The organism is Streptomyces sp. YIM 130001 (assembly GCF_003574445.1).
In the GTDB taxonomy this organism is placed as follows: Bacteria; Actinomycetota; Actinomycetes; order Streptomycetales; family Streptomycetaceae; genus Streptomyces.
The window spans coordinates 286,985-343,281 of sequence record NZ_KZ984550.1; the positions used below are offsets into that span (position 1 = coordinate 286,985).

Annotated in this window: 54 protein-coding genes, 1 tRNA gene and 2 pseudogenes (1 of these 57 cut by a window edge); 29 read left to right on the top strand and 28 right to left on the bottom strand. The window is 69.5% G+C overall.

Annotated features, from left to right (window positions below):
- Positions 1–3, top strand: partial view of a Gfo/Idh/MocA family protein gene (locus DSC45_RS06845; RefSeq protein ID WP_119288097.1) — the final stretch only. 1,080 nt of this gene lie to the left of the window's left edge; the window shows 3 of its 1,083 coding nt (coding positions 1,081–1,083); its start codon lies off the left edge, out of view; its stop codon occupies positions 1–3.
- 25 nt (positions 4–28) lie between these two features.
- On the opposite strand, the gene DSC45_RS06850 is transcribed toward DSC45_RS06845, so the two are convergent.
- The 7 genes from DSC45_RS06850 to DSC45_RS06880 all read right to left on the bottom strand — a co-directional run bounded on the left by DSC45_RS06850 (position 29) and on the right by DSC45_RS06880 (position 6,140).
- Positions 29–793: a DUF2470 domain-containing protein gene (locus DSC45_RS06850; protein ID WP_119288099.1), complete on the bottom strand. Its 765-nt coding sequence runs from the start codon at positions 791–793 to the stop codon at positions 29–31.
- Between the two features lie 224 nt (positions 794–1,017).
- Complete coding sequence (locus DSC45_RS06855) at positions 1,018–1,875, bottom strand: fumarylacetoacetate hydrolase family protein (RefSeq protein WP_119288101.1); 858 nt, start codon at positions 1,873–1,875, stop codon at positions 1,018–1,020.
- A 129-nt stretch (positions 1,876–2,004) separates the two neighbouring features.
- Entirely contained in the window at positions 2,005–2,817 is an 813-nt protein-coding gene (locus tag DSC45_RS06860; RefSeq protein WP_119288103.1) for a YidC/Oxa1 family membrane protein insertase, read from the bottom strand.
- Positions 2,818–3,044: 227 nt separating this feature from the next.
- Positions 3,045–3,368: a DUF6412 domain-containing protein gene (locus DSC45_RS06865; protein WP_119288105.1), complete on the bottom strand. Its 324-nt coding sequence runs from the start codon at positions 3,366–3,368 to the stop codon at positions 3,045–3,047.
- 188 nt (positions 3,369–3,556) lie between these two features.
- Positions 3,557–5,065: a sodium:solute symporter family protein gene (locus tag DSC45_RS06870; protein WP_119288107.1), complete on the bottom strand. Its 1,509-nt coding sequence runs from the start codon at positions 5,063–5,065 to the stop codon at positions 3,557–3,559.
- Positions 5,062–5,304 (bottom strand): DUF3311 domain-containing protein, encoded by a 243-nt coding sequence (locus DSC45_RS06875; RefSeq protein ID WP_119288108.1) that lies wholly within the window; start codon positions 5,302–5,304, stop codon positions 5,062–5,064. Before DSC45_RS06875 ends, DSC45_RS06870 begins: the two co-directional genes overlap by 4 nt.
- Before the next feature lie 95 nt (positions 5,305–5,399).
- Positions 5,400–6,140 (bottom strand): class E sortase, encoded by a 741-nt coding sequence (locus tag DSC45_RS06880; RefSeq protein ID WP_240434524.1) that lies wholly within the window; start codon positions 6,138–6,140, stop codon positions 5,400–5,402.
- A 1,114-nt stretch (positions 6,141–7,254) separates the two neighbouring features.
- Here DSC45_RS06880 and DSC45_RS06885 point away from each other — a divergent pair.
- The 6 genes from DSC45_RS06885 (at position 7,255) to DSC45_RS06910 (ending at position 14,936) form a co-directional block, all read left to right on the top strand.
- Positions 7,255–8,412, top strand: coding sequence for an SEC-C metal-binding domain-containing protein (locus DSC45_RS06885; protein WP_240434499.1), 1,158 nt, complete (start codon positions 7,255–7,257; stop codon positions 8,410–8,412).
- A gap of 94 nt (positions 8,413–8,506) precedes the next feature.
- Entirely contained in the window at positions 8,507–8,899 is a 393-nt protein-coding gene (locus DSC45_RS06890; protein WP_119288110.1) for a very short patch repair endonuclease, read from the top strand.
- 95 nt (positions 8,900–8,994) lie between these two features.
- Positions 8,995–10,527: an ATP-binding protein gene (locus tag DSC45_RS06895; RefSeq protein WP_119288112.1), complete on the top strand. Its 1,533-nt coding sequence runs from the start codon at positions 8,995–8,997 to the stop codon at positions 10,525–10,527.
- A complete protein-coding gene (locus tag DSC45_RS06900; RefSeq protein WP_240434500.1) occupies positions 10,520–11,491 on the top strand; it encodes a PD-(D/E)XK motif protein in 972 nt (323 codons plus the stop codon). Before DSC45_RS06895 ends, DSC45_RS06900 begins: the two co-directional genes overlap by 8 nt.
- A 19-nt stretch (positions 11,492–11,510) precedes the next feature.
- Positions 11,511–14,471, top strand: a complete 2,961-nt coding sequence (locus DSC45_RS06905; protein WP_205571263.1) for a Z1 domain-containing protein — start codon at positions 11,511–11,513, stop codon at positions 14,469–14,471.
- 3 nt (positions 14,472–14,474) lie between these two features.
- Positions 14,475–14,936, top strand: a complete 462-nt coding sequence (locus DSC45_RS06910; protein ID WP_119288114.1) for a very short patch repair endonuclease — start codon at positions 14,475–14,477, stop codon at positions 14,934–14,936.
- Here the strand turns inward: DSC45_RS06910 and DSC45_RS06915 are convergent.
- The 4 genes from DSC45_RS06915 to DSC45_RS06930 all read right to left on the bottom strand — a co-directional run bounded on the left by DSC45_RS06915 (position 14,871) and on the right by DSC45_RS06930 (position 20,302).
- Entirely contained in the window at positions 14,871–16,208 is a 1,338-nt protein-coding gene (locus DSC45_RS06915) for a DNA cytosine methyltransferase (RefSeq protein WP_119288116.1), read from the bottom strand. The two genes, DSC45_RS06910 and DSC45_RS06915, sit on opposite strands and share 66 nt — an antisense overlap.
- 121 nt (positions 16,209–16,329) lie before the next feature.
- Complete coding sequence (locus tag DSC45_RS06920; protein ID WP_240434501.1) at positions 16,330–18,165, bottom strand: DEAD/DEAH box helicase; 1,836 nt, start codon at positions 18,163–18,165, stop codon at positions 16,330–16,332.
- On the bottom strand, positions 18,162–19,601 hold the full coding sequence (locus tag DSC45_RS06925) for a ParB N-terminal domain-containing protein (RefSeq protein WP_119288119.1): 1,440 nt from the start codon (positions 19,599–19,601) through the stop codon (positions 18,162–18,164). Before DSC45_RS06925 ends, DSC45_RS06920 begins: the two co-directional genes overlap by 4 nt.
- 17 nt (positions 19,602–19,618) lie before the next feature.
- Positions 19,619–20,302 carry a heterodisulfide reductase-related iron-sulfur binding cluster gene (locus tag DSC45_RS06930; protein ID WP_119288121.1) on the bottom strand — a complete coding sequence of 228 codons (684 nt, stop codon included), beginning with the start codon at positions 20,300–20,302 and terminating at the stop codon, positions 19,619–19,621.
- A 215-nt stretch (positions 20,303–20,517) separates the two neighbouring features.
- On the opposite strand from DSC45_RS06930, the gene DSC45_RS35665 reads away from it, so the two are divergent.
- The 3 genes from DSC45_RS35665 (at position 20,518) to DSC45_RS06945 (ending at position 23,307) form a co-directional block, all read left to right on the top strand.
- Positions 20,518–21,339: a hypothetical protein gene (locus DSC45_RS35665; protein WP_162929158.1), complete on the top strand. Its 822-nt coding sequence runs from the start codon at positions 20,518–20,520 to the stop codon at positions 21,337–21,339.
- A gap of 110 nt (positions 21,340–21,449) precedes the next feature.
- On the top strand, positions 21,450–22,661 hold the full coding sequence (locus DSC45_RS06940) for a helix-turn-helix domain-containing protein (RefSeq protein WP_276145449.1): 1,212 nt from the start codon (positions 21,450–21,452) through the stop codon (positions 22,659–22,661).
- 277 nt (positions 22,662–22,938) lie between these two features.
- Complete coding sequence (locus DSC45_RS06945; RefSeq protein WP_119288125.1) at positions 22,939–23,307, top strand: hypothetical protein; 369 nt, start codon at positions 22,939–22,941, stop codon at positions 23,305–23,307.
- Here the strand turns inward: DSC45_RS06945 and DSC45_RS06950 are convergent.
- Both DSC45_RS06950 and DSC45_RS36265 read right to left on the bottom strand, forming a co-directional pair.
- Positions 23,294–23,670, bottom strand: a pseudogene (locus DSC45_RS06950) (FBP domain-containing protein). The gene DSC45_RS06945 and the pseudogene DSC45_RS06950 overlap by 14 nt on opposite strands.
- A gap of 24 nt (positions 23,671–23,694) precedes the next feature.
- Positions 23,695–23,799 (bottom strand): FBP domain-containing protein, encoded by a 105-nt coding sequence (locus DSC45_RS36265; RefSeq protein WP_240434502.1) that lies wholly within the window; start codon positions 23,797–23,799, stop codon positions 23,695–23,697.
- A gap of 463 nt (positions 23,800–24,262) precedes the next feature.
- Here DSC45_RS36265 and DSC45_RS06955 point away from each other — a divergent pair, with 463 nt between their 5' ends.
- Positions 24,263–25,285 (top strand): hypothetical protein, encoded by a 1,023-nt coding sequence (locus DSC45_RS06955; RefSeq protein WP_162929159.1) that lies wholly within the window; start codon positions 24,263–24,265, stop codon positions 25,283–25,285.
- A 183-nt stretch (positions 25,286–25,468) separates the two neighbouring features.
- A complete protein-coding gene (locus DSC45_RS06960; protein WP_119288129.1) occupies positions 25,469–26,545 on the top strand; it encodes a hypothetical protein in 1,077 nt (358 codons plus the stop codon).
- Positions 26,546–26,582: 37 nt separating this feature from the next.
- Here DSC45_RS06960 and DSC45_RS06965 read toward each other — a convergent pair whose 3' ends face one another.
- Complete coding sequence (locus tag DSC45_RS06965; RefSeq protein ID WP_119288131.1) at positions 26,583–26,948, bottom strand: winged helix-turn-helix transcriptional regulator; 366 nt, start codon at positions 26,946–26,948, stop codon at positions 26,583–26,585.
- Between the two features lie 164 nt (positions 26,949–27,112).
- Here DSC45_RS06965 and DSC45_RS06970 point away from each other — a divergent pair, with 164 nt between their 5' ends.
- From DSC45_RS06970 to DSC45_RS06980, 3 genes and pseudogenes are all read left to right on the top strand, one after another.
- Complete coding sequence (locus DSC45_RS06970; protein ID WP_119288133.1) at positions 27,113–28,042, top strand: NAD(P)-dependent oxidoreductase; 930 nt, start codon at positions 27,113–27,115, stop codon at positions 28,040–28,042.
- A gap of 189 nt (positions 28,043–28,231) precedes the next feature.
- Positions 28,232–29,140 (top strand): annotated as a pseudogene (locus DSC45_RS06975) (metalloregulator ArsR/SmtB family transcription factor); the annotation flags it as partial.
- Positions 29,137–29,739 carry a dihydrofolate reductase family protein gene (locus tag DSC45_RS06980; RefSeq protein WP_119288136.1) on the top strand — a complete coding sequence of 201 codons (603 nt, stop codon included), beginning with the start codon at positions 29,137–29,139 and terminating at the stop codon, positions 29,737–29,739. The pseudogene DSC45_RS06975 and the gene DSC45_RS06980, both read left to right, overlap by 4 nt.
- Positions 29,740–29,952: 213 nt before the next feature.
- On the opposite strand, the gene DSC45_RS06990 is transcribed toward DSC45_RS06980, so the two are convergent.
- The 4 genes from DSC45_RS06990 to DSC45_RS07005 form a co-directional block, all read right to left on the bottom strand.
- Positions 29,953–30,498 carry a GNAT family N-acetyltransferase gene (locus DSC45_RS06990; protein WP_162929160.1) on the bottom strand — a complete coding sequence of 182 codons (546 nt, stop codon included), beginning with the start codon at positions 30,496–30,498 and terminating at the stop codon, positions 29,953–29,955.
- Between the two features lie 243 nt (positions 30,499–30,741).
- Positions 30,742–31,110 carry a hypothetical protein gene (locus DSC45_RS06995; protein ID WP_162929161.1) on the bottom strand — a complete coding sequence of 123 codons (369 nt, stop codon included), beginning with the start codon at positions 31,108–31,110 and terminating at the stop codon, positions 30,742–30,744.
- Between the two features lie 181 nt (positions 31,111–31,291).
- On the bottom strand, positions 31,292–31,813 hold the full coding sequence (locus tag DSC45_RS07000; protein WP_240434503.1) for a hypothetical protein: 522 nt from the start codon (positions 31,811–31,813) through the stop codon (positions 31,292–31,294).
- Positions 31,814–32,013: 200 nt separating this feature from the next.
- On the bottom strand, positions 32,014–33,036 hold the full coding sequence (locus tag DSC45_RS07005; RefSeq protein WP_119288142.1) for a GlxA family transcriptional regulator: 1,023 nt from the start codon (positions 33,034–33,036) through the stop codon (positions 32,014–32,016).
- A 71-nt stretch (positions 33,037–33,107) separates the two neighbouring features.
- Between DSC45_RS07005 and DSC45_RS07010 the strand changes: the two genes are divergently transcribed.
- Positions 33,108–34,415, top strand: a complete 1,308-nt coding sequence (locus DSC45_RS07010) for an MFS transporter (protein WP_119288144.1) — start codon at positions 33,108–33,110, stop codon at positions 34,413–34,415.
- A 33-nt stretch (positions 34,416–34,448) separates the two neighbouring features.
- Here DSC45_RS07010 and DSC45_RS07015 read toward each other — a convergent pair whose 3' ends face one another.
- Positions 34,449–35,846, bottom strand: a complete 1,398-nt coding sequence (locus tag DSC45_RS07015; protein WP_240434526.1) for a DUF445 domain-containing protein — start codon at positions 35,844–35,846, stop codon at positions 34,449–34,451.
- A gap of 177 nt (positions 35,847–36,023) precedes the next feature.
- On the opposite strand from DSC45_RS07015, the gene DSC45_RS07020 reads away from it, so the two are divergent.
- The gene (locus DSC45_RS07020) at positions 36,024–37,370 is read left to right on the top strand and encodes an SGNH/GDSL hydrolase family protein (protein ID WP_240434504.1); all 1,347 of its coding nucleotides are present in this window, start codon (positions 36,024–36,026) and stop codon (positions 37,368–37,370) included.
- Positions 37,371–37,415: 45 nt separating this feature from the next.
- Entirely contained in the window at positions 37,416–38,489 is a 1,074-nt protein-coding gene (locus tag DSC45_RS07025) for a hypothetical protein (RefSeq protein ID WP_119288147.1), read from the top strand.
- Between the two features lie 270 nt (positions 38,490–38,759).
- Here DSC45_RS07025 and DSC45_RS07030 read toward each other — a convergent pair whose 3' ends face one another.
- Both DSC45_RS07030 and bcp read right to left on the bottom strand, forming a co-directional pair.
- Positions 38,760–39,752: a hypothetical protein gene (locus tag DSC45_RS07030; protein WP_162929162.1), complete on the bottom strand. Its 993-nt coding sequence runs from the start codon at positions 39,750–39,752 to the stop codon at positions 38,760–38,762.
- Between the two features lie 225 nt (positions 39,753–39,977).
- The gene (gene bcp, locus DSC45_RS07035) at positions 39,978–40,445 is read right to left on the bottom strand and encodes a thioredoxin-dependent thiol peroxidase (protein WP_119288150.1); all 468 of its coding nucleotides are present in this window, start codon (positions 40,443–40,445) and stop codon (positions 39,978–39,980) included.
- 145 nt (positions 40,446–40,590) lie between these two features.
- Here bcp and DSC45_RS07040 point away from each other — a divergent pair, with 145 nt between their 5' ends.
- On the top strand, positions 40,591–40,911 hold the full coding sequence (locus tag DSC45_RS07040; protein ID WP_240434505.1) for a DUF3618 domain-containing protein: 321 nt from the start codon (positions 40,591–40,593) through the stop codon (positions 40,909–40,911).
- 43 nt (positions 40,912–40,954) lie between these two features.
- Positions 40,955–41,296 carry a GroES family chaperonin gene (locus DSC45_RS07045; RefSeq protein WP_205571264.1) on the top strand — a complete coding sequence of 114 codons (342 nt, stop codon included), beginning with the start codon at positions 40,955–40,957 and terminating at the stop codon, positions 41,294–41,296.
- A gap of 85 nt (positions 41,297–41,381) precedes the next feature.
- Here the strand turns inward: DSC45_RS07045 and DSC45_RS07050 are convergent, their stop codons facing one another.
- A complete protein-coding gene (locus DSC45_RS07050; RefSeq protein ID WP_119288452.1) occupies positions 41,382–41,810 on the bottom strand; it encodes a MarR family winged helix-turn-helix transcriptional regulator in 429 nt (142 codons plus the stop codon).
- A gap of 130 nt (positions 41,811–41,940) precedes the next feature.
- Between DSC45_RS07050 and DSC45_RS07055 the strand changes: the two genes are divergently transcribed.
- Positions 41,941–42,834: an MBL fold metallo-hydrolase gene (locus tag DSC45_RS07055; protein WP_119288454.1), complete on the top strand. Its 894-nt coding sequence runs from the start codon at positions 41,941–41,943 to the stop codon at positions 42,832–42,834.
- A gap of 54 nt (positions 42,835–42,888) precedes the next feature.
- On the opposite strand, the gene DSC45_RS07060 is transcribed toward DSC45_RS07055, so the two are convergent.
- Complete coding sequence (locus tag DSC45_RS07060) at positions 42,889–45,285, bottom strand: transglycosylase domain-containing protein (protein WP_119288154.1); 2,397 nt, start codon at positions 45,283–45,285, stop codon at positions 42,889–42,891.
- 223 nt (positions 45,286–45,508) lie between these two features.
- Here DSC45_RS07060 and DSC45_RS07065 point away from each other — a divergent pair, with 223 nt between their 5' ends.
- The 5 genes from DSC45_RS07065 (at position 45,509) to DSC45_RS07085 (ending at position 49,044) form a co-directional block, all read left to right on the top strand.
- Positions 45,509–46,309, top strand: a complete 801-nt coding sequence (locus DSC45_RS07065) for an ABC transporter permease (RefSeq protein WP_162929163.1) — start codon at positions 45,509–45,511, stop codon at positions 46,307–46,309.
- On the top strand, positions 46,200–47,105 hold the full coding sequence (locus DSC45_RS07070) for an ABC transporter permease (protein ID WP_240434527.1): 906 nt from the start codon (positions 46,200–46,202) through the stop codon (positions 47,103–47,105). The genes DSC45_RS07065 and DSC45_RS07070 overlap by 110 nt, the downstream gene beginning before the upstream one ends.
- A gap of 50 nt (positions 47,106–47,155) precedes the next feature.
- Complete coding sequence (locus tag DSC45_RS07075; protein ID WP_240434528.1) at positions 47,156–48,145, top strand: ABC transporter ATP-binding protein; 990 nt, start codon at positions 47,156–47,158, stop codon at positions 48,143–48,145.
- Positions 48,146–48,154: 9 nt separating this feature from the next.
- Positions 48,155–48,880, top strand: coding sequence for a DUF1707 SHOCT-like domain-containing protein (locus tag DSC45_RS07080; RefSeq protein WP_119288163.1), 726 nt, complete (start codon positions 48,155–48,157; stop codon positions 48,878–48,880).
- A gap of 91 nt (positions 48,881–48,971) precedes the next feature.
- Positions 48,972–49,044: transfer RNA gene (locus tag DSC45_RS07085), tRNA-Leu, on the top strand.
- 86 nt (positions 49,045–49,130) lie between these two features.
- On the opposite strand, the gene rdgB is transcribed toward DSC45_RS07085, so the two are convergent.
- From rdgB to DSC45_RS07105, 4 genes are all read right to left on the bottom strand, one after another.
- Positions 49,131–49,733, bottom strand: coding sequence for an RdgB/HAM1 family non-canonical purine NTP pyrophosphatase (rdgB, locus tag DSC45_RS07090; protein ID WP_119288165.1), 603 nt, complete (start codon positions 49,731–49,733; stop codon positions 49,131–49,133).
- Positions 49,734–49,801: 68 nt separating this feature from the next.
- Positions 49,802–50,188 (bottom strand): hypothetical protein, encoded by a 387-nt coding sequence (locus DSC45_RS07095; protein ID WP_119288166.1) that lies wholly within the window; start codon positions 50,186–50,188, stop codon positions 49,802–49,804.
- 114 nt (positions 50,189–50,302) lie between these two features.
- Positions 50,303–51,037: a ribonuclease PH gene (gene rph / locus DSC45_RS07100; RefSeq protein WP_119288168.1), complete on the bottom strand. Its 735-nt coding sequence runs from the start codon at positions 51,035–51,037 to the stop codon at positions 50,303–50,305.
- Between the two features lie 111 nt (positions 51,038–51,148).
- Positions 51,149–51,382 carry a PTS sugar transporter subunit IIB gene (locus tag DSC45_RS07105; protein ID WP_119288170.1) on the bottom strand — a complete coding sequence of 78 codons (234 nt, stop codon included), beginning with the start codon at positions 51,380–51,382 and terminating at the stop codon, positions 51,149–51,151.
- Between the two features lie 223 nt (positions 51,383–51,605).
- Here DSC45_RS07105 and DSC45_RS07110 point away from each other — a divergent pair, with 223 nt between their 5' ends.
- Together DSC45_RS07110 and DSC45_RS07115 are read left to right on the top strand one after the other, a co-directional pair.
- A complete protein-coding gene (locus DSC45_RS07110; RefSeq protein ID WP_119288172.1) occupies positions 51,606–52,919 on the top strand; it encodes a PTS transporter subunit EIIC in 1,314 nt (437 codons plus the stop codon).
- A 257-nt stretch (positions 52,920–53,176) separates the two neighbouring features.
- Positions 53,177–54,451, top strand: a complete 1,275-nt coding sequence (locus tag DSC45_RS07115) for a PTS transporter subunit EIIC (RefSeq protein ID WP_119288174.1) — start codon at positions 53,177–53,179, stop codon at positions 54,449–54,451.
- 84 nt (positions 54,452–54,535) lie between these two features.
- Here DSC45_RS07115 and DSC45_RS07120 read toward each other — a convergent pair whose 3' ends face one another.
- Positions 54,536–55,288 carry an MBL fold metallo-hydrolase gene (locus tag DSC45_RS07120; protein ID WP_119288175.1) on the bottom strand — a complete coding sequence of 251 codons (753 nt, stop codon included), beginning with the start codon at positions 55,286–55,288 and terminating at the stop codon, positions 54,536–54,538.
- A 203-nt stretch (positions 55,289–55,491) separates the two neighbouring features.
- On the opposite strand from DSC45_RS07120, the gene DSC45_RS07125 reads away from it, so the two are divergent.
- Positions 55,492–55,968 (top strand): type II toxin-antitoxin system PemK/MazF family toxin, encoded by a 477-nt coding sequence (locus DSC45_RS07125; protein ID WP_119288177.1) that lies wholly within the window; start codon positions 55,492–55,494, stop codon positions 55,966–55,968.
- Positions 55,969–56,297 lie beyond the last annotated feature (329 nt).

Sequence of the window (56,297 nt, forward strand, 5' to 3'; positions counted from 1 at the left end):
TGACGCGTGCCACCGCGGCGCCCCGCACTCAGGGCCGTGCCGACGACTGGCGCCGATGCGGGCAGATCGGTACGGCCAGCAGACGTCGGACCTGTTCGCCCGCCTCGACCGCGTCCCGGGCGGTGTCCGGGAACGGCAGGCGCAGGTCGCAGTGACCCTCGCGGTATTCACAGCGCAGGGTGATGCCGTACCGGTCCAGTGCGAGCGGCAGCGTGCGCAGCACTCCGTGCGGCAGGCGGGATCCACCGAGGGAGACGAGGCCCGAGACCATGTCCTCGTGCGCCTCGGCGAGATGCGTCAGCATCGCCGCTTCCTCGACCGCGAGCGGGTCTGGAGCGGCGCGGACGAAGGCGTCGAGGTCGACCCCCTGGACGCCCTCGGCGGTGGTCAGCGTCACGAGGTCCGCCTCGAACTTCAGCCCGTCGCCCGGCAGTTCGTCGTCGGACGGGCCGCTGTCCGCGGCACCCGCGACGGCTCCCCGTTCGGCGACGAGAAGCCGCCCGACGAGCGTGACCCTGGCTCGCACCCGGTCGCGCAGCGCCGTCGCCGAGATGTCGGTGAACTCGAGTACGGCGCCGAGTCCGCCTCGCGGTCCGGCCGCGACCTGGAGGGCGAGCGGAGTGTCCGGCTTGGGATAGAGGGTGATCTGCCCGTCGGGCCCGACGGAGTGCATACCGATGAGGTCGTAGTCCTGGCTGTCGGTGCCGAGCGACAGGGAGACCGCCTGGACGAGTACGGACCGGACGCGTTCCGGCGCGGTCAGTTCGGGCGGGGAGAGGGTGGCGGCACTCAAGTTGACTCCTCGCGGGACGGAGGGGATGGGAGTGAGGGTGGGCCGGGACATGCCAAGCAAGCCACCCCGTAAGCAAGGTAAGGCTAACCTAACTTAGCCCTGCCCGTACCGCCGCGCACCCAACCTTCACAGGCCCACACATCGAGGGCCGGGCCGCTCCACGCGACCCGGCCCTCGACGGTTTCCGTCCACACACCGGACGCGCTGCGCGCCCGGTCACAGTCCTATGCGTCCTTCAGCTCCTGCCGCTGCCGCCCGAGTCCCTCGATCTCCAGCTCGACCACATCGCCGGAGCGCAGATACGGCTTGGGCTCCGCGTGCCCCATCGCGACACCGGCAGGAGTGCCCGTGTTGATCACGTCACCCGGGTACAGCGTCATGAACTGGCTGACGTAGCGCACCACTTCGCCCACCGGGAAGATCTGGTCGGCGGTGCTGCCGTCCTGCTTGAGCTCGCCGTTGACCCAGAGCTTCAGGGCCAGGTTCTGCGGGTCGCCGGCCTCGTCGGCGGTGACCAGCCAGGGTCCGAGCGGGTTGAACGTCTCGCAGTTCTTGCCCTTGTCCCAGGTCCCGCCGCGCTCTATCTGGAACTCGCGCTCCGACACGTCGTTGGCGACCGCGTATCCGGCGACGTGGCCGAGTGCCTCCTCGGCCGAGTCGAGGTAGCGGGCCGTACGTCCGATGACGACGGCCAGCTCCACCTCCCAGTCCGTCTTCTGCGACTTGCGCGGCACGAGCACCGTGTCGTCGGGGCCGACCACCGTGTCCGACGCCTTGAAGAAGACGATCGGCTCGGCCGGGATCTCGGCTCCGGTCTCGCGCGCGTGGTCGTGATAGTTCAGACCGATGCACACCACCTTGCCGATCCGGCCGAGCGGCGGGCCCGTGCGCAGACCGTCGGCGTCGATCTCCGGAAGGGTGCCGGCGGCCGCCGCCTCCCGGATCCGGTCGAGTGCGGCAGGGTCGGCAAGCAGGGATCCGTCGATGTCGGAGACGAGTTCCGACAGGTCACGGAGGGTTCCCTCGGCATCGAGCAGCGCCGGGCGCTCGGCCCCCGCGGTTCCGACTCGCAACAGCTTCATCAGTCATCTCCCCAGGTCAACCACTGAACGGGCCGATGGGTGACGGCCATCGGAGGATTGGCCGATCCTCCAAGGTCGTCATCCAGTCCGCAAGACCCCGTTCACATGACGGACCGCACACCGTCCGGCTCAGGCAGCGGCCGCGGTGACCGCCGCCGCCGGCATGTCCCGGTACAGAAGCGCCCGCTCGACCGAACTCCACACCGTGCTGGTGACGATGTAGAGCGCGGCGGCGAGCGGCACGACCGCCACCGACACCAGGGTCATGAACGAGAACAGCGGCAGCACCTTGGCCATCGCCCCCATGCCCGGCATCTCGGATGCACCGGTCTCGAGACCGGCCGTCTGACGCTTGGCCCGCCGGTAGTTGACGGTCGCCACGACGGCGACGAGCGCGAAGAGCGCCAGGTAGACGAGCCCCGCACCGCCGAACACTCCCCCGTCCGCGAGGGCGTCGTGCCAGCGCCCGCCGAGCGGTGCCGCGACGAGGGTGTGGTCGAGCAGGGCGTTGGATCCTCCGCCCAGTTCGGAGCTGGAGAAGACGTGGTACATCAGGAAGAACGCGGGCAATTGGAACAAGCTAGGCAGGCAGCCGGAGAGCGGCGACACCTTCTCCTTGGTGTGCAGCTCGAGGACCGCCTTCTGCAGACGCTCCGGGTTCTTCGCGTGCTTCTTGCGCAGTTCGGCCAGTTGCGGGCCGAGCCTGGCGCGCTCCTTCTGGCCGCGGGCCGCGGCCCGCGACAGCGGGTGTACGGCCAACCGCACCGCCATGGTGAACAGCACGATCGCGGCGGCGGTGGCCGAACCGTGGAATACGGGCTCGAGTCCGTCCGCCAGGCGCGCGACCAGATCGGCGAAGCCGCCGAAGAAGTCCGCGACGGGCGAGGCGAGCGTGGTGGTGGCGGATGTGGCGGAAACGTGGGCCGTGATGGCAGCAGGCATGGATGCCCCTCCGAGGGGTCGTCTCGTCGTACCGGAAGTGCGCATCGGTGTGCGCTTCGGCAGGACGGCCTGCGTGCAGGAGAGGCACCGCACGAACGACCTCGCACCGCGCCGCGCGAACTCCGCGTGTCCGGACGCCGGCTGGGGCGATCGCCCGCCGGACTCCAGAAGGAGTGGCAGCTGGTACGGGTGAGCGGTGGATACGGAAGGGGTCGGTGCCCCTCCCGCTACGCGGCCGTCGGGACGGGACGGCCCGGTGCGCGTGGACGTCTGCGTCCGCGGGCGTCGGGGTCACGCTGGGGCAGGAAGGCGGTCCGCCGCTCCCTGTCACGTATGGCCGTACGCACCCGGGCAGGCCGGGCGGCAGGCATCCGGCGCGCGGCGAAGACCGCGCAGACGACGAGTGCGGCACCGGCCGATGCGGTGGTCGCGGCGGCGGTGGCGGCGAGGGCCACGACGGCGGAGAGCGCCCCGGAGTCGAGCAGCAGCACCTGCGCGAGCAGGAGGAACGCGAAGGCGGAGGTACGCAGTGTGCCGATCCGGCCGATCATCCGTCCCCTCCCGTCCTGTTGCCTGTCGCGCGTTCGAGTAGCGCCGGTCCCGGTTCCTGTAGCGCCGGCCCCGGTTCCTGCTCTTGAGCTTCCACCTGGGGTGACGTCACAGGACCCGCAGAAGTTCCCGTACCCCGAGGTGAATTCATCACACCGGCAGCGTCGCCCCTCCGCCCCCACCGTCGGCGTCACACCGCCGTGCTCGCGAGTACCTCCGCGTCGGGCCGCGCGTCGCCGGCCTTCTCCCCCGCCGCCGGAGCAGGCCGGACGTACGCCATCACCAGGGTCACCGCGAGGTTGACGACGAGGGCGAGAAGTCCGGCGTTGATCCCGTACACCGGGTCGTTCTCCGTGAAGACGAGGGCGCAGACCAGTGCCACACCGACCACCAGACCGCTCAGCGCGGCCGTCAACGACAGCCGCCGCCACAGCAGTCCGAGCAGCACCATCGGAAGCAGCTGCGCCATCCCCTCGTACGAGATGAGGGAGAGACGCACCAGGGTGTTGGGGACGGCGTAGGTCATGATCAGGGCCAGCGTGCCGGCCACCACGACCACCAGCTGCGAACCCGCCTTCTGCCTGCGGCCGGAGCTCAGCGACGGCACGAGCGAGAGCACACTGCGCCCCCACATCGTCCCGATCACCAGCATGAACACGGCCATCGGCACGATCGACGACAGCGCCGCCGCCACCCCGATCACACCCACCGCCCAGGCCGGCAGCGAATCGACGACCAGGCGGAACAGCGCCAGGTTCGAGTCCGCCCCCACCAGACCCGGCACGACGAACAGCGCGGCCATGCCGAGCAGCATCGGCACGAAGAGCAGGATGTTGTACGCGGGCAGCCAGATCGCGTTGCGGCGCAGCGCATCGGCGTTCTTCGCACCGAGGTAACCGGCCACGGTGGTCGGGAAGATGACCACGGTGAGCGCGTTGAGCACCGAGGTGGTGGCGAACCACGCGGTGCCGAGTCCGCTGCCTCCTTCGCCGTCCCCGCCGTTCCCGGGCAGCGTCAGCCAGTCGCTCTTCTCGGCGGTGAGCCGGTCGAGGAAGGGCCCGTAACCGTCGAAGTAGTGCAGTGGTACGTACACGGCGAGGAAGGCGAGCGTGGCGATGACCAATACGTCCTTGAGCACCGAGACCCAGGCGCTGCCGCGCAGACCGCTCACCACGACGAAGCCTGTGGTGACCGCGAAGGCGATGAAATAGCCCCAGTTGAGGCTGATCGCGCCATACGAGATCGTCGACACGACCACGCCCATGCCGGTGATCTGCAGCTGGATGTACGGCAGCAGGAAGACGGTGGCCAGGATCGCGACGGCGGCGCCGAGCCAGCGGCGGTCGTAGCGGTGGGCGACCATGTCGGTGATCCCGACGAGGTCGTGCTTGCGCGCGTACGCCCAGAGCATCGGCCCGACGACGTAGCCGACGGCGTAGCCGCAGGACATGTACGCGACCACGTAGAGGACCGGCGCGCCGTAGTTGTAGCCCCAGCCCGCGGCGCCCAGATAGCTGAAACTCGTGTAGCTCTCGCCTGCCATCAGGACCCAGATGAAGACCGCGCCCAGGCTGCGGCCCCCGACCGACCACTCGGTGAGCCCGCCCTGCCCGCCGCGGCCCCGCACCGCGTACAGGCCGAGGGCCACGGTGGCCACCATGAAGACGGCGAACACGGAGGTGGCGACGACGGCGTTCATCGCCCGCCCTCCTCGGGCTCGGCGTCCCGCGCGCGCTGGGCCAGGGCCGCCCGGTGGTGACGGTCGCCGTGCCAGGTCAGCCAGGCCGCGACGACGGTGAGGACGGTGGCGCCGAGCAGCCAGACGAACAGGAACGGCAGCCCGGCGATCACGGGCTCCACCCGGTTCACGAACGGCAGCGCGCCGATGTAGAGCACGAACGGCACCAGGAGCCAGAGGAGATGAGGACGAGAGAGCACGGACGGAGCGTAGACCTCCGGTTGTGGGGTGGAGGTTGGGGGTCCGGCGGGGCTCGGAGGTCGGCCGGTTCCGCCGGCGGGGTCACTCGCTGACGTCAGCGGGGCTCGACCGACTTGAGCTTGCCCCACACCACCAGGCGGTACTTGGAGGTGTACTCGGGCGTGCAGGTGGTCAGCGTGATGAAGTACCCGGGCGCGTCGTAGCCGGCGCTCGGCCGCACCGCGCTGCGCGGCACCTTCGCGATGACGCCGCCGTCTCCGGGCAGGGTCTCGGGCAGCGTCCGGTCGACGACGTAGCCGTACTCGGCGCCCTCGGTCTCCACCGTCAGGCGGTCGCCGGGGCGGAGGCGGTCGATGTGGCGGAACGGTTCGCCGTGGGTGTTGCGGTGCCCGGCGAGCGCGAAGTTGCCGGGGCGTCCGGGCTGGGCGGTCTCCGGATAGTGGCCCGCGTAGCCCTTGTTGAGGACGCCGGACTTGCTGATGCCTTCGGCCACGGGGATACGGACGCCGAGGCGCGGGATCGACAGGACCGCGTACGCCTGGTCCCAGCGCGGTGCGGGCTTCGGCTCGGCGGCGGTCGCGGGACGCTCGCCGCCGCCCTTCGCGCGGCCGGCCTTCTCGTTACTGCTGCCGCCGCCTTCCGGAGCGTCCTTCGTACCGCCGGGATCCTGCGGCCCCACGACGCGGTCGTCGCCGCGTCCCCACTCCGACTCCAGGGCGCGCACCTGTTCGTCCGCGCCGGCCTGCGCCTCCCGGTTCGTCCACCACAACTGGTGCACGACGAGCAGCAACAGCACCACCCCGCCCGTCACCGCCAGCTCCGCCCCCGTCCACAGGGCCTGCGCGGGACGCGAACGGCGAGCGGGCCGGGGGCGGGCTCCCGTCCTCGCGCCCCGACCGGCCCGTCGCTTCCCCGGTCCCGCGTACGCGGTGGTCCGGCGCCGGGATCGGACGCGGTGTCCTACGACCACGGGTACGGGCTTCTGCCTGCGGGGCGGGCGGGGGGCTCGGAGGACTCGGAGGGCTGGGAAGACTCGGGGTGGGGGTGGGGATGGGGGTGGGGGTGGCTGTTGGCCGGTGGCGCCGTTCGGGTCCGTGTCGGGCTTCGGCATCGAGTCGGGCTTCGGCACCGTGTCGGAGTGCGGGTCCCTGGGGCCCTTCGGCTCCGTGTCGGAGTGCGGGTCCCTGGCACCCTTCGGCTCCGTGGCGGAGTGCGGATCCCCGGCACCCTTCGGCACCGTGGCGGAGTGCGGATCCCCGGCACCCCTCGGCACCGAGTCGGAGTGCGGATCCCCGCCCCCCTTCAGCACCGAGTCGGAGTGCGGCTCACCGCCACCCTTCAGCACCGAGTCGGAGTGCGGCTCACCGCCACCCTTCAGCACCGAGTCGGAGTGCGGCTCACCGCCACGCTTCAGCACCGAGTCACGTTGCGGCGGACGTTCCGGCACGGGACCTCCTCGTTGCGGCGGCCGGAGGCGGGGCCGGGGGCAAGGACCGGGAGCGCTTACCGGGAGCGCTGAGCGGATGGCCGGCGGCCCCGCCCGGCCGATCAACCGGATTTCCCCTCGGCACCTCCCCGGCGCTCCCCCGGCACGCCCCGGGCACGCCCCGGGCACTCCCCGGGCACTCCCCGGGGCAGGGCCGCACGATAAGGGCACCGCCCAGAACTCACCAGACCGGCAGACGAAACGACAACCGGCGCGAGCCGGCCCCACACCCCGAACCCAACAACCGACGCACCCACCGCCCCCACCCCCGCGCCCACGAACACCACCAGCCGCCAGCCGCCAGCCGCCAGCCGCCAGCCGCCAGCCGCGACGAACGGCAGGAGCCCGACACCGGAACCACCGAGAGGGATCCGGCCTCCGTCCCGCCCCCACCCCCGACGCCGAACGTCCACCGACGGACGCTCTTCCACGCAGCCCACCCCCGAGCAGTACCGTGTCCCCCATGCGCCCCGACACGCCTGCTACGCCTGCCGACCGCACGGGCGGGACGGACCCCGCGGCCGACCAGCCCTCCGACCGCACCGCCGCGACCAGCTCGGCCGCGAACCGCGGATCGAACGCCGCACAGCCCGCAGCTGCCGACCCCGAGTCGGTCCCCGGACCGGACCCCGAGCAGACCTCCGAGCACATCGCGGAGGCCGAGCGCCTCCTGCGTACGGCCACTCAGTACCCGCAGGACGCGGAACAGCTGCACCTGCACGCCGCCGCCCACCTCGAACTCGCCGGCGAGCGCGAACGCGCCACCACCCTCTACGACAACCTGCTCGGCCAGACCCCGGCGAACTCCCTCCTGATCCGCGCCCTGAAGGCCGCGAACCTCTGGGAGTACGGACACGAGGCCGAGGCCCGCGCGATCATCGACGGCGTCCGTGGCAGCACACCCCGCGACCCCGCACCCTGGGTGATCATCGCCGAGTCCCTGGAGTCGCACGACGAGCTGGAACCGGCCCACGAGACGTTCACCGAGGCCACCACCCGCCTGATCACGCCGGGCGCCCCGGTCCCGCAGGACGCCCGCCCGCTGCTCGTCGGCCGGCACCGCGTACGCCGACTGCTCGGCCTCGACCACGACAACCAGGACACGCTGGCGGACGACCTGCACACCTCCCCGGTCACCCTGGACGAACTCCACGACCCGAACCGCACCTGGTCACTCGGCTCCGAGAACCCCGCCGAACTCCGCGCCGAAATCGCCCGCCTGCAGGCCGAGTTGGGCTCGTACCGCGCCGCCCTGTCCCGCCCGTTCCCGGTCGCGGTCCTGCACTGGCCGGCCACGGAACTCGCCGAACTCCTCGCGGCGTACCCCGACCTCGAGTCCGAGTACCCCTCCCACGAGGAGCACCTCGCGACCACAGAGTCGGCCCTCCGCGAACTCGCCGCCTCCGGCACCCCGAACCTCGGCATCGTCACCGCCACGGTCCCCTCCTACGAGGCCTTCGCCGCCTCCGAGGCCACCACCCCCTCCGACCCCTCCCTCCTCCCCCAATACACCACCACCCTCGCCTCCCGAGGCCGAGCCAACCCCTGGCCCCCGCGGAACGAGTGCTGGTGCGGGTCGGGGGCCGGGTATGGGGAGTGCCACGGCCAGCCCCAGGCCTGAGACCGGACGCGGGGGCGCCCACCACGCCCCCGCACGCCGGCACAATTCCCTTGTGTCCGAATTCGTGCCGAGCTCACCCGCCGCGTCGTCCCGCATGAGCGGACAGAGCTCGCGCGACACCGCACCGGAAATCGCCGTCCGCCGCCTCCTTCACGCGGCGGGCCTCCGCTACCGCGTCAACGTGCCGGTACCCGGCATGCCCCGCCGGACGATCGACATCGTCCTCGGCCCCGCCCGCATCGCGGTTTTCCTCGACGGATGCTTCTGGCACTGCTGTCCTGACCACACGACCCGGCCGAAGTCGAACGCCGAGTGGTGGCGAACCAAGCTCGACCAGAACACGGCCCGCGACCGCGAGACCACGCGGCACCTCGAAGCGGCCGACTGGACCGTGCTCCGCTTCTGGGAGCACGAGAGCCCCGACGAAGTGGCGGCGGCCATCGTCGAGGCCCGCGCAGTGAACATCCGGCGCCGCCGCCGGCCGTAGCCCCCTGCCCGCGTCCGCGTTCTGGTCCGGTTGTCTGCCCCTCACGCTATTGTCACCATTAATCACATCAACACATTTCGACACTGAGGCAGGGCATGACTGTCGAGTGGCATTTCGACGTTCCCACCGCAGGGAGCAGGCACCTCCCACCGGACGCGCGGTACATGGAAGCGCTCAGCAGCCAGGGGTACGGCTTCGAGGTGGCGATGGCCGATCTCGTCGACAACTCCATCGACGCCGGGGCGAAGGACGTGGTCATCCACTTCTTGCGCGACGGCGACCAGCTCGTGAGCCTGCTGGTGATCGATGACGGCAAGGGAATGAGCGACGAGGATCTCGACGTCGCCATGACCGTCGGCGGCAAGCGGGACTACGCCCCAGGCGCGCTCGGCATGTTCGGCACCGGTCTGAAGTCGGCGTCCCTCAGTCATGCCTCGGCCGTCACCGTGATCAGCACCACCAAGCGAACCCGCACCGCAGGACGACGCTGGCTGATGGAACGTGCGGTCGCTGGCTTCCAGTGCGACATCGTTGACCCCGCCTATGCCCAGGCACTTATCGACCGCTACGCCCAGCGCCCGATCATCTGGCAGGGCACGGTCGTGCGCTGGGACGGCGTGAAGGACTTCCCCAAGCACGGCGGAGGGGGCCAGACGGACCGGTATCTGCATCGGACGATCAACAAGCTGGGCCTGCACCTCGGCCTCTACTTGCACCGTTTCCTCGCCCGGGACGACTTCAACATCACCATCGCCGTGGAGGACGTCCGTACCGGCACCGAGTACATGAACTTCGGCGTCCAGCCTCTCGACCCCTTCGGCTACCCCGTGAGCGGGCACCCGGACTATCCCCGCCGGTTCACCGCCGCCGTACCGTCCATCGGTGACGTGGCACTCCACGCTCACATCTGGACGCCGAAGTCCAACCTCGACGAGTACAAGGCCGTCGGCTCGGTCGTCGACCGCCAGGGCTTCTACTTCTACCGCCACGACCGCCTCGTGCAGGCGGGCGGCTGGAACAACTTCCGCCAGCCTGAGCAGCATCTGTCTCTGGCGCGCGTGGCTGTCGATCTACCGTCGGCCCTCGGCGATGTCTTCCGGCTGACGGTGAAGAAGGCCGGCGTCGAGGCGTCTCCCGAGTTCACGGCCGCACTGGAGAAGGCCATCGACCCGGAGTCCCGCTCCTTCCTGCACTTCCTGACGGACAGCGACGGCGTGTACCGCGATGCGCGCAAACGTTCGGGTACGACCCGCAAGCCGGTGATCCCGCCAGGTAAGGGCATCGACCCCGCCGTACGCGAGACCGTCCTCGACGAGCTGCCGGCGATCCCGTACGAAGACGCCGTCTCGGTCCGCTGGCAGAAACTCGACAACGAGCTCTTCTTCGACATCGACCGAACAGAGCGCACGATCGTCCTCAATCAGCACTACCGGGCCGCCATCCTGGGCGGCCGGCGCGGTGGCCTGAACGACGCACCGCTGATCAAGTCTCTGATGTACGTCCTCCTGCACCAAGTGTTCGAAAAGGAGTACAGCGGCAGCCGCGAGAAGGACAATCTGCAGCTGTGGCAGGCGATCCTGGTCTCGGCGGCCCGCGCGGAACTGGACCGGGTGGCGGACGGTGACTGAAGGACGTGGCGTCTCCTGGACGGACGTCGAGCACTATCTGAGCAAGGGCCAGGCAACCGACTTCCCGCTGTCCGACGCCTCCGCCTCGCCGCGGGTCTCCTACGTTGTGCGACACGGCGGCAGCGACATCGCACTGCACGTCGACCTCGGGCCACGGGACCGGCTGCCGCAATCACCGTTGTCCACCGTCCGCGTCGAGCAGATCGCCGACGGCAGGCGGAGGATGGCAAGAATCTGCACCACCCGGCCCGAATTGCTCCGTGACTTCCACGACTTCGTCTCCGCGATCGCGGACCGGATCGTGGGACACGGTCGCACCCTCGACCGCGCCTTCGCCGAGACTGTTCGGGCATGGAGTGCGCTCCTTGACCGTCCGCGTGCGCTTGCTGCGGAGAAACGTATCGGCCTGCTCGGCGAGCTCACCGCGCTCAACGCACTCGCCGCCCACGACGGTTGGTACGCAGCGGTCGATTCATGGACCGGTCCGACCGGCGAGGAGCACGACTTCGGCCTTCCCGGGTTCGACCTAGAGGTGAAAACCACCGCCTCCGAGCGGCGTCGGCACAGCGTCCACGGCCTTCACCAACTGGATCCCACTCCCGGACGCCCCCTGTGGCTGGCGTCTTTGCAGCTAACCCGTGGGGGCACCGGCGGACGCACACTCGCCGAGAGCGCCCAGGCCGTTCGGACAGCGGTACGGGAGCACGCCCCGGCCGCCCTCGACCGCCTCGACCACACACTGGCCACCGCCGGCTGGTCCGAGGATCTGCCCGACGACGAGCGATGGACACTCCGCACCGCGCCGCTGCTCCTCACGTCCTCCGCCCTACCCCGCCTGAACTTCTCGGCCCTGTCCGGTGAAGCACACGAGCGCATCTCTGCCGTCCAGTACGTCATGGACCTCACCGGCATCGAGCCGTCCCCCGACTCCCCGGCCGAACCGGCCGAGTTCCGTATTCCATGAGCCCGAGGAAGAACCATCGATGACCACGAACGCGGCCACCGTCCGTCTCACGCTCCACCAGTCCGCCCTCGCCGGAATGCAGACCAGCCGTCCGAAGAACCTGCTGCGCGCCCTCGCATTCCACGCCGAGGGGGAGGGAGCGGCGGCCGAAGCCTGTGCCACCGGCGCTGACTTCCAGGACACCCTCTATCTCTCCCACTCCACCGACCAACTGGTTGAACTGTGGCGCAAGCAGCTGACCCAGTGGGACTACGCGGAAGGGCCTGCCTGGTCCTCGTCGGAGCCGCACACCGCTGACCGTCGGGCAGACGTACTCGACCTGCTCGGCCTGCCCGACGAGACTCGCAAGCTCCTCAACACTCTGATCCCGGTGGCGAAGGCTTCCGAGCCCGTCGTGATCAGCGCGCGGCACCCGAACCCGGACTGGTACACGCCCCAGTCCCTTCGGGGACGCAGCTGGTACTGGCCCGCCTACCGACGTCTGCTGTCCGAAAAGGGATGGTCCGAGACCGCTGTCGCCGGTCTGGACACGGCTTCCGACCGGGTCGTCGAACGCCTAGCGGACCCGACCTCCGCGTCCGCGTACCAGTCGAAGGGCCTCGTCGTTGGCTATGTGCAGTCCGGCAAGACCGCCAATTTCACCGGCGTGATCGCCAAGGCCGTGGACGCCGGCTATCGCCTTGTCATCGTCCTCGGCGGCACTCTCAATCTGCTGCGCGCACAGACGCAGCGCCGACTCGACATGGAGCTGGTCGGCCGCGAGAACATCCTGCGCGGCGCCGCCGAGTACGAGTCCGACTACGCCGACGACCCTGCGTGGTCCCGCGGCAAGTTCCTGTCCCACGGCGGCCAGCCCTCCGCGCTCGGCGGCTTCGACATCCACCGCATGACCACCCGGGACGACGACTACAAGAGCCTGCTGCAGGGCATCGTCGCCCTCGAGTTCGAGAAGCAGGAGCCCGCCCTCCCGCTGCACGACGCACGCAACCTCCACCGCTCGGCGGCCCGCCTGATGGTCGTGAAGAAGAACAAGAGCGTCCTTGCGAAACTGGTCAAGGACCTCAACAAGATCAAGACGGCCCTCGGCGAGATCCCTGTCTTGATCATCGACGACGAGTCCGACGAGGCCTCGGTCAACACCGCCAACCCGAACAAGCCGGACGTAGAGCGCACCGCGATCAACGACAAGATCTCGGAGCTGCTGCAGATGCTGCCGCGAGCCCAGTATGTCGGCTACACGGCGACGCCGTTCGCGAACGTCTTCGTCGACCCGAGCGACTCCGAGGACATCTTCCCGAAGGACTTCATCGTCTCGCTCCCCCGCCCGTCCGGATACATGGGCGTCCAGGACTTCCACGATCTCGACACCACGGTCGAGCCGGCGGAACGAACTGTCGCCAACTCCAACGAGAAGGCACACGTCCGCAACATCCTGCTGTCCGACCCCGTGGACGACAGCTGTCTGCAGCAGGCCATGGACATGTTCGTTCTCACTGCCGCGATGAAGCTGTACCGGGAGTCAAACGGGCTGGGCGACCGCCACTTCCAGCACCACACCATGCTGATCCATGAGTCGGTGCGCACGGCAGAGCACCGCGAACTGCTGGGCCGTGTAACGCGGTTGTGGTGGAACTCCGGCTATACCGGCGCCTCGGGCCACGCCCGGCTGCGTAGCCTCTTCGAAACCGACGTTGCCCCGGTATCCCGGGTACGTGCGGACGGACACGCGATGCCGGCGTCGTACGACGAACTGGCGCCCTACATCGGCGCAGCGGCCATTCGGATCGGCGGCGACGATCAGCCGATCATCGTCGTCAACGGCGACAAGGACATCGAGACCGGCGAGGCCGACTTCGACAAGCGTTCCATCTGGAAGATCCTCATCGGCGGCCAGAAGCTGGCGCGCGGCTTCACGATCGAGGGTCTCACTGTCACCTATTACCGTCGCCGCACCAACAACGCGTCGACTCTGATGCAGATGGGCCGATGGTTCGGCTTCCGCAACGGCTACCGCGACCTGGTGCGCCTCTACCTCGGCCGCGAGGAGACGATGGGCGCCAAGGAGATCGACCTCTACGAGGCCTTCGAGGCGATCTGCCGCGACGAGGAGACCTTCCGCGAGCAGCTCCGCCAGTACTCCGAACCCGTCGACGGCCATCCCCAGGTGACCCCGGCCCAGGTCCCGCCGCTGGTATCACAGCACCTGTCGTGGCTCAGGCCTACGAGCGCGAACAAGATGTTCAACTCCGAGCTGATTGAGATCCGTTCACCGGGCAAGCCGATCGAGCCTGCGGCCTACCCGGTCAATCCGGCCGCCATTAAACGCAACACTGAGCGGTGGCGGCCTCTCCTGGACTCCCTCTCGCCCGAACCGCGGATTTTCGCCAGCGAAGCGCCGGAAGCCGATAGTTCGAGGATCGAGGCGTTGACCGGCCTGGTGAGCCACAGCGACCTGGTCCGCGTCCTTTCGCAGCTCGAGTGGGAGCGCCCGGGCCACTTCGCGCCCCACCTCACGTATCTGTCGCAATTGGACGGCACGCTTGCCAAGGTCGACGACTGGCTGTTCGTCGCGCCACAGTTGACCTCCGGCCAGCCAGTCACGGCTACGGTGCTTGGCTCAGCCCCGCTCTCTCTGGTCCGACGTGCCCGCCAGCCTGGCAAGGTCTCCTTCGGCCGCATCGCGGGTATGGAGCACCGGAACACTGCTGAGCTGCTGGTCTCTGGCAGCGCGTCGGCTGCATCGAGGCTCGGTTCACCTCGGCGTGGCATCGCGCTCTTCTACCCGGTGGTGGAGGCGGGCGACACTGCGGCCGTCCGCGCTGCAGTCAGCAATGGCGTGGCCGATCCATCGCGAGTCATCATGGCGTTCACCCTGCTCCCGCCGGCCGCCGCCACCGGCTCATCCCGCCAGCTCGTGCGCTTCCGCACCAAGGACTCCGCCCGCCTTGACGCACCAATCGTCACCACGGATAGCCTGTGATCCGTGCCTGATGAACTCGAGCCGACGGTCCCGGAAGGATCCTGGGCATCGTCGGCTGCACGTCGCCGGAACATGCAAGCGATCCGGAGCCGCGATACTAAGCCCGAGCAGATGATCCGGCAGCTCGTGCATGCGCAGGGTTTCCGCTATCGCGTCAGCGCGAGACCACTTCCCAGCCTGCGCCGAACGGCCGATCTCGTATTTCGTCCGGCAAAGGTCGCCGTCTTCATCGATGGCTGCTACTGGCACGGGTGTCCGGACCATTACGTTCCACCAAAAACCAACCCTGGCTACTGGTCCGACAAGGTACTTCGCAACATGACACGCGACACCGACACCAACACACAGCTCAGTAAGGCTGGTTGGCTGGTACTACGGTTCTGGGAACACGAAGAGGCTTCACTGTGCGCCGACAAGATCGCTGCTGTTGTCGTCGCTCGACGTCGGGAGACCGGAAAGCGCTGAGCCGCCGATCGACAGCTGCCCGGACTCGCCTTCAGGCTCCCCGCCGTCCATGACGTAACCCGCCAGCAGCGCGTCCCGCAATTCCGGGCGCAGGACCGCGGCGATAGCTCTTCCTACGGCCTCGGCGACCGGCGGGGGGAAGGCATTTCCCACCTGCCGGTACCGGGCAGTCTTCTTGCCCTGAAATTCCCATCCCCGCGGAAATCCCTGGATGAGGGCCGCTTGTTCAACCGTCAGCATGGGGCCCGCCTTGCGGAACAGATCCCGGTCAGGAACCGTGCCGGGACCAGAGTCGTTGGCCACACCCGTCGCGTCGACTCCCATAGCCTCCCATGCGCGCTTTGCCCTGGTAGGACCCAGGTCAGCACCACCGTGCTTCCGGGACCCTCCGACCAAGGTGGGCCCCACTCCGCCCGTAGCGTTCTGCTCCGCTTCAGTTGCCTGGCGATGCCAGTCGCGAAAGACATCATTGCCCGTACGATCACCGGGCCTTGCGTCGCGGCCATCCTCATTCCGGTCCCAGAATTGGTGGCACCGCTCCCGCATCGTCTCTTCCAGGGTGGCGGCAACAGAAACCGGGCCGCCTGCCACGCCCTTGGGCCAGACGAACTCCTGACCCTTCAAAGCGTCCCGATGAATCGCCACCAGAATCGCTCTCGGCCGCAACTGCGGGACGGCGAAATTGCTGGCATCGAGACGGCGCCAGACGCTCCTCATAACCTGGTCCTGGACCTCAATTGGCCATGTTTTATCGACTTTTGGGACCACATACCCCAAGCGGCGGAGCTCACTGACCACTGATCTACGATACTCAATGAAGACGTGTGGCGGCTCCAGAATGCCGCGCACATTTTCGATCATTACCGCTTTCGGCAGCAGGGCCTCGATAATCTTGAGGGCTTCTGGGAACAAGTCGCGTTCGTCGTCCGGGCCTAGCTGCTTTCCTGCCAATGAGAAGGGCGGGCAGGGAACGCCGCCGGCAAACAAATCCAGCTCGCCCTTACCGACTCCCAAGCCACGCCGAATTTTCGAATCGAGGAAATCCTTCACATCCAGCGGCTCGAGCGCTGCAGCCCGCTTCTTCCCCCATCCCGGCCAGGTGCCGACATTCGCCCGTAGCGTACTTACAGCGTGTGTGTCATATTCGACCAGCGCGAGGTGCTTGAAGCCTGCGTTGTGCAGACCAACGGCCTGGCCTCCCGCACCCGCGCAGATCTCGATCGAGGTCAACGGCGGGGTTGTCTGCGGAACCTCGCGGCCGCTGGCGCTCATGGACTCGCTCCTCCTGATGTGACGCAAAACCGACCCCCAGTGTCGCAGAGCGGCTGTGAGACTGCTGCCCATCTCCGGGCAGCAGTCTCACAGCCGCTTCGCCCCACCACACAGTCGGGGGTCACACAGCGCCCTGGAGGTCCTCCCTGTTCACATGCTGGAGCAGGGCCTGAACGTCACTAGGGGCCAGTCCGGCGGCAACCGAGGGCTCTTCCTCCAGGTAGGCCAGCTGCTGCACGGTCGGGTCGTCGAGAATCCTGCCCATGAAGTCCAGCTTCAACTGGAGCCGTGCCGCCACCACTTCGTCGACAGTTCCCGAAGCGGCCAAGACCGTCACACGGGTCTCCATATCCGAGGCCAGTCCCAGCCGGTGGATCCGGTCCAGGCTCTGCAGGAACCGTCCTGCGACGAAGTCCCTTTCGACGTACACGGCATCGTGGCACGTGCGATGAAGGCTGATCCCTTCCCCCAGCGTGGCCGGGTTGGAGATCAGCACCATGCAGTCCTTGTCCGCGCGAAACCGCCGCAACTCCTCCTCGCGGTCCGGTGTCCCTCCGTGAACTACGGCAGGTTCATATTCACTGAGCAACTTAGCCAGCGTCGTCAGACTGCGTACGAAAGTTGTCCAGATGAGGGTCTTCCGTCCCCGCCTGGCGTTCTCTGCGACGATCGCCGCAGCCTCCTTGTATTTGGGCGACATTTCGTAGTCGGGCAAGCTCTGCAGGAGCGAATAGAGCGAACTGCCTGCAGGGATCTGCAGAGGCGGAAGCTGATAGGCGAGCGGCTCGTGACGGCTGGCACCGGCCAGCACAAGAGCCGGGCTCGTCGCCGCCATGAGCAGACGCAGCGCCGTCTTCCCGAGCGAACTCAGGTCATCGCGTTCCGTACCGGAACTCCCGTTGACCATGGAGTTGTAGATATCGCGATGAAGGTCCGGCAGGTCCACATACCTCATGGACAGATCCATGGGCGGCAGCCCCAACTCATTCTTGGTTGTCCGCGTGAACAGCGGACGCAGCACGCTACTGGCATGGGCAAGGTCCCCGCCAGCCACGGCGCGAGTGACGGATCGCTGGCCGTGCCCTGGCCAGACAAACCCAAGGAGACTCTCCAGGTCGCGTGATCCGTTGGGCGCCGGTGTACCGGTGAGGATCAGCCGCCTCCGCGCCAGAGGCCCGAGCGCCATGCAAGCAGCCCCGTACGTCCCCCGCACCCCAAGTTTCATTCGGTGCGCTTCATCCAGGATGATCATTGAGGGAGCGGCCTTGAGCCAGCTGGCCAGACTGGGCAGCGCTCTGTCGAGACGCTCGTAGTTCACGATCAGCATCTCGGTCCATCCATTGCGCGAACGCTCCATGATCTGCGTTCGCAGCGGATCCTGGAACGACAGCGCAGCTTCGGACTCCCAAGCCTCATAGGCTGACTTGGGACACACGACCAGGACGCGGCTGACCTTCTCCTGTTCTTTCTGGGCGGCGTAGACAGCTAGCGCCACGCGAGTCTTTCCCGCGCCGGGCACGCTGAAGTTCGCACCGTGCTGAAGGGACAACAGCTTGGCGATGTCGCGGCGCTGGAACTCACTGAGTGCCCCCACCCAGTTGTCACCTAGCAGGGCTTCGACGTCGTGATCCGCTACCGCAGCAGTCGCGTCAGTACCGTTTGCCAGGCGCGACTCGACAGCTTTCGCGTCCTGGAGAACGCCAACGACCAGTTCCCGCAGCTCCTGATCCCAGACAACTCCTGCGCGGTCCGGCCAGCTGTTGACTGACGCAACGTCGCCAAGCAGGTCATCAAGATCTAGCTGGGCTTCAAGTAGCCCTAACTGTCCTCCACTTGGGAAGCGAGCAGTCAAGCGCACCAAGTCTTGTCTGTACTTCTCGGTTGTCCGGAGTACGACCTTGGTGCGAGAGGAATCAAGCGCAAGGCGCAGGGAAGCTTCCACCGCCGATGCCGTCACCGGTGGAGCTCCAGCTTGGCAGCACCCAGAAGCCATGCCAAGCCGTCACCAGGATGACTAGCTCCACGCCCAGCCTGCTGTGCCAACTTGCTGATACTGGACCGAAGTTTAAGAAGTGCCTCGTCGAAAGCCTCCTCATCCAAGGACTGCGATGCCCGGGCCTGGACGAAATCCGCGACGCACTGATCGATATCCACACAGGCGTCTGCGAGGCGCGCCGGCGCCAGCTGCTTGCGCTTACGCACGCGCGCATCCCTCCCCGCCGCGTCGATAGCCCGGTCAAAAGCCTCCTTCGCCTCCTCGACGACCTCTTGGGCGCTGCTCATCTCAGCGTCGCCCAGCCCCGGCTTACCGCCCCTTGCTGCGGCTTTGGCCCGCACGATCCGGTCAGTGAGCGAGCGCGCCGCGGCGACCGCGGCCGCAGTTTCCGGCACCGGCATGTCCAGCCCAGCGATCGTCTCGGCGGGTTGCGGCTCAGGCTCGGTCCCCGCCTGCGTCAGGTTCGGCGGAAGATTCCGGTCGAGGTAACCGCTGTGCAGGAACGTCTCATCGATGTGCCGGACATCGGTCTTCGAGAAGCCGAGGAGGATAGCGGCAAGCCTCGCCTCCTTGAGCGCTTCCGCCTGGTCCGGGTCTACGCTCTTCAACTTCTCGTAGCGACGGTGCAGCTCCTTGAGCTTCTCTTGATCATCCTCGAAATCCACCAGCCGAAGAGCCGCCACTCCCCCGCGGCTCGAACTACGTTTGATCAACTCGCGAACTACGCCGAGGATCCACCGTTCCTGGTGGTACGTGGCCTCACGGATACGGAAGTCACGGGCGATGTCGCCAGGAATCCGCCCCACCGACGCCTGCTCTTCCATCGCCAGCAACCGGTTGATGTACGAGTAGTCCCGCCGGTGATCGTTCCGCAGCTGAAGCGAAAGCTCCACCGCGTTGATGTCAGCCCAGCTAAACGATGCTGGGAGAACTCCCACACGCATGGACGTCCGACCGAGATCGCGCAGTCCGGCTGCCCGCGTGTTGCCGTTTACCAGCACGCCATGGTGCGTGACGAGTCCGGGGTCGCTCTGCCCGAACTCCGAGAGGCTGACCTTGAGAGCGTCGAACCTGCTATCGCGCTCCGCCGGGTTCGACGGCGAAGCCATCAGCAGCTGCTCCAGGTACCTCTGGCTGTCCGTGCTCCAAGGAGCTTCGTCCAACGCCGCATCCTTGCCGGCGTCGTGGCTGCGCTGGGCTCGGATGCGATGCGTCCCAGGGTTGTAGTAGAGATCAGTGAGCGGCACGTCAATCACCTCGACGTGGAGGGTCCTATCGTTCCAGTCAACGGTGACCGTCTCCCGGGTGCCGCCGGACTCCTTGGCCTCGGCGAGCTTCTTCTTGACCGTCCGGCTGATCTCCTCCGCACGCGGCGGGGGTTCGAATGAAAGCATCATGGTCTGCCCTATCCCTTCTAGTTGCCCAGTCCGCGCGTTGCGTCCCTCACAGCATCACGCGACGACTCCGGAAACGACCGATAGGTGGCCCACAGCTTCTCGAGCTCGCCGAGCTCCCGCTGACCGGCATCCATCCAACCCAGGAACACGTCCTGCTCCAACGGACCCAACCCCTGCACCCTGCCGATGAACTCTGCCAGGTCGACCTCCCGGTGCGCGCCACCGGTCCTGCAGCGATTGCACTCAGTGACCAGCTCGGTCTGCTCGATGCCGTCCAGGTTGCGCACGTTCCGGCGGGCGATGTCCAGCTGAGCATCGGGGCCACCGTCACCGTAGGACTCGCCGGCGCTGATACCGCAGGACCGGCACAGGAATCCGTCAGCCTGCATGACCTTGATCCGCTGCGCAGCCGTCAAGCTTGTCTTTGCCTTACGGAGCGTCTTCTGGCCCGGAATCCAGACCTCGGCACCACGCTTGACGTACCGCTGCTCGTCCTGCCTCAGTGAGGGGTCATCGCGGCTCGTGTGAATCTCCCAGCCGTGGTCACGGAGTTCCCGGATCCGGCGATCGATCTGCGCCTCCGGGAACGCTGCACGGACCTGCGCCTTGGTGAACACCCTGCCTTCTCCCACCACCGACACCAACCACAGGGCGGCGCGCGCCTTGGATCCCAACCTCGTGTCCTGCCACGACGGTTCCATCGGTACCTCCGGGTCTCGTCTTGCGTCATGCCCGTCCACCCGCAGGCCCGGAGGTTTTCACTCAGAGGCTCGGGCGGGTCGGAACTGCTGACAACTAGCGTTCTCCGGTACCGAACAAGAATCCAGTGGAATCATGTCTTGCGCGCAGGTTGGCAAGACGGGGCTCCGGCGGTCCGCTGCGGTACCGCTGGCGGCATACAGAAGCGGGCGGTCAGGTGTCTCGAAGAGGCCAAGCAGGCGGCAACATCAATCAGAACGTCCCTCCGGGCAGTCGAAAGGATCTAGCCGAGGCTGCGATTTACCTGTACCAGCACTGCGGGGTGCATCAGCCGCCGACGCTGCGCGAGTTGTCCGAGCGGCTTGGCGAACTTGGCCACCCAGTCGGCGAAGACTCCGTCTCGCGCTATCTCAACGGCTCCAGAGTGCCTGGTCAGCAGTTCATTGAGCACCTCTACAAGCTCACCGCCGAGGCGTCCGACACACGTTCCATGCGCTATAGCCTGCAGGAGCTGCAGCACCTTTGTGAGGCGGCACACAAGGAGTGCCGTTCCGTTGAATGCGCGAACCTCCGCCGTCGTCACACACGAACCCAGGTGGAACTGGAACAGGCCCGGCGTGAGCTCAACTCACTGCTCCGCGCGGCAGGCAACAGGAATGCCGCATTGAACCTCACAAGTTCCGCCTCTGATCAAGGAACGCACCTGCCGGTCCCCCGCCGATCAGGGGACCGGCAGGTGCGACAACGCACCCAGCTCGAAGCACGGCTCCTGGCCAGCCGCGCAAGGGAGCTGATCGAGCAGCAGAAAACAGCCGGAGCGCTGCTACTGCTACGCGAAAGCATGCGCGAGCTGTCCCCTCTGGAGAGCACCCTCTACCTCGCTGCCCTTCGGCACGAACACCCCCGGCTGGCTGACGAGTATGTGTGCATTTTCGTGCGCGAACGAACTGACCGGAGCGTGATCCACTTCGCCGCCGAGTTGCACAAGAGGGGCATGCCTGAAGAGGCAGGCGCTGTACTCCGTGCCGTAATCAAGTAGTCGGCTCAGGTCGCACTTGGCCCCGTACCCTGGCCCTGATGTGATCTGCAGAGAGGGGCAAGGTCGTGTCGAATGGCGGGAGTTCGTGGGGGGCGGGGGCCGTCGAGCCGATTGCGTTCGGGCAGCGGATGCAGGTGTTGCGCGTTCGGCGTGGGATGAGTCGGGTGGTACTTGCCGGGCTTGTGGGGAAGTCGCCGAGTTGGGTGAAACAGGTTGAGGGTGGGCGGCTGCAGATGCCGAAGCTGCCCATGGTGCTACGCATCGCGGAGGCCTTGCGGGTCAGGAACCTTGCAGAGCTGACGGGGGATCAGTCGGCCGCCGTGGACCTGTTCACTGGTCCTGGACATGTTCGGCTGCCTCAGGTCAGGGCCGCGATCAATGCTTATCCGCAGCCGACAGCTGGTGAATCTCCGCCCGTGGAGCACCTGAAGGTGAGGCTGGACCGGGCCTGGGGCGCCCGGCATTCGGCGCCCGACCACCGGGACGTAGTCGGCGCTCTGCTGCCCGAGTTGATCCGGGACGCGCAGCTCGCAGTGCGCCAAGCGGACGGCGGTGGGGAGCGGCGGCGGGCGCAAGGGCTGCTCTCGCAGGTGTACAGCCTCAGCCAGTTCTTCATCGCGTACCAGCCGGACGCCTCGCTTCTGTGGCGTGTGGTCGAGCGCGGGATGGTTGCCGCTCAGGAGTCGGAAGACCCGCATGCGATCGGCGTCGCCGCCTGGCTCGCGGCTCAGGCTCACCGGGACAGCGGGCCGGGGCATTTCGAGGAGGCCGACGCGGTGAACCTCGGCACGGTGCGGTACTTGGACCGACTTCTGCCGGATGCCGGTGACGACGTACTCGCCATCGCGGGGGCCTTGCAGTTCGAAGCCGGCTATACAGCAGCTCGGCGGGGCGATGCCGGAGCGGCCTGGGGCTACTGGGACGCCGCACGCGCCATGGCCGAACGCCTGCCTGCTGGCTATTACCACCCGGTGACCTCGTTCTCGCGAGCCATCATGGGTGCCCATGCCGTCACCATCGCCGTGGAGTTGCACGCGGGCGGCGAGAGTGTCCGGCAGGCGACCGCAGCCGATGGCACCGCCATCCCGTCCCGTCCGCGACGTGCCCGGCACCGCATCGAGGAAGCCCGTGGGTATCAGCTCGACGGGCAGGCCGAGGCGTCGCTTGCGGCGCTGAGCAGGGCGTATGAGGCGGCGCCCGAGACCATTCGCTACAACGGATACGCCCGTCGGATCGTGCTGGAGGAGGCGGAGTCCAAGAGTCCTGGGCAGCGGCGCAGGGCAGGGGAACTGGCGGTGAAGATCGGCGCGTTGGCGGCATAGACACTGCCCTGCATCCGCGGCAGGTTCAGGATGAAGGGACACAGAGTGTGCCCCTTCATCTTGGCAGCGGCTCCTACGTTCGTCGTCGTATGACAACGAGGGCCCTCACTCCCGCGGACGCGGACCCGGGGGCTCGGCCATCGCTGACCAGGAGCGCCGACTTGCCGCACGGTATCGCCGAGCTTTTCGCCTCACTCGTGAATCGGGCGCGCGAAGCGCCTCGCCCGTCGGGCCGCCCCTGGGCGAGCTCGCCTCTCGGTGTGGAGGTGCACGCCGCATGAACCATGACCGGTCACCGCGGTTGCTGCCGTGGTCCACGCCCGAAGACAAGCCCTGCTTCCTCATCAGTGATGGGGCCGGCTATCTCTCCCGGTTTGCCGATGACATGGAGGCGGTGCAGCTCGGTATGGGCGGCGATCTCCTGGGGCACGCGAAGGATCTGCTCGGACAGAGCGAGGCCACTGCTGAAGAACTGCGTTTCCTGACAGCCAGGTTGAGCGAAGCGCTGGCGGATGCGCTGCGGATCGCGAGGAGCCGTGGTGCGCGGCTGGCACAGCCATCGGGTGCGGAGCACGCGTCGCAGGCCGCGTACGAAAACGCCGGCGGGGATTCGTCCGGGGCGGAGGGCGAGATCAGCCCGCCATGACCTTGCCCGTGAAGTCCGAGAGGTTGTCGCGCAGGCGGGTTACGCGTTGGGCGGGGGTGAGGGTTTCCTCGTGGCTGTAGGTGCGGAGTTTGGGGTGGCGCTTGCCGCGGGCGTAGAGGGGGGGCAGGCGAGGTAGGCGCAGATGTAGGTGCCGACCGTGTTGCCCGTGCGGCCTCGAGGGCCGGCGACGGGGGCGACGAGGGGGGAGACGCCGGAGGAGGCGTGGTTCGTCAGGCAGATCTGGCACATGCTCGACTTCACGGCGCTGATGCGGCGGGCCGTGGGGACGCGTAGCGAGATGCCGAGCGGGCCGTCGTCCTGGGGCGTGGCGATGTGGGTGCGCAGGGGTGCTCCCGGGTCCACCCAGCCGAGGAAGTCAAGGCCGCCTCACGGGAGCTCGGCGAAGTCCAGGGGCAGGCGCGGGCGGGAGGCCTCGCCCTTCATGCAGTTCACGAAGGGCGAGCGGATCTGATTCTCGGTGAGCGGTTTCACGAGCGTCGACCTTAGGTTCGAGGGTTCGGTCCCGCATCCCGATTTCGGACGCGGGAACGCCGACGGGCTGCAGGAACCGGTGGGCGCCCTGGGCCGGGACCTGGTGAGTGCCCATCGCGGGTGTCTGTGCTGGTGGAGCGAGCAGGTGAGGGGCGGCTGCGGAGAGTGAACGGGTTGAATGGGGTGCAGTCGGTCGCTCGGTGTGGCTGTGCCTGAGGGGGCGGTGGGAATGCAGGACGGTGGGGACAGACCGGGGTGGCGGGGCGCCCTGTTGGTGCTGGTCTGTGCCGGAGTGCTGTGTGTGGTGGGCGGCGGCGTGATGTTGGCGCGGGTGCCGGGGACGATCGCTGAGCATCGTGCCTACGAGAACGCTCCGGTCTGCGGGGCCGGCGGTGACCGAAGCGCAGGCGGCGGCAGACATACCGACGGTGACGAACGTACCAGCAGTGCCGGACGTACCGGCATGGCCAGTTGGCCCCGCTCCCGCTCCTGCGTGACGAAGGTCGCGGCAAGAGTGGAGCGCATGGAGCAGCGCGGCAGATTCTCCAAACGTTCCCTGCACGTAAGCGAGTTGAGGTCGGGGGCGATTCCGGGCGGCGCCGGGGGTGGCGGGCACGTCGAGGTCCGGCTGCTCGATTCCGATCCGCTGTACAACGACGTGTTGCTCGGGGACCGGGTGACGCTCTCGTACTGGAAGGGCGAGGTGCGGACCGTGCGCCACGGAGCGCTCACCCAGGAGACCGAGGATTCGCCGGCCAACACCTGGCGGGTGCCCGTCGGCATCGGGTTTCTGGCCACACCGTTCGGCCTGATCATGCTCTTGATGTCCTGGAGTTACCGGAACCACCACCCCAACGAGCTGAGCACGGCCCCCAGTTGGCCCTTCGCGGGCGTCCTGACGCTGCTCGGTTCCGGCGTGGTGGGCTCGTTCGTCAGCAGGGATGCCGACCATGTCCAACAGGTCTTCCTGGCTGCGGGGATCGCGGCGGCGGTGTGCGCGGTGCTGAGCCTGCCCCTCGCCTGGACGATGGCCTGGATGCAACGGCGTGCCGCGGACACCAGCGATGTGGTGCCCGTACGGCTGGCGGCACCGCTGTGTGTTGCGGCGGAGGTGTACGGCGAAGTGCCCTACAGCATCGACGAGTTCCGGTTCCTCCTGCTCGGTGCCGGACCACCCGCTGTCACGTCGGTCCCGGTCGAGTGGAGTACGCCGCAGCAGCTGCCGGCGAGCCTCGCGATCCAGGAGGTCAGGTCGTTCCGGCCGGGTGATCCCACGCACTGGCCGAGCACGTACCAGTACGACGGGATCGTTATCGAGTGCCTCGACGGCGAGCAGGTGGTGCTCATCGCCTGCGGCCGCCGGGACGCGCCGCTGATCCTGGGCGCGCTGATCCATGACCGGTCGGCGGTACGGCCGTGGGGCATGGATGGCTTCGGTGGTACGAGCGGGAGGGCGGGGCTGCCGGGAGATCCGGCGCCGGCCTGATGACGCTGCGGCTCACTTGCCGCACGGCGACTCCGGCGCGGTGTTCGCAACGGTCGGGTGAGTTACGCAGCGGTCCGAGGAGGGCCGGGAGAATGGGGCCGGCGACGGTCGCCCGATGCGGCCGAGCCGGGGGGGGTGGGTATGCGGAATTGTGGGGAGAGACCGGCGCGACGGCGGACGATCATGCTGGCGCAGGCGTCTGCCGGGCTGCTGTCTCTACTGGTCGGCGGTGTGCTGTTCGCGCAGATTCCGGGGGCGCTCGCAGAGAGTCGTACGTATGCGGACACGCCGGTCTGCCGCACGGCGGACGAGGCGAGGTCCGGCTCCTCGTGCGTGGCGAAGGTCCCGGCGGATGTCGAGCACACGGAGCGGCGCACGGGCGGCAAGTCGACCCAGTACTGGTTGCACGTAAGGGAGTTGGGACCCGACCGAACCGGAAGCCGGGAGGACGGGCGCGTCCGTATGCGTCTGCGTCAGAACTCCCCCGCGTATGCCGCCGCGCGTACGGGGGACCGGGTGACGCTCTCGTACTGGAAGGGCGAGGTGCGGGCAGTGGACTTCGGGACGGTGACCCTGGAGACCTGGAGCTCACCGGCCAACGACTGGCGGTTGCCCGCCGGCGTTGGGTTGCTGGTGACGCCCTTCGGCCTGTTCATGCTCTGGACGTCCTGGTGGTATCGGAACCGCTACCCGTACCAGAAGAGCGTGTCGCCCGGTCCGGCCGTCCTGGCCACCGTGACGCTGCTCGGCGCCGGGATGCTGGGGCTCGCCGGCAGCATGACCACCGACACGGTCCAACAGACCTTTGCCTTGGCGGGATTCGCGGTTCCGGCGTGCGCCGTGCTGAGTCTGCCGATCGCGTGGTGGAAGGTGCGGCAGGCACGGCGCGAGGCGAGCAGGCGGAGCGTGGTTCCCGTACGGCCTTCCGAGCGTCGGTGCGTACGGGCCGGCGTTTACGGTCAAGTTCCGTACAGCGTGCCGGGGTTCGATCATCTCCTGCTCGGCGAAGGGCCGCGGCCCGCGGTCACTGCCGACCCGGCGGGGCGGGTCTCGCTATGGCCGCTGCCGGAGACGTTGACCGTATGGGAGGTCAGGGCGTTCCGGCCCGGCGATCCCGAGCACTGGCCGGGGATCTACCAGCAGAACGGGGTCGTCATCGAGTGCCGCGACGGTGCGCAGGTCGTACTCATCGGCTCCCGCCGCAGGGACGCCTCGCTGATCCTGGGCGCGCTGATGGCACCGCCCGTGGAAGACCGCTGAGGGCGAGTCGTCACGCCGCTCCGCTGACGGCGACTCGCTACGCCGTCCCGCCGACGTCGACCTTCTCCGCTCCGATCCGGCGCATGCGCTCGGAGCCCCACGCGCCGAGGGAACCGAGCGCCTCGTTGAGTGAAATGCCGTGCTCCGTGAGGGAGTACTCGACCTTCGGCGGCACTTCGCGGTAGACCTCGCGGTGGACGAGGCCGTCCTCCTCCATCTGCCGCAGGTGCTGGATCAGCATCTTCTCGCTGACTCCCGGCAGTCCGCGCCGGAGTTCGGCGAAACGGCGGGTGCCGTGATTGTCCAGTTCCCAGAGGATCAGCGATTTCCACTTGCCGGCCAGGACGTCCATCGCCGCGTCGACACCGCAGATGTAGGGGCCGCGCCGCTCCGTACTCGCCATCGTCGTCCCTCCTGGTCGACCGCCCTTACTCACCATTAGGTAAGTACCCCACTAAATAGTCCGTACTGGTCAACTCTACTGGCGGAGCTGAGGATCTGAACGGCGGAAGGCGCACTTCACGCCGGGCGGAGAGACCGCCCCCGACACAGTGGGGAGTACCGACGATGGCGATCGACACGAAGAGCGAAGACAAGGACGACAAGGACGACAAGGGGATCGAGCGCGGGAGCCGCAAGCCGGCGGTGAGCGTTCTCGGCCTTGGCGAGATGGGACGGGAGTTGGCGGGATCGCTGATCGACGCGGGCCATCCGACGACCGTGTGGAACCGATCGCCCGGCAAGGCGGACGATCTCGTGGCACGGGGCGCGCAGCCGGCCGGGGATGCGCGATCCGCCATCGAGGCAGCCGAGTTGGTGGTCGTCTGCCTGCTCGACCACGCGTCCGTGCACGAGGTGCTGGATCCCCACGTCGACGCACTGGCCGGCCGCACCGTGGTGAACGTGACCACGACGGCGCCCGACCAGTCACAGAAGTCGGCCGCGTGGGCCTCTGCGGCGGGGATCGTGTACGTGGACGGCGGGATCATGGCCACGCCGGGGATGATCGGACAGCCGGGGTCGTCGATCCTGTACAGCGGCTCGGCCGAGGGGTTCGAGCAGTACCGGACGGTGCTCGAGCTCTGGGGCGAGAGCGTCCATCTCGGCGAGGACGCCGGCCTCGCGCCCCTTTACGACCTCGCTCTGCTGGCGGGTATGTACGTGATGTTCGCCGGCTTTTTGCACGGTGCCGCGATGGTGGCGCCGGCCGGGGTGACGGCGCGCGAGTTCGCCGGGAGGTCGGCGCCCTTGCTGGCCGCCATGACCGGCGCGTTCCAGGGTTTCGGCGAGGTCGTCGACGGCGGCGACTACACCGTGGCCGGACAGCAGAGCCTCGAGTTCTCCAGCCTGGACGACATGTTGGCCGCCACGGCCGCGCAGGGGGTCAGTACCGAGGTCGTCGAGATGGTGCAGACGCTCATCCGCCGGCAGATCGATGCCGGGCACGGGAAGGAGGGGTTCGCTCGCATCATCGAGAGCATGCGGCGGCCGGGCTGATGCACTGCGAATGCCGCTGGGCAGGGACGCCGCTCGGCTGAGGACGCTTCCAGATCGAGGCAGGCGCCAGATCGAGGCAGGCGCCAGAGCAAGCGAGCCGCCAGGGCAAGCAAGCCGCCAGATCCAAGAGCAAACTCCGATCAATATATTCCTTGACACGAATATTCTCTATGGAGAATACTTCCGTTCATGGATGCCACCGAAGCGCTCCTCACCGCGTTGGCCGACCCCGCCCGCTGGCGGCTGGTGAACCTGCTGGCCGAGCGGCCCCGCCCCGTCGGAGTCCTCGCCGAGCTGGCCGAGGCGCGTCAGCCGCAGACGACCAAGCACCTGCAGACGCTGGAGCGCGCCGGCGTCGTCGCCTCGCAGCGTGCCGGGCAGCGCAGGGTGTACGCCCTGCGCTCCGGCTCGCTGCGGGATCTGGCGGCGGCGCTCAACCTGCTCGCCGACACCACGGACCGGCCAGGCGGTCCGCTCGAGGCGTACGAGCGGTACGGATCGGGGCTGCACACGGAGCGGCTCGCGGCGCGGGATCAGGGCTGGGCGGACGACCGTACGTTCCTGTTCCACCGTGCGCTGCCCGGGAGCCCCGAGGTGGTGTGGCGCCACCTGACCGAGGCGGATCTGCTGGCCCGATGGTGGACGCCGGCCGAACTGCGCGTCGCCGAGCTCGTCTTCGAGGCCCGGCCGGGTGGTCGGATCGTCCACACGTACCGCGATATCGAGGACACCGGCGGGTCCGACCCGTTGGCGGGGCGCGCAGAGGGTGTGGTCGAGGAAGTACGCCCGGCGGAGCGCCTCTCGTACCGGCACTCTCCGCTGCTGCCGGACGGGAGTCCCGCGTTCACCGCCCACGTCGACATGACGCTGACGCCCTCCGCAGCCGGCACGGATCTCGATGTCCGCTGGCTGATCACCGACAGCACCGTCGATTCCGCCGACTTCGTGGCCGGGATCGAGATCGGCTTCGGCCAGAGCCTCGACCACCTCGCGGTCGCCGTGGCCGAGGAGCCGCGGCACGCCGCCCCCCGGACGAACGAGCGCAGCGACGGACGCACAGCCACAGCCAGGCAAGACCGAGAAGGGGAAGTGACATGACGACCAACCCGGCCGCACGCAAGGTCACCGCGAACATCGCCCTCACCCTCGACGGCCGTTACAACGGCCCCGGAGGCCCCGCCGACATCGGCGCCATCGTCGGCTACGCGACCACGGAGACGGCTCGCGACCACCTCACCCGCATCTGGGAGCAGGCGACGACAGCGGTGCTCGGCCGGGTCAATGCGGAGGGGTTCCTGTCGTTCTGGCCGACGGTCGCCGAGGACGACAGCGCGGATGCACGCGACCGCGGCTACGCGAAGTGGCTGGTGGACGTGGACAAGGTGGTCCTGTCGAGGACTCTGACCGAATCCCCGTGGCCACGCACCCGGTTGGCGAACGCCCCGGCTGCCGACGTCATCGCGGACCTCAAGGCCACGGGCGAGGGAGACATCCTGGTCAACAGCTGCCCGAGCGTCATCAAGGAGCTGCTCGCCGCGGACCTGATCGACCGGCTGTACCTGCTGATCTGTCCCGAGATCGCGGGGGGCGGCGAGCGGCTGTTCGAGGACGGGCTGCCAGGATCGACATGGGCGGTCACCCGGCAGGACACCGGGGAGCAGGGTGAGATCGCGGTGATTTACGACCGCGTCCGCTGAGCCCTGCCCTCAGGACCGACGGGCCCTGGAGTGGGCGGCGGTCCGGCGCCGACAAGTCCCGGGACGCACTGCCCGGTTGGAGTTCCCTGAGGTCCACCGAGTCCACCGAGTCCACCGAGTCCACCGAGTCCACCGAGTCCACCGAGTCCGCCGGGTCCACCGGGTCCGCCGGCGTCCGCCCAGGTCTCCTTCGGGGCCGAAGCGGTCCCCCGCTCAGGCCGCGAGAGCCGCCGGATGCTTCGGGGAGAGGAAGACGATGACCTCGTTCGCCGCCTCTGGCAGCGGCTCGACCTCGTGCCAGCCGAGACGCCGGTAGCTGGCGACGGCCCGCTCCGCATGGCGGGCCATTGCCACCCACGCGCGGCCCGACGGCGCATCGGCGGCGAGCTCCGTGAGCAGTGTGCGGCCGGTGCCCTGCGGCCTGGCGTGCCGTCGTACCGCGAGTTCGTCCAGTTCGAGTGCCCCGACGAGGAGTTCGGCCACCCGCCGCGGACCGAGCTGCGCGACGACCTTCGCGTGCAGCGGGGTGTCCGGCAGCGCCTTGGGGGTGAGCCGGGCGATCGCGAAGCCGTCGATGCCCTGCGGGGACTGGGCCAGCACCGCACGGAACCCCGGCCGGTCGGCCGCGCTGCGCAGGCGTCCGTGGAAGCGCTCAGCGCCTTCCTCGCCCTCGTTCCAGGGCGGGGCCGAGAAGACCTCGGCGTATGCGTCCACCAGGTCCTCGACAAGGTCGAGGACGGTGGGTCCGTAACAGATCACCGGTACTGCTCCTTGATCCGGTCGGTTGAATCCGCTTCGCCCGAATGTAGGCGTTGGTGCCGGTGTGGAGTAATGCGGGGGGTAAGAACAGGGGATGACACCTTTGGTCCGCGATCATCAACTGCCGTGCGGTACGCGGCAGATGGGCAGCTGAACCCGGTTGCGTGGGCACAGATCTGCGAGTGTGCACCCGGGGACGGAATCCGGCCATCTCACCGGGCGTGTCGCGCGGGCCGGCAGAGATCAGCCGCCGCCCCTGCCCCCGCACGCCTTGTCCACGAAGTAGGCGACCGGGCCGAACAAGGTCCAGGGGATGCTCACCCAGATCAGGGTCGCCCACAGCGCCACGTCACCGCGCAGGCCCGGCCCGACGGCGATCTCCATCAGCACGCACAGCGTCGACGGAGCGGACACGATCGCCGCCCCCCAGTGCGGCTGCCTGCGGTATCCGAAGTACGCACTGACGCCGACGTGCACGGCACAGGCGGCCGCCACGGCCCCCAGGAGCGCGTCGGACGGGTCGCTGAACAGCCTCCCGTCCGTGGCGAAAAACCTCCACGGCAGGATCAGCAGACAGGCGGCGCTCACCACGGCGAAACCCGCCAGGCTCACCAACACCCGTTCCCGCCAGGGACGTTCGGAAAGCGGGCCCGGCACACTCCGGGCCCGCCGCTTCTCCCACGACCGTCCGGTCGCGTGCCGCGACACCTGCGGCTTCGCCCACGCCTCTTCGTCGCGAGCGTTTTCTGCGTCCATCGCCACCCCCCGAAGGCGAAGTACCGCAGGCCGGCGGTCAGCTCCGCCCGCCGGCACCCACCCGGGCCGCGACGAAGGCACCGGCCGCGAACAGGGCGCCGAAGAACACCCAGGCGACGGGCCACACCGCCGCGTCCTGCACCGGGTGCGTAGCGAACGACGCGAGGAGCAGAGCCGTGGGCGGCACAGCGACGAGCGGCACCGCGAGAGCGGTGCGGTCCCTGCGCCCCAGGTAAGCGGCGAGCAGCAGAAGCACCACGGACAGTCCCACAACTCCCGTGGCGGTCACCGGAGTTGTCTCATCGATGACGCCGGGCGACGCGGCTCGGTTGCGCAGGTCCCAGGGCAGGAAGAGCAGGTACGCACCGCCCGCGGCTACGGCGGCCGCCAGTCGTACGGTCCACCGCTCGGCGAAGGGGCGCTCCCCGAGCGGGGCCAACAGGCGCTTCGTGAGAGTGCCGGGATTGGACGCGGCGGCGTTCTGCCGCCGTCCGTTCCGCCGCTCGTTCCGTGTCATGGCCGCCGTCGTTCCGTGCGTGGGTGTGATCGATGTCGTCATGGGCCCACCCTCGCTGCGGGAGCCGGGCGGGCCACAGAGTACGGGTACTCATCTCGCTGCCGAGTATCCGAGTAGCTGTCCGCCGGTGCGCGGCGGGCGCCTTCCCGGGCGTCGGCCCGACGGCCCCGCCCTCAAGCGCCGGACGGACTCGATGCCCGGGCCCGGCCGAATGCCCCGGCCAGACTCGATCCACGAGACCGCTACGACCGCGGCCCCCTGAACGTCGACCGGTAAGCCCCCGGGGAGACCCCGAGCGCCGACTGGAAGTGCTGGCGCAGGGACGCGCCCGTGCCGAAGCCGGCGTCGGCGGCGACACGGTCCACCGTGTGGTCGGTCTCCTCGAGCAACTGCCTTGCCTGTTCGATGCGTTGACGGGTCAGCCACTGCATCGGAGTGAGTCCGACCTCCTCGCGGAAGCGGCGGCTGAAGGTGCGCACGCTCATGCCTTCGCGGACCGCGAGCTGCTTCAGGGTGAGCGGCTCGCCGAGGCGGGTGAGGGCCCAGGCGCGGGAGGCACCCGTGCCGGCGAGGTCGGGGTCGGCGACGGGCCGCGGGATGTACTGGGCCTGGCCGCCCTCGCGGTGCGGCGGCACCACGGTCCGCCGGGCCACGTCCGCGGCGACGGCCGCCCCGAAGTCGCTGCGGATCATGTGCAGGCACAGGTCGATGCCGGCGGCCTCGCCCGCCGAGGTCAGCACCCGGCCCTCGTCGACGTACAGCACCTCGGGGTCGGTCGTGACCTGCGGGAAGCGTCGGGCGAAGGCGGCCGCCGAGCGCCAGTGCGTGGTGGCGCGGCGGCCGTCGAGGAGTCCGAGGGAGGCGAGCACGAACGCTCCGGTGCAGATCGAAGCGATCCGGCCGGTCGCGGGGACGGCGGCGAGGGCGTCGGCGAGCGGCCCGGACAGGGGCGCGTCCAGGGACTCGTCCTGCTCGTGCGAGGCCGGTACGACGACGGTGTCGGCCTCGGCCAGCGCCTCGGGGCCGTGCGGCGCGTGGAGGGTGAAGTCCACGTCCGTACGCACCGGTCCGGCCACGAGTGCACAGGTCACCACGGAGTAGAGGGGCGAGCCGCCGGACGTGCGGGCGGAGCCGAACAGCTGGTGCACCAGGCCGAGTTCCATCGGCAGCACGCCGTCCCGGACGAACACGGCGACCCGGTGCGGGGAGTCGGTCCCCGCACCCGTATCGGCCGCCCCTGCGTTCCTCACTCGCTCAGCACCCATGGCCAGATTCTTTCACATCATGGCCATCTGGCCACTCGTACGGCCACCCACCCGGGACGCAGGCTCGGACCATGAACGCAAGGACGGCGGCAGGGCCCGCGACACCCACCACCACACCGGCACCCGCTCCGCCCCGGAGCCTGCGCCCCTGGGCCGTGGCCGCCGTCGCGGCCGTGGCCATCGTGACGGCAGGTGCGTTCACCACTCTCGCCGGGCTCCTGGTCGGCCCGCTGCACGCGGAGTTCGGCTGGTCGCGGGGCGCGATCGGCGTCGCGATGGCGGTGAACATGGTCGTGTACGGGGCTACGGCGCCGTTCGCGGCCGCCCTGATGGACCGGTTCGGGATGCGCAGGGTGATCGGCGGTTCGCTCGCCCTGATCGCGGGCGGCGCCGCGGGCACTCTGACGATGGGCGAGATCTGGCAGCTCGTCCTGTGCTGGGGCGTACTGGTGGGGCTCGGCAGTGGCGCCGCGTCCATGGTGTTCGCGGCGACGCTGACGGAGCGCTGGTTCGTGGCGCGGCGCGGCCTCGTCGCGGGGCTGCTGACGGCGGCGAGTGTGTTCGGCCAGTTCGTGTTCCTGCCGGTGCTCTCGCGGGTGGTGGAGGGGCCGGGCTGGCGTACCGCCACCCTGACGCTCGCGGTCGCCGCGGCGGCGGCGACGCCGCTGGTCGCCTTCTTCCTGCGGGACCATCCCGCCGATGTGGGCGGACTCCCCCACGGCGCACGGGAGTTCGTGCCGAGGCCGCCCCCTGTGCAGGGCGCTGCGGTGCGGGCGGTACGGACTCTGGTGTCGGCGGCGCGTACGGCCCCCTTCTGGCTGCTCGCCGGGATCTTCGCGGTGTGCGGTGCGTCGACGAACGGCGTGATGTGGAGCCACTTCGCGCCCGCCGCGCACGATCACGGGATGCCGGTGACGGCGGCGGCGTCCGTGCTCGCGCTGATCGGGATCTTCAACGTGGCCGGCACGGTCGCCTCGGGCTGGCTCACCGACCGTTATGACGCACGTCGGTTGCTCGCCGGGTACTTCGCCGTGCGCGGCCTGTCGTTGCTCGTACTGCCGCTGCTGTTCTCGGCGACCCTGAACGCGCCGCTGGTGGCGTTCGCGGTGGTCTTCGGCCTGCTCGACGTGGCGACGGTGCCGCCCACCATCGCGCTGGCCCGCGAGCACTTCGGGGCCCGGAGCGCGATCGTCTTCGGCTGGGTGAACGCGGGGCACCAACTGGGCGCCGGAGCCGTCGCGTTCGGCGGCGGTGTGGCCCGCGACCTGTTCGGAGGTTACGACGTGGTGTGGGTGACGACCGCCGCCCTGTGCGCGGCGGCGGCCCTGCTCTCCCTGGTGGTGCGCAAGCCCGCGCCGACCACTCGCCCGGCGCCGTAGGCCACGGGACCGCCAGGCGCCCGTAGAGCCCGCCTAGCCCCCCGCCACCTGCGTGACCGCGTGGATCACCAGTCCCGCAAGTGACCCGACCACCGTGCCGTTGATGCGGATGAACTGCAGGTCACGGCCGATGTGGGCCTCGATCTTCTTCGAGGTGTGGTCGGCGTCCCAGCCGGCCACGGTGTCGGTGATCAGGGAGGTGATCTCCCCGCGGTACGTCTGCACGACGTACACCGCGGCGTCCTCCACCCAGCCGTCGACCTTGTTCTGCAGCCGGCCGTCCGTGGCGAGCCGCTGACCGAGCGAGAGCAGCGCCGTGCGCACCCGCATCCGCAGCTCGCTGCGCTCGTCCTCGGCGGCCGCGACGACCATCGCGCGGACCGAGGACCAGGCGGAGGCGATCAGGTCCTGCACCTCGCCGCGGCCGAGCACCTCGGACTTGAGCCGCTCGACACGGGCCCGGGTGTCGCCGTCGGTCTGCAGGTCGGTCGCGAAGTCGGAGAGGAACTTGTCGACGGCGCCGCGCGCCGGGTGCTCCGGCATGTCCCGCATCTCGGTGACGAAGCGCAGCAGCTCCTTGTAGACGCGCTCGCCGACCTTGCGGTCCACGAACCGCGGCGTCCAGCCGGGGGCGCCGCCCTCTACGGCGTCCATCACCTGGTCACTGTGGGCGACGAGCCAGTCGTGGGCACGGACGCAGACCAGGTCGACGATGCGCCGGTGGCCGCCGTCCGCGACGACCTTGTCGAGCATCTTGCCGAGGCCGGGGGCGATCTCCGCGGCGTCCGCACGCCGGGTGATGGCCTCCCCGACGATCGCCTGTACGTCCGAGTCCCGCAGCACGGTCAGTGCGCCGCGCAGCGCGGTGGACAGTTCCGCGGTCACCCGGTCCGCGTGCTCCGGCTCGGCGAGCCAGGCGCCGAGCCGGCTGCCGATGCCGACGGCCCGCAGGCGGCGGCGTACCACTTCGCGGGAGAGGAAGTTCTCGCCGACGAATTCGCCGAGCGAGATGCCGAGCTGGTCCTTCTTGGTCGGGATGATCGCCGTGTGCGGGATCGGCAGGCCGAGCGGGTGCCGGAAGAGCGCCGTGACGGCGAACCAGTCGGCGAGCGCGCCGACCATGCCGGCCTCCGCGGCGGCGGCCACATAGCCGGCCCAGGCCCCTGCCCCGGAGTGCTCGGCCCAGGTGGCGAGCACGTAGACCACGGCGACCAGACCGAGGAGCGCGGTGGCGATGGCCTTCATCCGGCGTACGCCCCGACGCTTGATCTCATCGGCCTCGCTGTACGAGAACGCCCCGGGATGGGCGGGCTCCGTCCGGTTCGTACCCTCTGCCGGGAATGGCGCGCCGGGCTCCAGGGCAGGCTGCCCCGTGCCTTCTTCTGCCGGTTCAGCCGGTTCATCCGGTTTTGTACGTTCCATTCGCTCCACCCGTCGCCCGTTCTCCCGCAAGCATTCTCCCTGCTTGAGCTACTCCTGGAACGAACCACGAGTTCCCGGCGTCTGTTACGCCGGGGGGTGCCGTGCGCAGCCTCCGGCGGCATGCCGCAAAATGGGATTGTCCAATCGGAGCCTCGGGCTCCCACTGCCCGAGGAGATAAACCCCGCATGACCAGGCGCGACGAGGGGGCCTTCGGGGGCTTGTCCCCCGTGCGAAGCAGTGCCCTGCTGGCCGGCATGGTGGCCCTTGTGCTGCTCGTCTCCGCGGCCATCTACGTGGTGGTCGCCCAGGGAGGCGAAGACGAAGGCGTACAGGCCGGCGGACGCACCCCGCAGAGTTCGGCGGCACCGGCGTCGTCGGGCGCCTGGGTGGGCACGTGGTCGTCCTCCCCGGCGGGGGCGGAGCCTCGCACCCAGCGCGGATTCCCGGGACGCTCGATCCGCAATGTCGTGCACACCAGCGTGGGCGGCAGCAGCGTGCGCATCACCCTGTCGAATCTGTACGGGCAGGAGCCGCTGTCCATCACACACGGTTCGGTTGCGGTCTCGGCTGCGCCGAGCAACCCGACAGCGGCGGCCGGCACGCTGCGGCGGCTGACCTTCGGCGGCAACCGCTCGGTGGTGATCGCGCCGGGCGAGCAGGTGGTCAGCGACGCGGCCCGCCTCCAGATACCGTCGGACGCGGACCTCCTGGTCACGACGTTCTCGCCGACCCCGTCGGGCCCGGTCACCTACCACCCGCACGCGCGGCAGATCTCCTACGTGGCGCGCGGCGACCGCACGGAGGACCCGCGGGGCGACGCGTACACGCAGCAGAGCCCGTACTGGCGCTATCTGACCGCGGTCGACGTGCTGAGCCGGGAGGCGGACGGTACCGTGGTCGTCATCGGCGACTCCCTCACCGACGGCATATCCGCGACGATGGGCGCCAACAGCCGCTGGACCGACATCCTTTCGGACCGGCTCCGCGGCGAGGAGGGGGCACCTCGCTACAGCGTGATCAACCAGGGCATCAGCGGTAACCGTGTCCTGTCCGACGGTCTCGGCCGTCCCGCGGACAACCCGAGCGGACTGTCCCGTTTCCAGCGCGACGTACTGGGCCGCAGCGGCGTGAAGGCAGTCGTCATCGCCCTCGGTGTCAACGACATCCTGCGCACCCCGCACCAGACCGACCCGCAGGAGATCGCCGACGGGCTGCGGGAGTTGACCCGCCAGGCGCATGCCCGCGGGCTGCGCGTGGTCGGCGCGACCCTGATGCCGTTCGGCGGACACCGCGGCTACACCCCGCAGTTGGACGCCGTGCGCCGCGCGGTGAACACGGAGATCCGCACCGGCAAGGTCTTCGACGAGGTCGTCGACTTCGACCGCGCCCTGCGCGACCCGTACCAGCCGGTGAAGCTCCGTACGCCGTACGACTCCGGCGACCATCTGCACCCGAGCGACGCGGGCTTCCGCAAGATGGCCGAGTCGTTCAACCTGAGCCACCTGAAGGGCTCCACCCCGGCCGAGCTCTGATCCGTCCGGCTGGCTACTCTGCCGGGATGCGCGAGTGGATACGGGGTGGGCGGCGTCGCGGGAGCGGCGTTCGCGCTGGTGGTGGCGGCCGGGGTGACCGTACCGCTGATGGCGGACGGGGACGGCGGATGCGCCCGGGTACCGGCGTCCGCGAAGCGCCTCGGGGACGATCCGGCGGCCGCGACCAAGGCCCTGGATCCCGGTGACGATCTGGCGCGGTTGGGCGCCGCGCGTCGCCTGCTCGGCCACGGGAAGGTGTGCGACGACGGGGCCGAGGTGCTGGGCCGGGCCGTCACAGCGGCCACCGTGCCGAAGCCGGGCCGCCCGCTGTCGCCCGCACAGGCCCGGGCCTCGTACGCGGTGGTGCAGGCCTTCACGGAGGCGGGACCGCCGGACGGTACGGCCCCGTACGTGGCGCGGATGCTGGCGAGCCAACCGGTGGACACCGCGCGGCAGGGTGTCGCCGACATCCGGGACCCGGACGCGGCCGTCTACACGGCAGCGGACCTCGCAGGGGAGGGCCGCGCCGGCAAGGTCGGCCGCTTCCTGCATCCGGACGAGGCGCATCCGATCCACGAGTACGAGCCGCCGGCGGCACCCCGCCATGTCAATCCCCTGGCCTACCTGACCCGCCAACTCGCCAGGGATCCGGAGGCGTTCGCGATCCTGTACGACGCCGAGCGCGCCCACCTCGCGCACTATCTGGAGCGCCTGGACGACCGCGCCCTGCTGCCCGGCCGCACCGTCAAGGGGTCGTGGCAGGTGGAGTGGGACCTGAAGGGCAGCGCGGAACGCATCGCCGATCTGCTGCGGTACCGCTACCACCACGCCCAGGACGGCGGGATCGAGGACCCGGCCGCCTTCGACCGCGCGGTCCGCCGGCAGGTCAGCGGCGCGTACGCGCCGTCCGCGACGCTGGTGAAGTCCCGTCCACCGATGGCCGATTCGACCCGTCGCGAACCGTCCGGGAAGCCGGACGGCGATCTCTTCGACGGCCGCCACCAGATCCTGCCGGTGCTCGACGACTGGGCGCGCGACCGGGGCATACCGCGGGCGCGGGCCGAGAGCCTGCACCGACTCCTCGACAGCGCGTATGTACAGGGCTGGTGGCTGCGGTGAGCCCCCGCTCCGGCCGGCCTTCGAGCACCTCCGGCGGTTGCTGAGCGGGGTCCGGGACGGCCCTGGGGTCTCGTACCCGGCTGGTGGCCGGAAGCGTTCCGGACCAACGGCCTGGTGGCCTCGTTCGAGAACCCGGGACAGGCGCACGGATTTCCTGGACCGCCGGGCAGGCCGGGTGATGCCGGACGGGCAGGTGATGCCGTGCCCGACCGGCGGGGTGGTGTCCGACGGGCCGCGTGGTGCCGACCAAGCTGGGTGATGCCCGCCCTGCTACGTGGTGTCGGGTCGGCCCGAAGCCGGGGAGGTGAGGTGGGTGCAGTCGCGTCGTTCGGCCTGTTCGGAGGAGAACTCGGCGATCAGCGCCCGGACTTGACGGTCACTCAGACCGAACTCTTCCTCCGCCCATCCGTTGAAGACGGCCGACTCACCGTCGCAGCGCGCGGTCGCGGAGTTGAGGCGGGCCGACTCCTTGTTGATCAGCCGCTCACTCCAGTCCCCGTACCAGGCGCCGAAGTCGGCCTTCGGCTCGCCGCCCTCCCCGTCACTCCCGACGAGTTCGCAACGGACCACGAGGGACGAGGAGTTGGTTCGGATGCGCACCTTGGTCCCGGTCGGCAGATCCGCCTCGGCGAAGGCGGCACAGGGCGTCCCTCGCGCTTTCTCGGGCGCGACCGGCGCCGACCCGGGGTCGGTGGACCGGGCCCGGCCGGTCTTCTCGAGCGGTTCGGCACCGCAACCGAGTTGCTCCGAGGCGCGGTTGGCGGCCGCCACGGCGACGCCGACGAGCGCGTCGGGCGCGCCCCTGTCGGCGTCCCAGCCGGCCGCGGTGCGCACCAGGATTCGTCGCGGACGCCCGTCGTCGTCCTTGCCGAGCCCGGGGCACTCGCCCATCAGCTGTACGGCGCCGGATTCGTCGATGAAACCGGGCATGCCGTCGGGCAGCGGCGAGACAGGCCTCCAGCCCCCTTCGCCGAACGCCTGCCACAGGACGGCCTCCTGGGGGTCACGACGGGTGTCCGCGGTGACCTCGAAGACCCGCGCGGGCGACACATCGTCGCCCCGGTCGTAGCTGAGCTCGCAGCGGTAGCTGCCCAGGGCGTCGACCCGCTTCTCCTCCATCGCCGTGAGGTGATGTTCGCCGGAATCGGGGCTGAGCGCATCGACCGCGTCGTCCGGCAGCGCACCGCCGCACACCTCGCGGCTCAGCCACCAGTCCTTGGCGTACGGGAACCCGCCGTACCCGGCCAGGCTGAGCACGATCACCGCCGCCACCGTCAGCCTCGCCCAACGCGGCACCGCGCCCGCCCCCGCACACTCGTGTCCCCACCCCGGACGTACGCCCGCCCCAAGGGTCCGTTGATCCGTACGAGCCGGACCCTATCGGCCCCGTCGGCCGCCCACGGTGCACGGGGCCACCTGAAGCGGGCCGCCGTACGGGTGACCGCGGTCAGCGGCGGCGGGCGGCGGCGACCCCGTCCACCGGCCGGGTCAGATCCCCAGGTCCTTGATGATCTTCGCGACGTGGCCGGTGGCCTTCACGTTGTAGAGGGCGCGCTCGACCTTGCCGTCCTCGTCCACCACAACGGTGGAGCGGATCACTCCGGTGACGGTCTTGCCGTAGAGCTTCTTCTCGCCGAACGCGCCGTACGACTCGAGGACCTCCTTGGACGGGTCGCCGACCAGCGTGACCTCGAGGTTCTCCTTCTCACGGAACTTGGCGAGCTTCTCCGGCTTGTCGGGCGACACTCCGATGACGTCGTAGCCCGCGCCGGCGAGGAGGTCCAGGTTGTCGGTGAAGTCGCAGGCCTGCTTCGTGCAGCCCGGGGTCAGGGCCGCCGGGTAGAAGTAGACGATGACCTTGCGGCCCTTGCGGTCCGCAAGCGAGACCTCGTTGCCGTCGGCGTCGGGCAGGGTGAAGGCGGGTGCGGTGTCGCCGGGCTGAAGGCGCTCGCTCATCAGGGTCTCCTCGCTGAGGTGGTCGTTACACCTGAGCGTAATGGGGGTGCTGTGCGGTGCGTTGCGGCCGGAGCTGACAGACTGTCCACAGCATCCGTCAGGATCAGGACGACAGCCGGAACAACGACGACCGAAAGGCAGCGCGGTGTCGGAAGCCAGGACTCCCGCCGAGATCGAGGCGGACATCGAACGACGGCGCTCGCTGCTGGCCGAGACCCTCGACGAGATCGGCGTGCGCGTGCACCCGAAGACGGTCGTCGGCGACGCGAAGGCACGTTTCGTCGGAACCGTCGACCAGACCCTCGGCCGGGCGTACGTCGGGGCCAATCGCGCGGTCAGCGACGTGCGGTCGAAGTTCGTGAACGAGGAGGGCGCCCCGCGCCTGGAGCGCGTCGTGCCGGTCGCGCTCGTGGCCGCCGGCCTGGTCGGGCTGCTCGTCGTCTCCTCCCGGCGCCGGCGAGGCTGACCCGCCCGCCGCCGCGGGCCGCGAGTGCAGGTAGGTTCGACGCGTGAGCGAGAACACCCACCACGACAAGCTGCCCATCCGGATGCTGCACGACCGGGTGCTCGTCCGGACCGACATCCCGGAGGGCGAGCGGCGTTCGACCGGCGGCATCGTGATCCCCGCGACCGCGGCCGTCGGCCGGCGCCTCGGCTGGGCCGAGGTCGTCGCCGTCGGCCAGAACGTCCGCACGGTGGAACCGGGCGACCGGGTCCTCTACGACCCCGAGGACCGAGCCGAGGTCGAGGTACGCGGCATCGCCTACCTGCTCATGCGCGAGCGCGACCTGCACGCCGTCGCGGCAGACCGCTTCGAGGGCTCCGAGGACTCGACGGGGCTGTACCTGTAGGTCTCGGTTCCGAGACGCCCCGGGAACCGACAACGCCTGGTGACCACAGACACCAGGTCTCTCGCTCGCCCTTGCCCCGCCGCCGTCACTCAGGGCGCGCGACGGCCTGCTCCAACAGCCCGTGCAGTACCCGCTGCTGCTCGATGGTCAGGCCCGCGAGCGGTGATTCCTCAGCGAGCAGGTCGATCAGCCGGCCACGCAGGACGGCGCCCTCGTCCGTGAGCACGAGGTGCTTGGCGCGCCGGTCGGTGGGGTGCGCGACCCGTTCGACCAGCCCTTGATTCTCCAGTTTGTCGACTACGAACGTGGCGTTCGACGGCTCGCACCCCATGCGTCCGGCGAGCTCCCGCATGGTCAGGGGCCCGGTCATCTCCCGGAGCACGGTGGCCTGGGGCGCCGTGAGGCCGAGAGTGCCTGCCCGCCCCCGTACGTGATCCGCGATCTGCTGCGCGAGGCCGTTCACGAGGCCGCACAGCTCCCGCTCGGCGGTCGCCTGCGCCTGTGACTCGGTCATGCCGCCCACCCTAGCAAGTCCATCAAGCGAGAATAATTAGAGCTTGAATGATTAGAGCTTGATGCATAACGTGAGTGCGGTCGCTGCCGGCAGGCGCAGCGGCGACCGACACCGAATGGGGACACGGATCATGCTGAACTCGACGGTCGACCAGGGCGAACGCCTGCGGCGGACGGCCCGACCCCGCTCACTCCAACTCGGCGGCGGCACACGGGTGTCCTACCTGCCGGACGGGGACGTACGGCTCCCGCCCCGCGGCTGGCTCCCCGAGAGCACCGACGAGGTGTGGACCGAACACTCGGAGTACCTGGACGACACGGGCCATCTGGTGGCGAGCATCGGCGCTCTCCTCGTGGAACACGGCGGCCGAGCCCTGCTGATCGACGCGGGATTCGGGGCCGAGTCCCTGCCGCCCGACGCAGCGACCCCCCGCGGCACCATCCAGGGCGGCCTACTGCTCGACTCGCTGGCCCAACTCGGCCGTGCGCCAAGGGATATCGAGGCAGTGGCCATCACCCACCTGCACCCCGATCACATCGGCTGGGCCTGGCGCCCCGCCCCGGGCACGGACCGGCCGGCGTTCGCCCACGCCGACTACCTGGTGTCGGAGCCGGAGTGGGCCGGCCGCGACGAACTGGCGGCCAAGCACGGACTCACCGAGGAGATCGCCGGCGTCGCGCCGTACGTCCGCACGGTGGCCGACGGCCAGGAGATCTTCCCCGGTGTACGGATGCGGGTCACCGCCGGTCACACCGCCGGACATGCCGAGTACGTCGTCACCGGGGGTGAACGGCGCCTGATCGCCTTCGGGGACGCCCTGCACTCCCCGATCCAGATCGACCATCCCGAGTGGTCCGCGTCCCCGGACCACGACCCGGCCGGGTCCGCCGAACACCGCCGTCGCCTCGTCGCCGAACTGGCGGAGCCCCGCACGATCGGCTTCGGCGTGCACTTCGCGGATGTGGTGTTCGGTCAGGTCCGGCCCGACGGCGCCGGCCCCGCCTGGCAGCCCGTGGACGCCTGAGGCCCGTCGAGGCTCTGGCACCCGAGCGGGCCGGCGCGGCGCCCGCTCCCGTGCTCACCCCGGCCCGCGCCGGTCCGGGCGGCCGAGGATTCCCTGGCCTGTGGGGCCGCCGAGTGTGCCGCCGTCGTCCGTGTCGCCGTCCGGGGCGTCTGCGTCCGTACCGCCCGGCCCTTCCTCGTCCTGCCCCTCGGTGCCGCCCTCGTCCGGCGTCTCGGGGCCGGGCGTCGCGGGAGTTCCGGTCGGGTCCTCGGACGGGCCGGTGGACGGGCCGTCGGAGGGCTGCTGCGAGGACTCGTCCGGCTCCGGTGCGGTCTCCTCGTCGGGCGCCACGGGCGGGAGCGGTTCGTCGGCACCGTCCTGCGTCCGCAGATCGAAGTCCCGGACCGGCCTGCCCTCGAGAGCCTCGCGGGTGAACTGCGCCCAGATACGGGCCGGGAAGCCGCCGCCGTTGATCCGCGCCTCGCCGAGTGCCCCGTACAGCGGAGTCTGCACGGCCGTGTCCGGATCCTGGCCCATCACCGCGACCACGGTCGCCAGATCGGGTGTGTATCCGGCGAACCAGGCCGCCTTGTCCTCCTCCGCCGTACCCGTCTTGCCGGCCGCCGGACGCCCCGCGGCGAGCGCCTCCGTTCCCGTACCGCCGTCCACGACGCTGCGGAGCATCGACGTGGTGGTGTCCGCGGCCTCCCTGCTCACGGCCTGCCGGGAGGCGGTGTCGGGCAGGTCGATCTCCTTGCCGTCCTTGGTGATCCGTTCGATCAGCGTGTAGCGGCCGTGCTTTCCGTGGTTGGCGAGCGTCGCGTACGCCTCGGCCATGTCGAGCACGCTGGCGGTGGACGGGCCGAGCGCGATCGACGGTGACGCGTTCAGGTCCGGAGTGGTCTTCGGGATGCCGAGGTCCACGGCCGTCTCGCGGACCTTGTCGGAGCCCACGTCGACGGCCATCTGCGCGTACACCGAGTTGACGGAACGGTCCGTCGCGGTACGCACGGGGATGCTGCCGTAGTCGACGTCGTCCTCGTTGGCAGGTGCGTAAGTCCCGCCGTCCCAGCCCTGCACCGGGCGGCGGTCGGTGCCGTCGTAGACGGTGCTGGGGGTGATGGGGCGGCCGTCCTGGGTGGTCGAGTCGTTCTCGGCCGCCGCGGTGAAGACGAACGGCTTGAAGGTGGAGCCCACTTGGTAGTCGCGACGGGTGGCGTTGTTGACGTACTGCTGCGTGTAGTCGATGCCGCCGTACATCGCGACGACCTTCCCGCTCGCCGTGTCGATGGACGCGCCGCCCGCCCGTACGTTCCGGTCGATCTTGCGGGCCTCGCGGTCGACCTTGGACATCAACTGCTCGTCGACCGCGTCCACGAAGGCGTCCTGGCGGTCGGGGTCGAGCGTGGTGGTGATCCGGTAGCCGCCTCTGGCCAGGGTGTCGGCGTCGAGGATCTCCTGTTCGGAGAGGTAGTCCTCGACGGCCTTGACCAGGTAGCCGCGCTGACCGGACAGGCCCGCGGCACCCTTGGCCTCCTTCGGCTTCGGGAACTTGACGGCTGCGCGGGCCTTCGGGCTCAGCCACTCCTTGTCGACCATGCCGTCCATGACGTAGTTCCAACGGCCTTGCGCGCGGGGCTTGTTCTCCGGGTGCGCCGCGACGTCGTACGCGTTGGGCGAGTTGAGGAGCGTGGCGAGATAGGCGCCCTGGGCGACGCTGATGTCGCCGACGTCCTTGCCGAAGTACGACTGGGCGGCGGCCTGGATGCCGTAGGCGTTGCGGCCGAAGTAACTGGTGTTCAGATAGCCCGCCAGGATGTCGTCCTTGCTGACCTGCCGGTCGAGCTTGATCGAGATGAAGAACTCCTTGACCTTGCGGGACAGGGTCTGGTCCTGGTCGAGGTAGTAGTTCTTGACGTACTGCTGGGTGATCGTGGAGCCGGACTGCCGGCCCTTGCCGGTCGCCGTGTTCCAGGCGGCCCGCAGCATCGCCTGCGGGTCGACGGCGGACTCCGAGTAGAACTCGCGGTCCTCGGCGGCGAGCACGGCGTGCTGCACTCGCTTCGGCACCTGGCTGAGCTGGACGTTCTCGCGGTTCACCTTGCCGTCACGGGCCAGTTGGCTGCCGTCGGCGTAGAGGTAGACGTTGCTCTGCTTGGTGGCGGCGGCGTTGGCGGGCGGGATGTCGACGATCAGGTAGCCGGCCAGGAAGGCTCCGCCGAGCAGCAGCAGAAGGGCGACGAACGTGCCGAGGAGCATCCGCCAGGTCGGCACGAGCCGTCGCCAACCGGTGCGTCTGGGCCGCCGCTTCTTGGCTTTCGCGGGCTTCTTCGCCCGGGCTCCAGTGACCGGGGCGGCCTGCGCGCCGGCGGCTGTGGCGCCCGGCTCCCCCGCGCTCTCCGCGGCGGAGGCGCCCGCCTCGGGCACCGGCCGCTCGTCGCCGTTGCCATGCTGCTGCGACTCGTCGCTCATCTGTGCCGGAACTCCCGATTCACCGTGGTACGCCCGGCCCTGCGGAAACGTACCCGCACGGCTCCCCCACAGCATCGGCACTGTGGACCCGCGTCCTGTGACCAACGCGGGCGGCGCGCACCCGTTGCGCCCCCGCCCTCGGCCGCCCGGGTGAAATTCCTTGGCGCACCCCCGCCGTGCGCGGCTAAGGTCGTGCTCTTTGGCACGAAGGGGGGCAACAGACGTGCGGCTGTACGCGGCCGTCGCCGTGAGCGGCTTCCGCCGCTACGCCACCTATCGGGTGGCCACCGCGGCCGGTGTCTTCACCAATACGGTCTTCGGTTTCATCCTGGCGTACGCCTACACCGCACTGTGGTCCGAGCGACCGCAACTCGGCGGCTACGACCAGGCCGAGGCACTCACCTTCGTCTGGCTCGGCCAGGCGCTGCTCGCGACCTGCGCGATGCTGGGCGGCGGCTTCGAGGACGAGCTCATCGAGCGTATCCGCAACGGCGACATCGCCATCGACCTCTACCGTCCGGTGGATCTCCAACTGTGGTGGCTGGCAGGTGAATTGGGGCGCGCGCTGTTCCACTTCCTGGGCCGGGGCATCGTCCCCATGGCGGTCGGCGCGCTGGCCTTCGAGCTCGCGCTGCCCGGCGATCCACTGGTCTGGCTCGCCTTCCTGGTCGCCGTCACGCTCGGTGTCGTGGTCAGCTTCGCGGTGCGCTACCTGGTGGCGCTCTCGGCGTTCTGGCTGCTCGACGGGGCCGGCGTGGCCCAGATCGCGGCGCTCGGCGGGATGTTCTTCTCCGGGATGCTGCTGCCGTTGAACGTGTTTCCCGGCGTGCTCGGTGAGATCGCCCGGGCGCTGCCGTGGTCGTCGTATCTGCAGGTGCCGGCCGATGTGTTCCTCGGCAAGCGGACCGGGGCCGATCTGTTCGCGGCGTACGCGTTCCAGGCCGGCTGGGCGGTGGCACTGCTCGCGGCCGGGCGGGCGCTGCAGACGGTCGCGACCAAGAGGGTGGTGGTGCAGGGTGGTTGACGGACTGCGTGCGTACCGCATGATCGCCGCCATGTGGATCCGCTCCACGATGACCTACCGCGCCTCGTTCGCGATGACGCTGTTCGGGAACTTCGCGACGACCGCGCTCGACTTCGTCGCGATCCTGCTGATGTTCTCGCACATCGACGCGCTCGGCGGCTTCACACTCGGCGAGATCGCCTTCCTGTACGGGGCGTCGGGGATCGCGTTCGGGCTCGCCGATCTGGTGATGGGCTCCATGGACCGGCTCGGCCGGCGGGTCAGGGACGGCACGCTGGACACCCTGCTGGTGCGGCCGGCGCCGGTCCTGGTGCAGGTGGCCGCGGACCGGTTCGCGCTGCGGCGGCTCGGCCGGATCACCCAGGGCGTCCTGGTGTTCGGCTACGCGCTGACCGTGGTGGACATCGACTGGACGGTGACCCGGGCGCTCCTCGTGCCGGTGATGCTGCTCAGCGGGGCGGCGATCTTCTCCGCGGTGTTCACGGCCGGTGCGGCCTTCCAGTTCCTGGCGCAGGACTCGGCGGAGGTGCAGAACGCCTTCACCTACGGCGGGACCACGCTGCTGCAGTACCCACCGTCGATCTTCGCGCAGGAGTTGGTGCGTGGCGTCACCTTCGTCCTGCCGCTGGCCTTCGTCAACTGGCTGCCCGCGCTGTACATCCTGGGCCGCGAGGCCCCTGCCGGGCTGCCGTCCTGGCTCGCCTTCCTGCCGCCCGTGGTGGCCGTCGCGTGCTGTCTGCTCGCCTCGGTGGCCTGGCGGGCCGGCCTTCGTTCCTACCGCAGTACGGGGAGTTGACCAGCGTGGACCGAGCGGACGACACAGCCGGCGCACACGGCGCGAACGGCGTGAAAGCCGGAGGCGGCGAGGCGTTCATCGAGGTCGACGGCGTCGAGAAGGTCTTCGACGTACGCCGCAAGACCGGATTCATGCGCCGCGAGCGCCATCAGGTGCGCGCTGTGGACGGAATCTCGTTCGCCGTGCCGCGCGGTGAGATGGTCGGCTACATCGGCCCGAACGGCGCCGGCAAGTCGACCACCATCAAGATGCTCACCGGAATCCTCACACCGAGCGGCGGGCGCCTGCGGGTCGCCGGCATCGAGCCCGCCCGCGACCGCACCCGGCTCGCCCGCCGTATCGGTGTGGTCTTCGGGCAGCGCACCACGCTCTGGTGGGACCTGCCGCTGATCGACTCGTACCGTCTGATGCACCGGATGTACCGCATCGAGGACCGGCGTTTCCGCGAGAACCTGGACCGTTGTGTCGAACTCCTCGAGCTCTCCGAGCTGTTGGACACCCCGGTCCGCCAACTCTCGCTCGGCCAGCGGATGCGCGGCGACATCGCGGCGGCTCTGCTGCACGATCCGGAGGTGCTCTACCTCGACGAGCCGACCATCGGCCTCGACGTGATCAGCAAGACGAAGGTCCGTACGTTCCTGCGCGATCTGAACGCCGAGCGGGGCACCACGGTGCTGCTCACCACGCACGACCTGCAGGACATCGAGCAGCTCTGCAAGCGCGTGATGGTCATCGACCACGGCCGTCTGATGTACGACGGGGCGCTCGCGGGCCTGCACGAGATCGGCGAGAGCGAACGCACCCTGGTCGTCGACCTGGCCGACGAACTCCCGCCGGTGCAAGTGCCGGGCACCCGTGTCCTGAAGGTCGAGGGCCCCCGCCAGTGGCTGGCCATCCCGGCCGCCGCCTCGGCGGCCCCCGTCGTCACGGCGGTGGCCTCCGCCTACCCGCTGGTCGACCTGTCCGTACGGGAGCCCGATATCGAAGCCGTGATCGCGAAGATGTACGAGGATCGCACTGCGCCGTCAGACACCCTCTAGGCTGAGTTCATGGGTGATGACCTCCCGGAGATCCGGGCCTCCGACGCTGATCGGGACCGAGTGGCCGAACGGCTTCGGGATGCGATGGCCGAGGGCCGCCTGAGCTTGGAGGAGTTCGAGGAGCGACTCGAAGAGACCTACCAGGCCCGTACCTACCGGGAGTTGGAGCCGATCACCCGGGATCTGCCCGCCCCGCAGGAGCGTCGGCCGGCCGCCGGGACCACGGGCCCCGCCGCACCGGACACCGAGGACTGGTCGGGCCGGGTCGGCGTCGGTGGCGAGCCCAGCTCCTCCGCCGCCGTGGCGATCATGTCGGGCTTCCAGCGCAGGGGCCGCTGGACGGTCGGGTCGCGCTTCACCTCGTTCGCGTTCTGGGGCGGCGGTGAGATCGATCTGCGCGAGGCCCGCTTCACGGAGCGCGAGACCGTGATCAGGTGCGTGGCCGTCATGGGTGGGATGAACGTCGTGGTGCCGCCGGGCGTCGAGGTGGTGGTCCGTGGATTCGGCTTCATGGGCGGCTTCGACCACGGCGAGGACGGCTCACCGCCCGACCCGGGCGCCCCACGGGTGATCGTCACCGGCTTCGCCATGATGGGCGGGGTCGGGGTCGAACGGAAGGTCACCAAGGCGGAGAAGCAGCGCCTGAAGGAGGAACGCCGCCGCGCCAAGCTGGAGAAGTCATCGCCGGACGAACTCGACGATCGGCGCAGGGGCCGCAAGGAACTCGGCGGCTGAGCCTCCTGCCGACTGCCCGGCCGGGCCGTGGGAAGCCGGATATCTCTCTCCCGCCCGGGGACCGGGCCCCGTAGAGTAGGGCCCGGCGCAGGCGCCCGTACGCCAAGGGCTGAGCGGCGATCTTTAGGTGGTCGTGTTTGTCGGTTCGAATCCGATCGGGCGCACCGGTTTTCCGGACACGGTGAGAGGCCCGGTCCGCGGATGATCCGCGGGCCGGGCCTCTCACTGTCTCCGCTGCAGGTCCGTGGGGTCAGGCGACGAGTTCCCGTACGACGGGGACCAGCGCGCGGAAGGCCTTGCCCCGGTGGCTGATCGCGTTCTTCTCCTCGGCGGACAGCTCCGCGCAGGTACGGTTCTCGCCGTCCGGCTGCAGGATCGGGTCGTAGCCGAATCCCCCCTCGCCGGCCGGTGCGGTGCGCAGGGTGCCGGTGAGCCGGCCCTCGACGACGCGTTCGGTGCCGTCGGGCAGGGCGAGGGCGGCCGCGCAGGCGAAGGCGGCGCCGCGGTGTGCGGGGGCGATGTCGGAGAGCTGGGCGAGCAGCAGTTCCAGGTTGGCGCTGTCGTCGCCGTGCCGCCCGGCCCAGCGGGCGGAGAAGATGCCCGGGGCGCCTCCGAGTACGTCGACGCAGAGGCCCGAGTCGTCGGCGACGGCGGGCAGGCCGGTCGCGGCGGCCAGTGCGTGCGCCTTGAGCAGGGCGTTCTCGGCGAAGGTGACGCCGGTCTCGGGGACGTCGGGGATCTCGGGGTAGGCGTCGGCGCCGACGAGGTCGTGCGGCAGTCCGGCGTCCGCGAGGATCGACTTCAGTTCGGTGATCTTGCCGGGGTTACGGGTGGCGAGGATGAGGCGGGTCATGGGTCGATTATCCGGCCCTCGCGGGGAGCGTGATTCCACCGCCCCACCCGTTCCGGGGCTACCCGGGATCAGGGCTTGCAGGCCTTGGTCAGCTCGCCCGTCGCGTCCACCACGGGAGACACGTCCGGCGTCGAGTCCCCGGACTTGATCGAGTCGCGGACGTTCCCCACCGCCTTCTGCAGGTGGTCCACGGCCTTGCCGACGTCGGCGTCGTCGGCCTTGTCGCCTATCTCGCCGAGGTTCTTCTCGATCGCGTCGAGTGCCTCGTCCGCGGCGAGCGGGTCGTCGCCCGCCTTCTCCACCGCCCGCTGCAGGTCCGTCGCGCTCTCCGCCACGTCGTCGGCGGTATGTACGCAGTCGAGCGCCTTGTCGACGGCGCTGCAGCCGACCGCGAGCGGCGCGGCGAGTGCCACGGTGGCGACTGCGATGGCTATACGTCGGCGGCCCGAGGCCATGGTCGTTCCCTCCGCTGATACGGGCGGGCGCACGGCTGTTCGCGTGCGCCCGTACCCGTATAAACGCCTGCCGAGGTGCAGTTGGTTGCTCGGCGGGCGGTGCGGGCGGAGCGGTCAGGCTGTGGCGGTCCTCAGTGCCTCGTTCTGCAGCGCGGCGAGGTCGTCGCAGCCGGCGACCGCGAGGTCGAGCAGCGTGTTGAGCTCGTCGCGGGCGAAGGGCTCGGCCTCGGCGGTGCCCTGCACCTCGACGAAGCGGCCGTCGCCGGTGCACACCACGTTCATGTCGGTGTCGGCCGTGACGTCTTCCTCGTAACAGAGGTCGAGGAGCGGGACACCGCCCACGATGCCGACGCTGACGGCGGAGACGGTGCCGGTGAGCGGCTGCGACTTGGCGCGGATCAGCTTCTTGGACTGCGCCCAGGCGACGGCGTCGGCGAGGGCGACGTAGGCGCCGGTGATGGCGGCGGTGCGGGTGCCGCCGTCGGCCTGCAGGACGTCGCAGTCGAGGACGATGGTGTTCTCGCCGAGCGCCTTGTAGTCGATCACGGCGCGCAGCGAGCGGCCGATGAGGCGGGAGATCTCATGGGTGCGGCCACCGATCTTGCCGCGTACGGATTCGCGGTCGCCGCGGGTGTTCGTGGAGCGCGGGAGCATGGAGTACTCGGCGGTGACCCAGCCCTCGCCGCTGCCCTTGCGCCAGCGCGGGACGCCTTCCGTGACGGAGGCGGTGCAGAAGACCTTGGTGTCGCCGAAGGAGACGAGGACGGAGCCCTCGGCGTGCTTGCTCCAGCCACGCTCCAGGGTGACCGGTCGGAGCTGTTCGGGCGTGCGGCCGTCGATACGAGACATGCGCCCGAGCCTATCGGCCCCTGCCGCCGGTGTTCGCGCGCGGCTGCGGTGCGGGGCCGGGGCGGCCGGGCCCGGAGAGGTCCGGGCACCGGCTCGCTTCGCGTCAGCGATTCACATCATGTCTTCGATGTCGGCGGCGATCGGGTCGGCGTCCGTGCCGATGACGACCTGGATCGCGGTGCCCATCCGCACGACACCGTGGGCGCCGGCGGCCTTCAGAGCGGCCTCGTCCACCAGGTTCGAGTCGTGCACCTCCGTGCGGAGACGGGTGATGCAGCCCTCGATCTCGTCGATGTTGTCGATGCCGCCGAGCCCGGCAACGATCTTCTCAGCCTTGCTGGCCATGGATTCTCCCTGGTTCCTAAGGACGCGGCCTCATCACACCGTGGGTCCGCTTTGACACGTTAACGCACGGTTGGCCCATCTTCACGGGCGGTGAGGACAGCGGGACTCCATGATGACGATCAAGGTGTCACCCCTGTCCGGAGCGGCACCTGCCACCCCTTCGCAACTGGTCTACACCAGTATTCCACGACCGCCAAGCCTTGCTTGTTCCGGAGGTACGCCGATGAGTTCGCAAGCCGCCGCGGCACCCACCAGGAGGTGGTGGAGCGGCTTCTTCCAGGGCCTGCAGAAGATGGGTCGCAGCCTCCAGCTGCCTATCGCGGTCCTGCCCGCCGCCGGCATCCTGAATCGGCTCGGCCAGCCGGACGTCTTCGGCGAGGACGGTCTGGGCTGGACGAACGTGGCCAAGGTCTTCGCGGCCGCGGGCGGTTCCCTGCTCGACTCGTCGCTCGGCCTCCCCCTGCTGTTCTGCATCGGCGTCGCGATCGGCATGGCCAAGAAGGCGGACGGTTCGACCGCACTGGCGGCCGTCGCGGGTTTCCTCGTCTACTACTCCGTGCTGCACGCGTTCCCCGACGACTGTCCGGCAGACACCACGTTCGGCGCGGCCGGGATGTGGGGCGGCGTCTGTGTCGCCGAGGACGGGACGGTCGCCCAGGCCGCGTACCAGAACCCCGGGGTGTTCGGCGGCATCGTGATGGGCCTGCTCGCCGCCTGGCTCTGGCAGCGGTACCACCGGGTGAAGCTGGTCGACTGGCTCGGCTTCTTCAACGGCCGCCGGCTGGTGCCGATCATCATGGCGTTCGTCGGGCTCGTCTTCGCCGGGATCTGCGTCTGGATCTGGCCGCCCATCGGCGACGCACTGACCAGCTTCTCCAAGTGGCTGGTGGACCTCGGCTGGCTCGGCTCCGGAATCTTCGGTGTCGCCAACCGTGCGCTGCTCACGGTCGGCATGCACCAGTTCCTGAACACCTTCACCTGGTTCCAGTTCGGCGACTTCACCAAGGACGACGGCACCGTGGTGCACGGTGACATCAACCGGTTCCTTGCGGGCGACCCGACGGCCGGACAGTTCACCTCGGGCTTCTTCCCGATCATGATGTTCGCGCTGCCCGCCGCCGCCCTCGCCATCACGCACGCGGCCCGGCCCGAACGCCGCAAAGTGGTCGGCGGCATGATGCTCTCGGTCGGCCTCACCTCGTTCGTCACGGGCATCACCGAGCCCATCGAGTACTCGTTCCTCTTCATCGCCCCCGCGTTGTACGCGATCCACGCGGTGCTCACCGGCGTATCGATGGCGGTGACGTGGGCGCTCGGCGTCCACGACGGCTTCAGCTTCTCCGCGGGCCTGATCGACTATGTGATCAACTGGAGCCTGGCGACGAAACCTTGGCTGATCATCCCGATCGGACTGTGCTTCGCGGTCGTCTACTACTTCCTCTTCAGATTCGTGATCCGCAGATTCAACCTCGCGACCCCAGGGCGAGAACCCGAGGACGAGGCGGAAAAGCTGGACGAGGAACAGACGAAGGCCTAGCTCAGAGCCACCCCCGAGCATCTCGCGGGACAGCCACCGAACGGAAGCCGTCGGACCCATCCGGGCCGGCGGCTTCCGTCGTGCCGCACGCGGCACAAATTCGCGGGTTCCTTACGCAGCCCTCACGTGTTACAACTGGTCTACACCACTCACTGGTGTAGACCAGGAGCCTTGTCCCGAGGCGTCTGGCACAGGTCTCTGAGTGACGTCGCCGTCCCCCGTGTACAAGGCGACGCCTTGTCCACTGGAGGAATTCAATGTCTACGGACAGCGCCGCCCCCGCGGCCAAGAAGAAGGGTTCCGGCGCGATGGCTGTCCTGCAGCGCATCGGCCGCAGCCTCATGCTGCCGGTCGCCGTGCTGCCCGCCGCCGCCCTTCTGGTGCGGCTCGGCGCGGACGACATGCTCGGCAAGGAGTCGTTCCCGACCTTCATCACCAAGGTCGCGGGCTACATGCAGGCGGGCGGCAGCGCGCTGCTCGACAACATGGCCCTGCTCTTCGCGGTCGGCATCGCCATCGGCTTCGCCAAGAAGTCCGACGGCTCCACTGCACTGGCCGCCGTCACCGGCTACCTGGTCTTCAAGAACGTGCTCGGCACGTTCACCGACTCGAACCTGCCGAAGGTCGCCGAAGCCGTCGACGGCAAGGTGGTCATGACCGACGCCCCCGTCGACGCGGGCGTGCTCGGCGGCGTCGTGATCGGTGTCGTGGTGGCGCTGCTCTACCAGCGCTTCTACCGCACCAAGCTGCCCGACTGGGCGGGCTTCTTCGGCGGCCGCCGCATGGTCCCGATCCTCTCCGCCTTCGCCGGTCTGCTCCTAGGCATCGTCTTCGGTCTGATCTGGCCGGTCCTCGGCGCCGGTCTGCACAACTTCGGTGAGTGGCTGGTCGGTTCGGGCTCGGTCGGCGCCGGTATCTTCGGTGTCGCCAACCGTGCGCTGATCCCCGTCGGCATGCACCACCTGCTCAACTCGTTCCCGTGGTTCCAGGCCGGCTCGTTCGACGACGGCGGCACCCAGGTGCACGGCGACATCGCCCGCTTCCTGGCCGGTGACCCGAACGCCGGACAGTTCATGACCGGCTTCTTCCCGATCATGATGTTCGCCCTCCCGGCCGCCTGCCTCGCGATCACCCACGCGGCCCGCCCGGAGCGCCGCAAGGTCGTCGGCGGCATGATGTTCTCGCTCGCCCTCACCGCCTTCGTGACCGGTGTGACCGAGCCCATCGAGTTCACCTTCATGTTCATCGCCCCGGTCCTGTACGCGATCCACGCGGTACTGACCGGTGTCTCGATGGCCCTCACCTGGGCCCTCGGCATGCGGGACGGCTTCGGCTTCTCAGCCGGCGCGGTCGACTACTTCCTGAACCTGGGCATCGCGAACAACCCGTGGGGCCTGGCCCTGGTCGGCCTCTGCTTCGCCGCCCTGTACTACGTGGTGTTCCGCTTCGCCATCACCAAGTTCAACCTGCCGACTCCCGGCCGGGAGACGGACGAGGAGATCGCCGAGCTGGAGAAGGTCGAGGGCAAGTAGGCCCGACGCCCTGCACCGAAGCCCCCGCCGCTGTCGCTTCTGCGACAGCGGCGGGGGCTTCGTCGTGGCGGTGGAGGCGCGCGGTCAGATCTCGTAGACCGTCCCGGGACTGGCCACCTCGAGCGGGCCCGGGTAGACGGAACGCGCGTCCGCGAGGCTGGCGGCCGGGTCGGTCCACGGCGGGATGTGCGTGAGCACCAGGCGTCCGGCACCGGCGTCCCGCGCGCAGAGCCCCGCCTCGCGTCCGTTGAGATGCAGGTCCGGGATGTCTTCCTTGCCGTACGTGAACGAGGCCTCGCACAGGAACAGGTCGGCGCCCTCGGCGAGTTCGTCCAGTTCCGGACTGACCCCGGTGTCACCGGAGTACGTCAGCGTGCTGCCGCCGTGCTCGATCCGGATGGCGTACGCCTCGACCGGATGGCGCACCCGCTCGGTGCGCACGGAGAACGGGCCGATCTCGAAGGAGGCCGGCTTCAGCGTGTGGAAGTCGAAGACCTCGCTCATCGAGGACGCGGAGGGAGTGTCGGCGTACGCCGTGGTCAGGCGCTGCTCGGTGCCCTCGGGGCCGTACACCGGCATCGGGGGACAGCGGCCGCCGTCGTGCCGGTAGTAGCGCGCGACGAAGTAGCCGCACATGTCGATGCAGTGGTCGGCGTGCAGATGACTCAGGAAGATCGCGTCGAGGTCGTAGAGACCACAGTGACGCTGCAGCTCGCCCAGGGCGCCATTGCCCATGTCGAGGAGCAGCCGGAAGCCGTCGGCCTCGACGAGGTAGCTCGAGCAGGCGGAATCCGCGGACGGAAACGAGCCCGAGCAGCCGACGACGGTGAGCTTCATGGAGCAGGAACCTCCGCGCTGGCGGGAAGGACGGGGGTTGTGCGGTCCGTTGAGCGTAAGGCGCAAAACGGCAGGTCGCTCCTCCGCCGTGGGCCGTTGTGGGCGAACTCACCTGCGTTGTCACCGGTTCGGGCGCCGTCGGGCGACCCGTGTGCGGGCTTGTCGTACGCCTGCGCGGGCCGGGGCGCCGGTACGGTCGGGTCATGGACACGTCCTGGTGGATCGCCCTCGCCGCGGTGGTGCTGCTCGCACTGTTCGCGACGCTCACTGACGGGTTCGGGCGCAGTGGGCGAGGGCCCCGGGGCCGGACCCGGCCGCCCGGGCGGCCCGGCGAGCGCTCGCGGCAGCGCCCCTCGCGGCGGCCGGAACGACGGCCCGAGCGGGCGGAGATCTGGTGGGCGGACGTCCCCTACGAGGACGGGCCCGGGTCCAAGGACCGGCCCTGCCTGGTCATGTCGGTACGGGGCGACCGGGCGCAGGTCGCGAAGATCACGAGTCGTTATCACGACGAGCGTGCCGGGGTGATTCCGCTGCCCCCGGGCTCCGTCGGGGACGCGCACGGCCGCCCCAGCTTTCTGGAGACGGACGAGCTCCGCGAGGTCCCGGTGTCGGCCTTCCGCCGCCACGTGGGGGTCGTGGACCCCGCGCTGTGGGACCAGGTCAGGCACCTGACGGACTGACGTCCGGGGTGCTCCGTTTCTGCCTGGGCCTGGGCCTGTGCCTGTGCCGGTGCCGGTGCCGGTGCGGCATCTTCAGCGGGTCCGGTGTCTCCCGCCGGTCCGGCACTCCCAGCGGGTCCGGCACTCCCAGCGGGTCCCGCACTCCCAGCCCGTCCGGCATCTTCAGCCCGTCCGGCGTTTGAGGACAAGGCGCGCCGGCGCCGGGGGCTGGAGACTGGCCCCCCGAGCCGGGTGGCTCCGGTTACAGGCCGGCCTGACGGCCTTGTCCTCAAACGCCGGACGGGCTGGAAGTGCCGGACGGGCTGGGAGACACCGGACCGGCGGGAGAC

Coding starts and splice junctions, on each gene's coding strand:
- DSC45_RS06855 (WP_119288101.1), bottom strand. CDS start 1,875: ATGAAGCTGTTGCGAGTCGGAACCGCGGGGGCCGAGCGCCCGGCGCTG.
- DSC45_RS06860 (WP_119288103.1), bottom strand. CDS start 2,817: ATGCCTGCTGCCATCACGGCCCACGTTTCCGCCACATCCGCCACCACC.
- DSC45_RS06865 (WP_119288105.1), bottom strand. CDS start 3,368: ATGATCGGCCGGATCGGCACACTGCGTACCTCCGCCTTCGCGTTCCTC.
- DSC45_RS06870 (WP_119288107.1), bottom strand. CDS start 5,065: ATGAACGCCGTCGTCGCCACCTCCGTGTTCGCCGTCTTCATGGTGGCC.
- DSC45_RS06885 (WP_240434499.1), top strand. CDS start 7,255: ATGCGCCCCGACACGCCTGCTACGCCTGCCGACCGCACGGGCGGGACG.
- DSC45_RS06890 (WP_119288110.1), top strand. CDS start 8,507: ATGAGCGGACAGAGCTCGCGCGACACCGCACCGGAAATCGCCGTCCGC.
- DSC45_RS06895 (WP_119288112.1), top strand. CDS start 8,995: ATGACTGTCGAGTGGCATTTCGACGTTCCCACCGCAGGGAGCAGGCAC.
- DSC45_RS06905 (WP_205571263.1), top strand. CDS start 11,511: ATGACCACGAACGCGGCCACCGTCCGTCTCACGCTCCACCAGTCCGCC.
- DSC45_RS06915 (WP_119288116.1), bottom strand. CDS start 16,208: ATGAGCGCCAGCGGCCGCGAGGTTCCGCAGACAACCCCGCCGTTGACC.
- DSC45_RS06925 (WP_119288119.1), bottom strand. CDS start 19,601: ATGATGCTTTCATTCGAACCCCCGCCGCGTGCGGAGGAGATCAGCCGG.
- DSC45_RS06930 (WP_119288121.1), bottom strand. CDS start 20,302: ATGGAACCGTCGTGGCAGGACACGAGGTTGGGATCCAAGGCGCGCGCC.
- DSC45_RS06945 (WP_119288125.1), top strand. CDS start 22,939: ATGAACCATGACCGGTCACCGCGGTTGCTGCCGTGGTCCACGCCCGAA.
- DSC45_RS06955 (WP_162929159.1), top strand. CDS start 24,263: ATGGCCAGTTGGCCCCGCTCCCGCTCCTGCGTGACGAAGGTCGCGGCA.
- DSC45_RS06960 (WP_119288129.1), top strand. CDS start 25,469: ATGCTGGCGCAGGCGTCTGCCGGGCTGCTGTCTCTACTGGTCGGCGGT.
- DSC45_RS06965 (WP_119288131.1), bottom strand. CDS start 26,948: ATGGCGAGTACGGAGCGGCGCGGCCCCTACATCTGCGGTGTCGACGCG.
- DSC45_RS06970 (WP_119288133.1), top strand. CDS start 27,113: ATGGCGATCGACACGAAGAGCGAAGACAAGGACGACAAGGACGACAAG.
- DSC45_RS06980 (WP_119288136.1), top strand. CDS start 29,137: ATGACGACCAACCCGGCCGCACGCAAGGTCACCGCGAACATCGCCCTC.
- DSC45_RS07000 (WP_240434503.1), bottom strand. CDS start 31,813: ATGACGACATCGATCACACCCACGCACGGAACGACGGCGGCCATGACA.
- DSC45_RS07005 (WP_119288142.1), bottom strand. CDS start 33,036: ATGGGTGCTGAGCGAGTGAGGAACGCAGGGGCGGCCGATACGGGTGCG.
- DSC45_RS07010 (WP_119288144.1), top strand. CDS start 33,108: ATGAACGCAAGGACGGCGGCAGGGCCCGCGACACCCACCACCACACCG.
- DSC45_RS07020 (WP_240434504.1), top strand. CDS start 36,024: ATGACCAGGCGCGACGAGGGGGCCTTCGGGGGCTTGTCCCCCGTGCGA.
- bcp (WP_119288150.1), bottom strand. CDS start 40,445: ATGAGCGAGCGCCTTCAGCCCGGCGACACCGCACCCGCCTTCACCCTG.
- DSC45_RS07050 (WP_119288452.1), bottom strand. CDS start 41,810: ATGACCGAGTCACAGGCGCAGGCGACCGCCGAGCGGGAGCTGTGCGGC.
- DSC45_RS07055 (WP_119288454.1), top strand. CDS start 41,941: ATGCTGAACTCGACGGTCGACCAGGGCGAACGCCTGCGGCGGACGGCC.
- DSC45_RS07060 (WP_119288154.1), bottom strand. CDS start 45,285: ATGAGCGACGAGTCGCAGCAGCATGGCAACGGCGACGAGCGGCCGGTG.
- DSC45_RS07080 (WP_119288163.1), top strand. CDS start 48,155: ATGGGTGATGACCTCCCGGAGATCCGGGCCTCCGACGCTGATCGGGAC.
- rdgB (WP_119288165.1), bottom strand. CDS start 49,733: ATGACCCGCCTCATCCTCGCCACCCGTAACCCCGGCAAGATCACCGAA.
- DSC45_RS07095 (WP_119288166.1), bottom strand. CDS start 50,188: ATGGCCTCGGGCCGCCGACGTATAGCCATCGCAGTCGCCACCGTGGCA.
- rph (WP_119288168.1), bottom strand. CDS start 51,037: ATGTCTCGTATCGACGGCCGCACGCCCGAACAGCTCCGACCGGTCACC.
- DSC45_RS07105 (WP_119288170.1), bottom strand. CDS start 51,382: ATGGCCAGCAAGGCTGAGAAGATCGTTGCCGGGCTCGGCGGCATCGAC.
- DSC45_RS07110 (WP_119288172.1), top strand. CDS start 51,606: ATGAGTTCGCAAGCCGCCGCGGCACCCACCAGGAGGTGGTGGAGCGGC.
- DSC45_RS07115 (WP_119288174.1), top strand. CDS start 53,177: ATGTCTACGGACAGCGCCGCCCCCGCGGCCAAGAAGAAGGGTTCCGGC.
- DSC45_RS07120 (WP_119288175.1), bottom strand. CDS start 55,288: ATGAAGCTCACCGTCGTCGGCTGCTCGGGCTCGTTTCCGTCCGCGGAT.
- DSC45_RS07125 (WP_119288177.1), top strand. CDS start 55,492: ATGGACACGTCCTGGTGGATCGCCCTCGCCGCGGTGGTGCTGCTCGCA.